General features: G+C 68.5%; 44 protein-coding genes. 18 read left to right on the top strand and 26 right to left on the bottom strand.

The features are described 5' to 3' along the window. Positions 1–573 precede the first annotated feature (573 nt). Both JWN21_RS00220 and JWN21_RS00215 read right to left on the bottom strand, forming a co-directional pair. Positions 574–1,029, bottom strand: coding sequence for a GNAT family N-acetyltransferase (locus tag JWN21_RS00220; RefSeq protein WP_299645370.1), 456 nt, complete (start codon positions 1,027–1,029; stop codon positions 574–576). Position 1,030: 1 nt separating this feature from the next. Further along, positions 1,031–2,017 carry a nitronate monooxygenase gene (locus tag JWN21_RS00215; RefSeq protein WP_299645375.1) on the bottom strand — a complete coding sequence of 329 codons (987 nt, stop codon included), beginning with the start codon at positions 2,015–2,017 and terminating at the stop codon, positions 1,031–1,033. A 285-nt stretch (positions 2,018–2,302) separates the two neighbouring features. Between JWN21_RS00215 and JWN21_RS00210 the strand changes: the two genes are divergently transcribed. Beyond that, positions 2,303–3,589: an MFS transporter gene (locus JWN21_RS00210; protein WP_299645374.1), complete on the top strand. Its 1,287-nt coding sequence runs from the start codon at positions 2,303–2,305 to the stop codon at positions 3,587–3,589. Here the strand turns inward: JWN21_RS00210 and JWN21_RS00205 are convergent. Continuing rightward, positions 3,562–4,830, bottom strand: a complete 1,269-nt coding sequence (locus tag JWN21_RS00205; protein WP_299645369.1) for an aspartate kinase — start codon at positions 4,828–4,830, stop codon at positions 3,562–3,564. The two genes, JWN21_RS00210 and JWN21_RS00205, sit on opposite strands and share 28 nt — an antisense overlap. Before the next feature lie 56 nt (positions 4,831–4,886). On the opposite strand from JWN21_RS00205, the gene ubiG reads away from it, so the two are divergent. Next, positions 4,887–5,603 (top strand): bifunctional 2-polyprenyl-6-hydroxyphenol methylase/3-demethylubiquinol 3-O-methyltransferase UbiG, encoded by a 717-nt coding sequence (gene ubiG, locus JWN21_RS00200; RefSeq protein WP_299645373.1) that lies wholly within the window; start codon positions 4,887–4,889, stop codon positions 5,601–5,603. A 102-nt stretch (positions 5,604–5,705) separates the two neighbouring features. Here the strand turns inward: ubiG and JWN21_RS00195 are convergent, their stop codons facing one another. Genes JWN21_RS00195 through JWN21_RS00185 form a run of 3 tightly spaced genes read right to left on the bottom strand, consistent with a single transcriptional unit; the run spans position 5,706 to position 8,333 of the window. Beyond that, complete coding sequence (locus JWN21_RS00195) at positions 5,706–6,875, bottom strand: glycosyltransferase (protein WP_299645368.1); 1,170 nt, start codon at positions 6,873–6,875, stop codon at positions 5,706–5,708. A 16-nt stretch (positions 6,876–6,891) separates the two neighbouring features. After that, complete coding sequence (locus JWN21_RS00190; protein ID WP_299645372.1) at positions 6,892–7,401, bottom strand: DUF2141 domain-containing protein; 510 nt, start codon at positions 7,399–7,401, stop codon at positions 6,892–6,894. Further along, the gene (locus JWN21_RS00185; protein ID WP_299645367.1) at positions 7,401–8,333 is read right to left on the bottom strand and encodes a hypothetical protein; all 933 of its coding nucleotides are present in this window, start codon (positions 8,331–8,333) and stop codon (positions 7,401–7,403) included. The genes JWN21_RS00190 and JWN21_RS00185 overlap by 1 nt, the downstream gene beginning before the upstream one ends. 91 nt (positions 8,334–8,424) lie before the next feature. Here JWN21_RS00185 and JWN21_RS00180 point away from each other — a divergent pair, with 91 nt between their 5' ends. Beyond that, positions 8,425–9,498 carry a glycosyltransferase gene (locus tag JWN21_RS00180; RefSeq protein WP_299645366.1) on the top strand — a complete coding sequence of 358 codons (1,074 nt, stop codon included), beginning with the start codon at positions 8,425–8,427 and terminating at the stop codon, positions 9,496–9,498. A gap of 79 nt (positions 9,499–9,577) precedes the next feature. Here JWN21_RS00180 and JWN21_RS00175 read toward each other — a convergent pair whose 3' ends face one another. Genes JWN21_RS00175 through JWN21_RS00160 form a run of 4 tightly spaced genes read right to left on the bottom strand, consistent with a single transcriptional unit; the run spans position 9,578 to position 13,360 of the window. Then, positions 9,578–10,687, bottom strand: a complete 1,110-nt coding sequence (locus JWN21_RS00175; protein WP_299645365.1) for an AI-2E family transporter — start codon at positions 10,685–10,687, stop codon at positions 9,578–9,580. Further along, positions 10,684–11,631, bottom strand: coding sequence for a signal peptidase I (gene lepB / locus JWN21_RS00170; RefSeq protein ID WP_299645364.1), 948 nt, complete (start codon positions 11,629–11,631; stop codon positions 10,684–10,686). Before lepB ends, JWN21_RS00175 begins: the two co-directional genes overlap by 4 nt. Further along, positions 11,628–12,041 (bottom strand): holo-ACP synthase, encoded by a 414-nt coding sequence (gene acpS / locus JWN21_RS00165; RefSeq protein ID WP_299645363.1) that lies wholly within the window; start codon positions 12,039–12,041, stop codon positions 11,628–11,630. The genes lepB and acpS overlap by 4 nt, the downstream gene beginning before the upstream one ends. Beyond that, positions 12,038–13,360, bottom strand: coding sequence for a PepSY domain-containing protein (locus JWN21_RS00160; RefSeq protein WP_299645362.1), 1,323 nt, complete (start codon positions 13,358–13,360; stop codon positions 12,038–12,040). Before JWN21_RS00160 ends, acpS begins: the two co-directional genes overlap by 4 nt. Before the next feature lie 69 nt (positions 13,361–13,429). Here JWN21_RS00160 and JWN21_RS00155 point away from each other — a divergent pair, with 69 nt between their 5' ends. The 7 genes from JWN21_RS00155 (at position 13,430) to JWN21_RS00125 (ending at position 18,841) form a co-directional block, all read left to right on the top strand. Next, entirely contained in the window at positions 13,430–14,584 is a 1,155-nt protein-coding gene (locus JWN21_RS00155) for an acyltransferase family protein (RefSeq protein WP_367182884.1), read from the top strand. Then, a complete protein-coding gene (locus JWN21_RS00150) occupies positions 14,581–15,501 on the top strand; it encodes an isoaspartyl peptidase/L-asparaginase family protein (RefSeq protein ID WP_299645361.1) in 921 nt (306 codons plus the stop codon). The genes JWN21_RS00155 and JWN21_RS00150 overlap by 4 nt, the downstream gene beginning before the upstream one ends. Positions 15,502–15,511: 10 nt before the next feature. Continuing rightward, complete coding sequence (locus tag JWN21_RS00145) at positions 15,512–16,360, top strand: S1/P1 nuclease (RefSeq protein ID WP_299645360.1); 849 nt, start codon at positions 15,512–15,514, stop codon at positions 16,358–16,360. A 200-nt stretch (positions 16,361–16,560) separates the two neighbouring features. After that, a complete protein-coding gene (locus JWN21_RS00140) occupies positions 16,561–16,935 on the top strand; it encodes a TIGR02281 family clan AA aspartic protease (protein ID WP_299645359.1) in 375 nt (124 codons plus the stop codon). Positions 16,936–17,118: 183 nt separating this feature from the next. Continuing rightward, on the top strand, positions 17,119–18,015 hold the full coding sequence (locus JWN21_RS00135) for a DMT family transporter (RefSeq protein ID WP_299645358.1): 897 nt from the start codon (positions 17,119–17,121) through the stop codon (positions 18,013–18,015). After that, positions 18,012–18,488, top strand: a complete 477-nt coding sequence (locus JWN21_RS00130) for a GNAT family N-acetyltransferase (protein WP_299645357.1) — start codon at positions 18,012–18,014, stop codon at positions 18,486–18,488. Before JWN21_RS00135 ends, JWN21_RS00130 begins: the two co-directional genes overlap by 4 nt. Next, positions 18,488–18,841: a TfoX/Sxy family protein gene (locus tag JWN21_RS00125; RefSeq protein WP_299645356.1), complete on the top strand. Its 354-nt coding sequence runs from the start codon at positions 18,488–18,490 to the stop codon at positions 18,839–18,841. Before JWN21_RS00130 ends, JWN21_RS00125 begins: the two co-directional genes overlap by 1 nt. A gap of 327 nt (positions 18,842–19,168) precedes the next feature. On the opposite strand, the gene ppa is transcribed toward JWN21_RS00125, so the two are convergent. From ppa to JWN21_RS00110, 3 genes are all read right to left on the bottom strand, one after another. After that, entirely contained in the window at positions 19,169–19,717 is a 549-nt protein-coding gene (gene ppa, locus JWN21_RS00120; protein ID WP_299645355.1) for an inorganic diphosphatase, read from the bottom strand. A 14-nt stretch (positions 19,718–19,731) separates the two neighbouring features. After that, entirely contained in the window at positions 19,732–21,639 is a 1,908-nt protein-coding gene (locus tag JWN21_RS00115; RefSeq protein WP_299645354.1) for a peptidase M61, read from the bottom strand. An 89-nt stretch (positions 21,640–21,728) separates the two neighbouring features. Continuing rightward, complete coding sequence (locus tag JWN21_RS00110; RefSeq protein WP_299645353.1) at positions 21,729–23,393, bottom strand: DNA methyltransferase; 1,665 nt, start codon at positions 23,391–23,393, stop codon at positions 21,729–21,731. Positions 23,394–23,618: 225 nt separating this feature from the next. Here JWN21_RS00110 and JWN21_RS00105 point away from each other — a divergent pair, with 225 nt between their 5' ends. Beyond that, a complete protein-coding gene (locus JWN21_RS00105; RefSeq protein ID WP_299645352.1) occupies positions 23,619–24,308 on the top strand; it encodes a DUF2490 domain-containing protein in 690 nt (229 codons plus the stop codon). A 77-nt stretch (positions 24,309–24,385) separates the two neighbouring features. Here JWN21_RS00105 and JWN21_RS00100 read toward each other — a convergent pair whose 3' ends face one another. The 5 genes from JWN21_RS00100 to hisG all read right to left on the bottom strand — a co-directional run bounded on the left by JWN21_RS00100 (position 24,386) and on the right by hisG (position 30,049). Beyond that, positions 24,386–26,551: a sodium-translocating pyrophosphatase gene (locus tag JWN21_RS00100; RefSeq protein ID WP_299645351.1), complete on the bottom strand. Its 2,166-nt coding sequence runs from the start codon at positions 26,549–26,551 to the stop codon at positions 24,386–24,388. 57 nt (positions 26,552–26,608) lie between these two features. Continuing rightward, complete coding sequence (gene thiL / locus JWN21_RS00095; RefSeq protein WP_299645350.1) at positions 26,609–27,532, bottom strand: thiamine-phosphate kinase; 924 nt, start codon at positions 27,530–27,532, stop codon at positions 26,609–26,611. A gap of 16 nt (positions 27,533–27,548) precedes the next feature. Continuing rightward, a complete protein-coding gene (nusB, locus tag JWN21_RS00090) occupies positions 27,549–28,004 on the bottom strand; it encodes a transcription antitermination factor NusB (protein ID WP_299645349.1) in 456 nt (151 codons plus the stop codon). A gap of 99 nt (positions 28,005–28,103) precedes the next feature. Next, positions 28,104–29,399 (bottom strand): histidinol dehydrogenase, encoded by a 1,296-nt coding sequence (gene hisD, locus JWN21_RS00085; protein ID WP_299645348.1) that lies wholly within the window; start codon positions 29,397–29,399, stop codon positions 28,104–28,106. Next, positions 29,399–30,049 carry an ATP phosphoribosyltransferase gene (gene hisG, locus JWN21_RS00080; RefSeq protein ID WP_299645347.1) on the bottom strand — a complete coding sequence of 217 codons (651 nt, stop codon included), beginning with the start codon at positions 30,047–30,049 and terminating at the stop codon, positions 29,399–29,401. Before hisG ends, hisD begins: the two co-directional genes overlap by 1 nt. Before the next feature lie 61 nt (positions 30,050–30,110). Between hisG and JWN21_RS00075 the strand changes: the two genes are divergently transcribed. Next, positions 30,111–31,199, top strand: coding sequence for a DUF2332 domain-containing protein (locus tag JWN21_RS00075; protein WP_299645346.1), 1,089 nt, complete (start codon positions 30,111–30,113; stop codon positions 31,197–31,199). Here JWN21_RS00075 and JWN21_RS00070 read toward each other — a convergent pair. The 3 genes from JWN21_RS00070 to JWN21_RS00060 all read right to left on the bottom strand — a co-directional run bounded on the left by JWN21_RS00070 (position 31,196) and on the right by JWN21_RS00060 (position 35,166). Continuing rightward, on the bottom strand, positions 31,196–32,296 hold the full coding sequence (locus tag JWN21_RS00070) for an ATP phosphoribosyltransferase regulatory subunit (protein WP_299645345.1): 1,101 nt from the start codon (positions 32,294–32,296) through the stop codon (positions 31,196–31,198). The two genes, JWN21_RS00075 and JWN21_RS00070, sit on opposite strands and share 4 nt — an antisense overlap. 22 nt (positions 32,297–32,318) lie before the next feature. After that, complete coding sequence (serA, locus tag JWN21_RS00065) at positions 32,319–33,896, bottom strand: phosphoglycerate dehydrogenase (RefSeq protein WP_299645344.1); 1,578 nt, start codon at positions 33,894–33,896, stop codon at positions 32,319–32,321. Between the two features lie 115 nt (positions 33,897–34,011). Next, complete coding sequence (locus JWN21_RS00060) at positions 34,012–35,166, bottom strand: phosphoserine transaminase (protein WP_299645343.1); 1,155 nt, start codon at positions 35,164–35,166, stop codon at positions 34,012–34,014. A 225-nt stretch (positions 35,167–35,391) separates the two neighbouring features. Here JWN21_RS00060 and JWN21_RS00055 point away from each other — a divergent pair, with 225 nt between their 5' ends. Together JWN21_RS00055 and JWN21_RS00050 are read left to right on the top strand one after the other, a co-directional pair. Further along, positions 35,392–36,000: an extensin family protein gene (locus JWN21_RS00055; RefSeq protein ID WP_367182883.1), complete on the top strand. Its 609-nt coding sequence runs from the start codon at positions 35,392–35,394 to the stop codon at positions 35,998–36,000. Positions 36,001–36,036: 36 nt separating this feature from the next. Beyond that, positions 36,037–36,924 carry a TIGR00730 family Rossman fold protein gene (locus JWN21_RS00050; RefSeq protein WP_299645341.1) on the top strand — a complete coding sequence of 296 codons (888 nt, stop codon included), beginning with the start codon at positions 36,037–36,039 and terminating at the stop codon, positions 36,922–36,924. A 237-nt stretch (positions 36,925–37,161) separates the two neighbouring features. Here JWN21_RS00050 and JWN21_RS00045 read toward each other — a convergent pair whose 3' ends face one another. Beyond that, positions 37,162–37,911, bottom strand: a complete 750-nt coding sequence (locus tag JWN21_RS00045) for a cytochrome c family protein (RefSeq protein WP_299645340.1) — start codon at positions 37,909–37,911, stop codon at positions 37,162–37,164. 117 nt (positions 37,912–38,028) lie between these two features. Between JWN21_RS00045 and JWN21_RS00040 the strand changes: the two genes are divergently transcribed. Then, positions 38,029–38,925, top strand: coding sequence for a prephenate dehydratase (locus tag JWN21_RS00040; RefSeq protein ID WP_299645339.1), 897 nt, complete (start codon positions 38,029–38,031; stop codon positions 38,923–38,925). A gap of 85 nt (positions 38,926–39,010) precedes the next feature. Here JWN21_RS00040 and JWN21_RS00035 read toward each other — a convergent pair whose 3' ends face one another. The 4 genes from JWN21_RS00035 to JWN21_RS00020 form a co-directional block, all read right to left on the bottom strand. Further along, on the bottom strand, positions 39,011–40,210 hold the full coding sequence (locus JWN21_RS00035; protein WP_299645338.1) for an MFS transporter: 1,200 nt from the start codon (positions 40,208–40,210) through the stop codon (positions 39,011–39,013). Beyond that, entirely contained in the window at positions 40,210–41,520 is a 1,311-nt protein-coding gene (locus tag JWN21_RS00030) for an MFS transporter (protein ID WP_299645337.1), read from the bottom strand. Before JWN21_RS00030 ends, JWN21_RS00035 begins: the two co-directional genes overlap by 1 nt. Positions 41,521–41,663: 143 nt before the next feature. After that, positions 41,664–42,047 carry an OB-fold domain-containing protein gene (locus tag JWN21_RS00025; protein WP_299645336.1) on the bottom strand — a complete coding sequence of 128 codons (384 nt, stop codon included), beginning with the start codon at positions 42,045–42,047 and terminating at the stop codon, positions 41,664–41,666. Then, positions 42,047–43,201 carry a thiolase domain-containing protein gene (locus JWN21_RS00020; protein ID WP_299645335.1) on the bottom strand — a complete coding sequence of 385 codons (1,155 nt, stop codon included), beginning with the start codon at positions 43,199–43,201 and terminating at the stop codon, positions 42,047–42,049. The genes JWN21_RS00025 and JWN21_RS00020 overlap by 1 nt, the downstream gene beginning before the upstream one ends. Positions 43,202–43,372: 171 nt before the next feature. Here JWN21_RS00020 and JWN21_RS00015 point away from each other — a divergent pair, with 171 nt between their 5' ends. The 3 genes from JWN21_RS00015 to JWN21_RS00005 all read left to right on the top strand — a co-directional run bounded on the left by JWN21_RS00015 (position 43,373) and on the right by JWN21_RS00005 (position 47,013). Then, a complete protein-coding gene (locus tag JWN21_RS00015; RefSeq protein WP_299645334.1) occupies positions 43,373–44,707 on the top strand; it encodes an MFS transporter in 1,335 nt (444 codons plus the stop codon). Next, positions 44,704–46,284, top strand: coding sequence for an AMP-binding protein (locus tag JWN21_RS00010; protein ID WP_299645333.1), 1,581 nt, complete (start codon positions 44,704–44,706; stop codon positions 46,282–46,284). The genes JWN21_RS00015 and JWN21_RS00010 overlap by 4 nt, the downstream gene beginning before the upstream one ends. A 108-nt stretch (positions 46,285–46,392) precedes the next feature. Then, entirely contained in the window at positions 46,393–47,013 is a 621-nt protein-coding gene (locus JWN21_RS00005; protein ID WP_299645332.1) for a peptidylprolyl isomerase, read from the top strand. Positions 47,014–47,027 lie beyond the last annotated feature (14 nt).

Raw genomic sequence — 47,027 nt, 5'->3', positions numbered from 1 at the left:
CCGGGGTTCGGGTATGACGAGAACGCGGACCGGCGGAGTTGGGCGGCGATGCAGGGGTTCTTGCGGGAGCTGTTCGTCTAAGGTGCGAATGTCAGCCTGCGGTCCGGCGGCAAATCAGTGGCCGACTACATTCGAAGGCGAAGGCGACGCTTTGCTCGCTCCCACCACGATAACGCACCGTCGACATAGGGTAATCCGCCCAACCGTGCGGCAGGCTGATCTGCGAATACGAGGCTCAGTATTCCTTTCGTTAGGGTGTCAGGGGCGGCAATTACGGCCGAGCTGGAATCTTGAACTGCCTCATCGATAAACACAGTGACGATCGTGCGCTTGCGCGCACTATTATATGGTCCGCTGTCCACTCCAACTCACCTGGTACATAAGCATCTGAAGCCCCTGAAGCTTCGAGGATGACGGTCGAGCGAGGCGGAACGTTAAACTCCTCCGCCCAGGGCTCAAGCCAGATCAGCAGCGTGCCAGGTCCCGGATTTGAGAGGCCCACCGGCCATCGGCGTTCGTCATAGGGTGAGCATTCCGGATCGGACCGCTGTTCGCAAATGTGTGGTCTCAGCCCTACAAGACTATGGTCATGAACCGGTTGTGCGCGCTCTCCGGATAGCCGCCGAATGCCGGGCCATCCTCGAACCCTGCCGCCTCGTACAGCCGGTTGGCGGCGTCGTAACTCGGCGCGGTGCCCGTCTCTAGGCTCAGTCGCGTGTACCTGTCGGTGCGCGCCACCTCGATAAGGTACGTTAGCAGCGCACGCCCGACTCCACGTCGCACGGCGGCGGGCGCGGTGCGCATCGACTTCACCTCCACATGCCCCGCCTCGAGCCGCCGCAGCGCCGCCATGCCGAGCAGCGTAGCGCCATCCCAAGCCGTCCAGAAACGCACATCCCCGGCGCGCAGCCCGTCCACATCGAGCGCGTGCGCGTTCTCGCGCGGGGTCGATCCGAGCGCCTCGTCGCGATGGAGCCGCAGCAGCGCCTGCACGTCCGGATGATCAAGACCGCCGGCGCGGATCTCCATCTCAGGCCGCGCGCCGCTCCAGCGCGGTCGCGGCCTGGCCCATCAGCTCGGCGATGATCGCGGCGAGCGGCTCCTCCTTCGTCACCATGCCGACCGACTGCCCGGCCATTACCGAGCCATGCTCGACATCGCCGTCGATCACCGCGCGACGCAGCGCGCCGGCCCAGTAATGTTCGATCTGCAGCTGCGCCTCGCTCATCACCACGCGGCCCTCGTCGAGATGCCCCGCCACCTCGCGCTGCTTGGCGGTGAACAGTTCGCCGCCGGCGTTCTTCAGCGCGCGGACGGGGATGACGGGCAGGCGCGGGTCGAGCTGCACGCTCGCCACCGCGTCGCGCGCGCTGGCGCGGATGAACGCCTGCTTGAACTTCGGATGCGCGATCGACTCGGTGGCGCAGACGAAGCGCGTGCCGAGCTGGACGCCGGCTGCGCCCATGTCGAGATAGCCCGCGATCGCCTCGCCGCGGCCGATGCCGCCGGCGACGAACACGGGGACCTGCTCGGCGACTTCCGGCAGGATCTCCTGCGCCAGCACGCTGGTCGAGACCGGGCCGATATGCCCGCCGGCCTCCATCCCCTCGACCACCAGCGCGTCGACGCCCGAGCGGATCAGCTTCTTGGCGAGGCTGAGCGCGGGCGCGAAGCAGATCACCTTCGCGCCCGTCGCCTTGATCGCCTCCAGCGAACCTTTGGGCGGCAGTCCCCCTGCGAGCACGACATGGCCAACGCGGCGCCGCCCGCACACCTCGATCAGCGCCATCAGATCGGGGTGCATGGTGATCAGGTTGACCCCGAACGGCCGTTGCGTGAGCGCCTTGGTGGCGGCGATCTCGCGGTCGAGCAGCTCGACCGTCATCGCCCCGCACGCCAGCACGCCGAACGCGCCCGCTTCCGACATCGCGGCGACCAGGTTGCGCTCGCTGACCCACGACATCGCCCCGCCCATGATCGCCCATTCGGAGCCGAGGAACGCAGCCCCGCGCGCCATGCGGCGGTGAAGGCGGTACCCCCCTGTAATCGGGTCCAAGTTGGTCGCGGTGAGCGTGTCGGTCATGCCGCACGCTATCGCGCGCGCCTGCCGCCCGGGCAAGCCATCGTGTCCTGGCGCGATCTTTGGCTGTCGTACAAGGGCCGGCCTGTGCCAGACATCGCCCGATATGGCGTGCCGATCCACCTCTTCCTGTTCCCGGCCGGCGTCGGAAATCCTCGCGGGAGGCGATTTCGACGGGAGGGGATCGTCAGGGTCGTCAACTTCCACGCGATCGAGCGCGCGATGACTCTGCCCGGCTCGAACACGCGCATCCGCCGCCGATCGATGGCGCTGGCGGCGTTCTCGACGGTGGTCGAATGGTATGATTTTACCATCTACCTCTATCTCGCCACCGTGATGGCGCGCGTCTTCTATGGCGGCGGCGAGCTGTCGCTGGCGGCGACGCTGGGCGGGTTCGCGCTTGCCTATCTCATGCGACCGCTGGGCGCGCTCGCGTTCGGGCAGTTCGGCGACCGGCACGGCCGGCGTGCGACGCTCCTGCTGTCGATGGCGCTGATGACGGTGGCGATGCTGACAACCGCGCTGCTGCCAACCTATGCGCAGATCGGCGCGGCGGCGGGGTGGCTGCTGCTGGCGTTGCGCTGCGTGATGGCGTTCGCGGTGGGCGGCGAATATACCGGCGTCGTCGCCTATCTGCTGGAGGGCGCACCGGCGCACCGGCGGGGCTTCGTCACCTCGCTCGCGGCGGCGGCAAGCGAGGTCGGTGGGCTGCTGGCGGTCGCGGTATCGGCGGTGACGGTCGCATCGATGAGTCAGGCGAGCCTCGACGGCTGGGGCTGGCGCATCCCGTTCCTGATCGGTGCCGGTCTGGCGATCGTCGTCTGGATTGCGCGGCAATCGATGGAGGAGTCGCCCGACTTCCTGGGCCAGCGCGAGGCCGGCACGGTGCCCGCCAACCCGTTGAAATACACGCTGACCAACCACCGCGCCGCGATCGGTCGCGGCTTTGCGATCTCCGCGCTGGGTTCGATCACCTATTATGTCGGCATCACCTATGTGCCCGCCTTCCTGACCACGGTCGGCAAGCTGGCCGAAGCGGACGCGCTGTGGCTGGCGACGGCGGCGGCGGTGGTGGTGATCGCGGTGACGCCGCTGGTCGGCTGGTTGTCCGACCGCGTCGGCCGGCGCCCGGTGCTGGTCGTGCTGGCGGTCCTCGGCGCCGCGCTGCCGCTCGCGATGTTCGCGTGGATGGCGGGCGGGGCAGGGTGGCAGATCGTGGCGGGCGCGCTCGTCCTCGCGGGGCTGGCCGGCGCGGTGAGCGCGGTCGGCGCGGTGGCGACCGCCGAGCAGTTCCCCGGGGAGGGCCGGCTCAGCGGTCTGGCGTTGGGCGCGACCACCGCGACCGCGATCTTCGGCGGCCTCACCCCGCTGCTCGCGCACCTGCTGACGCAGCGCACAGGCTGGGCCGCCGCGCCCGGCGCGATGATCGCAGTGGTGGCGATCGGCGTGCTGCCGGTGCTGTGGTGGCTGCCGCGAAGAGGCTACGCCGCCTCCGCGTCCAGCCCATAGGCCGTGTGCAGCACCCGCACGGCGAGCTCGGTCTCGTCTTCGTCGATCAGCACCGAGACCTTGATCTCGCTGGTCGAGATCGCCTGGACGTTGATCCCGCGCAGGCCGAGCGTGGTGAACATCGTCGCCGCGACGCCCGCGTGGCTTCGCATGCCGACGCCGACGACGCTGATCTTTGCCACGCGGGAGTCGTGGACGACCTCGTCGAAGCCGATCGTCGCCTTGCCCCCGTCCAACACCGACAAACTATGGGCGAGATCGGCGGCGGGAACGGTGAACGTCACGTCCGTGGATCCGCCCTCACTGCCCTTCGACCGATGCGCGACGTTCTGGATGATCATGTCGACGTTGATCCCCGCGTCGGCGAGCGGCGCGAATATCGCCGCCACCGCGCCTGGCTTGTCGGGGACGCTGGTGAGCGTGATCTTGGCCTCGTTCTTGTCGTGCGCGATGCCGGTGATGAGCTGGCGTTCCACGGTATCAACCTCCTCTTCACTCACTATCATCGTACCCGGCAGCGTGTCCGCCATCGGCGCGTCCGGCCCGGTGAAGGAGGACAGCACCTGCACGCGCACGCCCTCCTTCATCGCCAGCCCCACCGAGCGCGTCTGCAACACCTTTGCGCCGACGCTGGCGAGCTCCAGCATCTCTTCATAGGTCACCTTGGCGAGCTTGCGCGCGCGCGGGACGATGCGCGGGTCGGTGGTGTAGACGCCGTCGACATCGGTGTAGATGTCGCAGCGCTCCGCCTTCAGCGCGGCCGCGATCGCCACCGCCGACGTGTCGGAGCCGCCGCGCCCCAGCGTCGTGATGCGGCCATCGGCGGTGCCCTGAAAGCCGGGGATCACGGCGACCTCGCCGTTGTCCAGAGAACGCGCGAGCGCGGCGGTGTCGATCGCGCCGATCCGCGCCTTGGCGAAAGCGCCCGACGTGTGGATAGGAAGCTGCCAGCCAAGCCAGGACCGTGCCGGCACGCCCAGCGCCTGCAACGTGATCGCCAGCAGCCCGCTGGTCACCTGCTCGCCCGACGAGACGACGACGTCATACTCGCGCGGATCGTACAACGCCGACGCCTCGCGGCAGAAGCCGACCAGCCGATCGGTCTCGCCCGCCATCGCGGACACCACGACGACGACCTGCGCGCCGGCATCGACTTCGCGTTTCACGCGCGCGGCAACGGCGCGGATCCGCTCGATCCCTGCCATCGACGTGCCGCCGAACTTCATCACAATACGGGCCATGAGCGGCGGCAATCCCCTTGGGAGCGGTGGGGCAGGCTGTTAGGGGAACCCATATGATGGACGCAAGCACGGTGGATGCGCGCGAGGCGGCGCATTTTGGCGCGATGGCGGCTGAATGGTGGGATCCGACCGGCTCGTCGGCGATGCTGCATCGGCTCAACCCGCCGCGTTTGACTTATCTACGCGCGCGGATCGATGCGCATTGGGGCGGCGACGCGGCGAGCTTCACCCCGCTGGCGGGCAAGCGCGCGCTGGACATGGGATGCGGCGCGGGGCTGCTCGCCGAACCGCTGGCGCGGATGGGTGCGGCCGTGACGGGGGTCGATGCGTCGGCCGAGGTGATCGCGGTGGCGCGCGCGCATGCCGGTTCGCTGGCGATCGATTACCGCGTCGGGGGGGTCGAGGCGGTGGCGGGCGAGCGGTTCGACCTCGTCACCTCACTGGAGGTGATCGAGCATGTCGTCGATCCCGGTGTGTTCGTTCATGGCTTGGCAGCCGCGCTGGCGCCCGGTGGACTACTGGTGCTGTCCACGCCCAACCGGACGCCGCTGTCGCGGCTGGCGATGATCACGCTGGCGGAGGGAACCGGACGCATCCCGCGCGGCACGCATGATCATGCCAAGTTCCTGACCCCTGACGAATTGACGCGGTTGCTTGACGGCGCGGGGCTCCGCGTGACCGACGTGCAAGGCTTGGCGTTTTCGCCGGGGCGCGGGTTCCACCTGTCGGACTCGACCGCACTCGACTATTTCGTGACGGCGGTGGGTAGCTGACCTCAAATCCTTGCTGGGGACATCGGCTCGATGCAGCGAGCTGTTTTGGGCGGAGGCGACACGACGTGGGTACCGGGTGCGGCAGGTAGGCCGCTGGCGGCTTTATACACGCTTGGCGGCGATCACGCCTTCATAGTGAGCGACCAGCGCCTCTGCATGATCCTCGTCCGAACGGACGCGGGCGGCGGCGTCGGCGGCAGCCGTGCGCATCGCCGTCTGATCACGCGCGAAGAACCGGATGATCGCTTCGGCGCATGAGACGACATCCTTGGCGCGGAAGCTCTCCGCGTAGGCGGGCGCCGACGCCTCGAACGCGCCACCTTCGTCCGGCACGATCATCGGTGCGCCGCTCGCCAGCGCTTCATAGGCGACCAGCCCGAATGGCTCCGCCGAAGCGCCGTGGATCAGCGCGTCCGTCGACGCCATGATGCGCGCCAGGCGTGACCGGTCGTAGACGGGGCGGAACAGGCGGATGTGCGGGCTGTCGCCGACGTGCTTCTCCAGCATCTTCGTCGCCAGCCCTTGCCCGAACAGCACCAGCCCGATCGGCAGCGTCGCACCGGCGCGCTGCACCGCGTCGATCACCAGCGGCCATTGCTTCTCGCGATGATGCCGGCCGATGCCGAGCAACAGATGCGCGCTCGGCGGCAGGTCGCACTGGGCGAGCAACTCGGCACGCACCGCCGGGTCTCGCAACGTCGGAGAGAAATGCCGGCGCTCGATGCCCAGCGTCATCGCCGCGTCGACCCGCACGTGGCGCGCGCGCAGCCGCCTTGCGAGCGCCGGCCCGTTCGTCAGCACCGTGTCGAACCGCGCTAGAAACCGCGTCATGTAGCGGTCGTACCAGCCAAACGCGCGCTCGATCCGCTCGCCCGACGCGAACCGCTCGAGGTAGATCTTGGGATAGGCCTCCAAGTTGTCGCCGTGGAAGAAATAGGATTTCATTGCCCGCCCCGGCCAGTCCGCGACGATCCACGCCGGGCGCCACGGCGAGCTGCATTCCACCACATCCGGGTCGAAGCGGTCGAGCAGCGCATGGATCGGCGCGGCATCCCAGAACAGACCGTAGTTCTTGTCGAACGGCATGCCTGGCGAGCGGCGGTAGACGATGCGCCCGCCACCGGGCCGCTCCTCCTCGCTGTCCTCCCTGCCCGGTGCCACGACGATCAACTCGTGACCGCGTTGCGCGAGGATGCTCATCTTGCGGTCGAGGTAGGTGCGCACGCCGCCACCGGTCGGCGAGTAGAACTCGTTGACGTCCACGATCTTCATGGCACGATCCGCACGATCAGTTCTTGACCGGCCCGAACCCGCTCAGCCCGCGCAGATACTGGGGCTGGATCGTTACGCTTCTGACTCCCATCGGAACGTCGACGAGCGCCTGCGTCAGCTTGGGTCGCGAGCGGCCGATCTTCTTTGGCGATACGAACCCGGCGCCGTCCGACCAGAAGCTGAACTTGTTCTTGCCGTCGCGATTGTGTGTGAGCAGCAGCGCATAGCGGCCGGGCCGGGGCACGCGCACGCACATCTGCATGTCTCCCTGCAACGGCGTGGGCACGCGCACCCGGCGGAACAGCTTGCCCTCCCTCAGCAAGTCCCGGTCGTCCTTGAGGAAATCCTCTTCGGTGCCGGGATACAATTCCAGCTTCAGTTCGCCCTTGCGATCCTTCAATCCGATGACGGAGACGAGGATCGCCGGCACGCCCGTGGTGCAGGCGGCGGCGTCCTCGCCCAGCACCTGTGCCTGTGCCGGCCCGGCGAGCGCCAGCAACAACAGGGCGGGAACGACATGGCGGATCACCAGGGTTTCCTCTTGGTCACGAGACCGTGAAGGGCGAAGATCAGCAGCAGCACGCCGTTCGCCGCGATCGTGAGCGCGGCGAAGATGGCGATCAACTGCTTGATCGCATCATGCTGGCCGATCAGCAGGGCCGCGAAGGTGAAGAACGAGATCTCCTTCTGCGTCGTCGACAGCAGCGGCAGTCGCGATACCAGCAGGCGCCCCGCGGCAAGGAACAGCCACATGCTCGCCGACACGGCCGGCAGTGCATAATGCCAGGCAAGCGCAGTGAAGGTCGAACTGGCGATCACCCGCGCGCAGTGCACGCCGAAGACCTCCCAGAGCTGCCGCCGCGCCAGCGAGAAGACCCGGCGCGAGAAGATGACGAACAGCAGCGATACGCCGATCAGGATCACCGTCGACCACATGACGGTGCGCCATTGTTCCGGCGACAGCAGCTCCCGGCTGAGCGGCAGCGCCGCTGCCAGCATCAGCAGGGTCAGGACATTGCCCGCCATCGCGGACAGGATCGACACATCCTTGATCGCGCCGAACGGCGCCGCCACGAAGCTGGCCCGCTGCCGCGCCCAGCTGTAGAAATAAGCCTCACCCGAATAGCTGACGACGAGATCGTTCGCGATCCGCTTCTTGATCAGCGCGACCAGCCCACTCAGCGGAATGCCCCATAGCCGCCGGAAGATCAGGTAGTCCGCCACGGGCAAGGCCATGTAGAACGCGGCGAAGCACAGCCAGAAACGCGGATCGGTCGGAACCGCGCTGGTGATGCCGGACAGTCCCTTGCCTAGAAGTGCGTTCGCCAACCCGCCGATCATCGCCACCGTCAGGCCCGCGCCGATGATCGCCGGCCAGCGCGACCGCACCGACGGCAACGGCTCCACTCCGGCGAGCGCCGCGCCGGGCGGGATGGTCTCGGAAGCGAGCGGGATCATGGGGGGTGTGAACGGTTCTTCGGGGGAAGCGACGGCGCTTGCCCGCGAAATAAGGTGCTGATGTGACGGCTTTGCGCGTAGCGAATGCGCGATGCCGGCGGCACACATCCTGACCTATGCGCGCGACCTGCGCGGCGGTGGCGTGGAACGCGCGCTGCTGCGGCTGGCGGACGGGTGGACCGCAGCGGGACGCCGCGTGACGCTGGTATTGGGTGACGCGGGCGGACCGCTGGCCACCGCATTGCCGGCAGCGGTGGAAGTGGTGGAGATCGGCGATACCTCCATGCGGCGGCTGTTGGGCGCAGTGCCCTTGGACGTTCGGGCGCGGCGACCCGACCTGATCTTTTGCCCAGGTAATCATTACACCAGTGTCGCCGCCTGGACGAGGGCGCGGCTAGGCGGAGCATGTCCACCGATCGTCGCCAAGATGTCCAACGCCGTCCGTCGCGGCGATCATGGCGCGGTGCTCGACGCCGCGCATCGCGCATGGCTGCGGCTGCACGCGCGCTTCTTCGATCACCTCGTCGCGATGACGCCGGCGACGGCGGCGGAAGCGGCGCGCGCGACGGGCATGACCGGGCGGACGAGCGTGATCCCCAATCCACCGCCCATGCAGGCACTCCACGCGGAACGGCTGCCGCTCCCGGACGGCCCATTCATTCTCGGTGTCGGCAGGCTGGCGCGGCAGAAGCGCTGGGACCGGCTGATCGCGGCGATGCCGGCGCTGGCGGGTGTGCCGGTCGTCGTCCTGGGAGAGGGTGACGAGCGCGGGTCGTTGTTGGCCCAGGCAACGGCGCTCGGCGTCGCGGAGCGGCTGCACCTGCCGGGCCATGCCGCCGATCCGCTTGCGGCGATGGCGAGAGCGGCGGTGCTGGCGCTGCCATCGGATTTCGAGGGTGCGCCCGGCGTGCTGCGGGAGGCGCTGTCGGTCGGCACACCGGTGGTGGCGACGGACTCGAGCCCGTCGGTACGCGAGATCGTGTGGGATCGAACGCTTGGCACAGTCGTCGCGCGCGACGATGCGGCGGGGCTGGTCGCGGCGCTGCGCTGGTGGCTGACAGCGGCGCGGCCGGAGCCGGTTCCGATGCCGGGCAAGGATGCGGCGGCGCGTTATCTGGCGCTGTTCGACAGGCTGGTAGATGGCGCCGCTTGTCAGTCACCCTGAACTTGTTTCAGGGTCCGCGCGCATCGTCTCGGTCCCGCATGGATGCTGACACGAGTTCGGCATGACGAAGCTTGGAGGGTCAGCCGGAGGATTGCCGCGTGCCTCGGGCACTCTGCTCTCCGACCCTCTCGTCTTCCTTCTCCGCGCGCCGTTCGAGCGCGACCTTGACCATCGCCACGAATGCGTCCGCCAGCGCCAGCCCGATCAGCCCGAGCAGTCCGCTCGCCAGGATCTGCGCGCCCAGGGTGAGGGCGGGCGGCATGTCCACCGTCTTCTGAGCGACGAGAGGGGAGAAGACATAGCCGTCGAGCCCCTGCACGACGACATAGGTACCGATCGCCCACAGTCCCGCGTCGCCGCTCGCGCTGAACCCCACCGCCACCATCAACACACCGCTGACGAACGCGCCGATATTCGGAACGAATGCCAGCACGCCGGTGATGATCCCCAGCAGCGCCGCCAGCGGCACCCCGCCGATCGCCAACGCTATCCAGGTCAGCACGCCCTGCGCCACCATGGCGAGCAGCTTGCCCGCCAGCAGCCGGCGCAGCGTGAAGCCCATGCGGTCCAAAGTCAGCGCGAACTCAACGCGATTTGCGCGTGGGATCATCCACTGGACGCCGCGCTCGTAGACGCGCGGCTCCATCGCGAAGAACAGGCCCAGGACCAGGATGAAGAACAAGGTCGTGATCGCGCCCAGCGCCGAGCCGACCCAGCTGGTCAGGCGACCGACCGACGACAGGGCCTGCCGCGCGACGCCGCTGATGTCGGACGCGGCGGGCATCAGCCCCTGGCTGGTCAGATAGGTGGTGAAGCGCACCGCCTGCCCCTCGAGCGTCGTGCGCAGCTGCTCGACCTGCTGCACGATGCCGACGCCCATCAAGTAGAAGGTGCCGACCAGGAACGCGATCACGCCGAGCACGACGATCAGCAGGCGCCAGCTGCGCGCGATCGCCAGGTAGCGGCCGAGCAGGCGCACGCCGCCATCGAACATCACACCCAATATGATACCCGCGCCGATCACCATCAGCGGCTGCACCAGCAGCACCGCCAGCGCGATCAGCAGGCCCGCACCGAACCAGACCTTGACCTTCTTCAGCTCCTGCCGGACCAGCGGATCGCGGACTTCGTTCGGGCTGGCGCCGGGTTCGACGAAGCTTGGCGACTGGATGTCGGCTTCTGGGCTCATTTCGTCTCCTCGGCATGGAGCGACGTGCCCGCCCGCCCGCCGCGCAGCGAGGTAAACCAGCTGATCGGATTGAGGCTGGTGGTGCCATCGAGCGAGAAGGTGATGAATTCCGCGCGGCCGCCGATATTCTCATAGGGCACCGGCCCGCCCAGGCCCTGGTCGTCGAGGCCAAAGCGGCTGTCGGCCGAACGGTCGCGATTGTCGCCCATCAGGAACACGTGGTTGGCGGGGATGCGGATCGGTCCGAAATTGTCGCCGGTGCTGTTCGGCTCCAGATCGACCGTGTCATAGCGGCGTCCGTTGGGCAGCGTCTCCGTGACGACCGGCAGGTGACAGACCTGGCTGCCGCCTACCAGGCGCACGGCGCCTGGATAGTCGGTGCAGGGGCTGTTCGCATCGACGGGCAGGTCGACATAGCGCATCGGGCCACGCGGCACCGGCTTGCCGTTCAGGATCAGCACGCCGCCGCGAACCTCCAGCGTGTCGCCGGGCAGGCCGACCACACGCTTGATATAGTCGTTGCGCGTCCCCGGCGGCGTCACGATGACCACATCGCCGCGTGTCGGCACCCGGCCCAGGATGCGCCCGGCGGTGAAGGGCAGCCCCACCGTCCAGCCCTCGCCCGGCTGGCGCAGCACGGCACTGCGAAAGATCGCGGCGGGATTGGGGATGGTCGGCGACACGAACGACCAGCCGTACGCGAACTTCGTCACCACCAGCCGGTCGCCGACCAGCATGCCGGGCAGCATCGACTCCGACGGGATATAGAAGGGCTTGGCGATGAACGAGTGAAAGCCGAGCACCACCAGCAGCAGCCAGAAGATGCCCTTGATCTCGCCCCACCAGTCGGTGCCGCGCCGCGCCTCGTCGATCTTGGCCGGCTGATCGTCCGGCGTGGCCGTCTGAACCTCGGGAACGGCGGCGTCAGAAGCCGTGGGAGTCATGGAGCGGAGCCTTCGGGAAGTGCTTCGATCACCACGAAAGCCTGCGCCCAGGGATGATCGTCGGTCATGGTCAGATGGACGTGCGCGACGTGGCCGCGTGGCGTGATCGCGTCAAGCCTCGCCGCAGCCCCGCCCGTCAGCGCGAGCGTCGGTTGCCCCGACGCCGCATTGACGACGCCGATGTCGCGCATGAACACGCCACGCCGGAACCCGGTGCCGACCGCCTTTGAGAACGCCTCCTTGGCGGCGAAGCGCTTGGCCAGCGTGCCCGCTTTCGTGAACGGACGCCGTCCCGCGCGCGCGCGTTCGGCGGCGGTGAACACGCGCTCCTCGAAGCGCGCGCCGAACCGGTCCAGCGAGGCCTGGATACGCTCGATACTGCACAGGTCGGAGCCGAGGCCGATGATCATGGCCGGTTCCGGACCGGTGCAGCGCGAAGGCCCAGCCAGGCCGCCGTGGCGGGAACGCGGCGCAGCACCAGCCATTCGAGCAGCAGCACGGCCGTCAGCGAGATCGCCACCATCGGCAGCAGGACGCACAGCGCAACGATGATGGCGGTCACGCCGCGCAGGTGCTGCGTGCCCGGCACGGGTGGCGCGCCGAGCAAGCCGGCAGGACGGCGCCGCCGCCATAGCAGAAAGCTGGTGACGACCAGCGCTAGCAGTGCCGCCGCGGTCACCACTCCGACGAGTTGATTGACCCAGCCGAACAGCTGCCCCTCGTGCCAACTGATCCCGTAGTTCACCAGCCGGTCTATCGGGTGCTTGTCGGCAAAGCCGGTGCGGCTCAGCTCCCGTCCGCTGGCGGCATCGATCGTGATCGATCGCTGCAGCGTGCGGTTCTGCGCCTCCGACTTCACCACCCAGCCGGGCGAGGGCGAGCCACGCGCGTCCGTTACCCCGGGCGGTCTGATCAGCGCGGGAAAGGCAAGCCGTTCCGCCCGTGCCAGCGCCACCATTGCGGGCAGTCGCTCGAGCGGTGCGCGAAGCGGCGAGGTGACGGCCATGGCGTGGTGATCGTGGTCGGCATGGCTCGCCGCCGCACCAGTCTTCCAGTCGGGCGCGTCCTTGACCAAGCCGAACCCGGCGCGCACCGTCGTGAACGCGCTGCCCCATATCCCTGCCCAGGGCAGGCCGGATACCAGCAGGATAAGTGCCAGCCCCGCGACCCAGAAGCCGGTCACGGCATGCAGGTCGCGAAGACCGGCGCGCGCGCGGGGCCAGATCACGCCCGCGAGCCCCCTGCCTCTGGGCCACCACAGATACAGGCCGGTGACGATCATCACGATCGCCCAGCTTGCCGCGAGTTCGACCAGCCAGTCGCCCATGCGTCCGATCAGCAGATTGCCGTGCAGCCGCGATACCACCGCGCTGATCCGCGCCTCCGGATCGAGGCTGCCGAGCACACGGCCGCTGGGCGAGACGAACACGTCGCGCATCCCTCCCTGGGCAAGCGCCAGGTGGATAAGGGCCGCGTCGCCGACACGCTCTGGCACGCGATAGCTGTCGACACGCGCGCCCGGGAAGTCGGCCAGGGCCGCATCGACCTGTGCAACCGGCGACCCCGGTGCGGGCGGGAGATCGCGCCAGGCGCGCTCCTCCCACCGATCGATCTGCGGCTTGAACAGATATATCGCGCCGGTGACCGACAGCAGCAGCACGAAAGGCATGACGAACAGCCCGGCATAGAAGTGCCAGCGCCAGACGGAGCGATAAAGGCCTGCGTTCATCCCATTGCCGCGCTAGGTGATCGGAGGCGATGAAGGAAGAGTCATCGGCTGGGTGAGGGAGGACGTGCGATGACGACGATCGATCGCCATTACGGCCTGGACTGGTTGCGGATCGGCGCGTTCGGCGTGCTGATCCTGTACCACGTCGGCATGGTGTTCGTGCCGTGGGACTTCCATGTCAAGCTGCCGGGCGCGGACTGGGTCGCGATCCCGATGATCGCGTCGAGCGCGTGGCGGCTGACCTTGCTGTTCGTCGTGTCGGGCTATGCCAGCCGCGCGCTGTTCTCGCGCAGCGCAGGACCCGGCCCCTTCGCGCGCGACCGGTCGCTGCGCCTGTTGGTCCCGCTGCTGTTCGGCATGGCCTTGATCCTGCCGCCGCAGCCCTGGGTCGAGCTGGTCGTGAAACACGGCTATCAGCAGACGTTCGGCCGGTTCTGGCTGCGCGACTATTACGACTTCAAGAATGTTTCCGGCGTGGACATGCCGACCTGGAACCACCTGTGGTTCGTCGCTTACCTGTGGGTCTACACGCTGCTGCTTGCGCTGGCGTTGGTCCTGACCCCCGCGAGACTTCGGGCGGCGGCACAGCGCGGCTATGACCTGCTGTTCGCGGGCGTCCTCTCGCTGCTGATCCCCGCGTTGTTTATGGTGGCGGTCAAGGCGTGGTGGTTCGTCGGCGAGCGCGAGACGCACGGGCTCATCGACGACGGCGTGGCGCATGCGAGCTACCTGCCGGCCTTTCTGTTCGGATGGGGACTGGCGGGCAGCCCCCAAGTGCTGGCGAGCTCGCGGCGGTGGTGGCCGGCGGCGCTTGTAGTCGCGCTTGTCGCCTATGCCCTCGCCGCCTCGATCGAGTATCGGTGGCCCGGCAAGCAGATCGCGACGCCCCCCTGGGGCACGATCTTTTCGGTCGCTTATGGCGTGCAGGGCTGGGCGGCGGTAGCGGCGCTGATCGGGATCGCCGACCGGTTCTGGAACCGTGACCACCCGGTTCGGGCGACGCTGACGGAGGCGGTGTTCCCCTTCTACATCATCCACCAGACGATCATCGTCGTGGTCGCCTATTGGCTGATCGTGGCGACCGACCTGCCCTCCGGCGTCGATTTCGTGATCCTGGTCACGGCAACGGCGGCGGGGTGCTGGCTGTTCTACTTCCTCGGCCGCTCGATCGGCTGGCTGCGACCCTTGATCGGGTTGCGGTCACGGGCGAGGGCCGCACCATGAGCTGGACGTTGATGATCCATGGCGGTTCAGGCCAGATCCGTCGCGAGCGGACGAGCGCGGAGGCGGACATCGCCGTGCGCGACGGACTGAGCCGCGCGCTCGACGCCGGCGCGGCGGTGCTGGCCGGCGGCGGTGCGGCGCTGGACGCGGTGGAAGCGGCAGTGCGGGTGCTCGAGGAGGCCGAGCCGTTCAACGCAGGGCGCGGCGCGGCGCTTACCGCGGACGGCACGGCGGAACTCGATGCATCGATCATGGAAGGTCATACGCGCGGTGCCGGTGCCGTCGCGAGGGTGAGCTATACGCGCAGCCCGGTCGCGTTGGCACGCGCCGTGATGGAGCGCAGCCACCACGTCTTCCTCGCCGGGGTCGGCGCGGACGCCTTTTCACGCGACATGGGGATGGAGCAGGTGGGCAACGACTGGTTCGTCACCGACGAGCGTCGCGCCAACCTGGCCGACCTGCTGGCGAAGGGTGCCGACGGGTATGATGTCGACATGAAGTACGGCACCGTCGGCGCGGTGGCGCGGGACATGGACGGTCACCTCGCGGCGGCGACATCGACCGGCGGCGTCACGGGCAAGCGCTGGGGGCGGATCGGCGACACGCCGGTGATCGGCGCGGGCACCTGGGCCGACGATCGCGGCTGCGCGGTTTCCTGCACCGGCGCGGGCGAGTATTTCCTGCGCGTCGGTGTTGCCCACGCGATCGACGTCCGGGTGCGATTGTTGAACGAGCCGATCGAGATCGCGGCGGCGGCGGTGCTGGACGAGGTGACGGCGCTCGGCGGGACCGGCGGGGTGATCGTCGTCGACGCGGACGGGCAGGCGCATTGGCGCTTCACCACGCCGGGCATGAACCGCGGACTCGCGACCAGCGGAGGTGAGCGGCGGGTCGCTTTGTATGCCGACGAGGGCTAAGGCGCTGCCGATGCTCCGCTTTGTCCCGCTCGCCGCGCTGGCTCTCGCCGCGCCCACCCAGGCCTATTGGGAATATGGTCACGAGACGATCGCCCTCGTCGCCATGGCGAACGTCAAGCCGTCGACGGCACGCGCGGTGCGCAGTCTGCTCGCCAACCAGGCGCTGCTCGGCACGCCCGAATGTCCCGCGCGGACGCCGGAAGAGGCGAGCTACTGGGCCGATTGCATCAAGCCGCTAAAGGACGCGGCCGGGCAGCAGCGCTACGGCTATGCCTTCAGCTGGCATTATCAGAATGTCGACGTGTGCAAGCCGTTCGACCTGCAGTCCGCCTGCGCAAAGGGCGACTGCGTGTCGGCGCAGGTGACGCGGCAGGCGGCACGGCTGCGCGACCGGCGGACGTCGCGCAAGGACAAGGTGGAGGCGCTCGCCTTCCTGATCCACTTCGTCGGCGACCTGCATCAGCCGCTCCACGCGGGCGACAAGAGCGATCGCGGCGGCAACGGCCTCGCGGCCGCCTATGGGGTATATGCGCCCCCGCGCTTCAACATCCACTCGGTCTGGGATGGCCCGCTCGCCGAGCGCGCGATCACCAGCGGACCTTCGCTGATCCGCCGCTATCCCGCCGCCGAGCGAGCCCGGATGGGGGCCGGCACGGTCGAGGACTGGAGCCGCGACAGCTGGGCCTTGTCGCGCGACACGGCCTATGCCGGCGCGCTCGGCGGCGATAGCTGCTCGCCCTCGCCCGCAAAGGTGACGCTGAGCGATGCGGCGGTGGCGGCCGCCGTGCCGGCGGCGCGCGAAAGCGTGCGGCGCGGCGGTATCCGGCTGGCGCGCCTGCTGGACGAGGCGCTTTTTTAACCAGCGGGCTTAGCGGCTCGGCAAGGCGGAACTGCTAGCTTGTCGATATGGGCCGGCTCTTCCTGTTCGCCGTCGCGCTGTTCGGCATCGGCATCGCTTTGTCCGGTCGGCCGCAGACGCCTGCAACCCCAAGCCTCGCGAGCGCTACGCTACCTCAACCGCCGGTGGCTGCACCTGTCGCACATCGACCCGGCGAACCCATGCTTGTGCCCGGCCAGTCGGTGGAACTGAAGCGCGCCGGCAACGGCCATTTTCACGCCCCTGTCATGGTCAACGGGCAGCCCGTGACGATGGTGGTCGATACCGGCGCGACCGTCGTGGCGTTGAGCATCGATGACGCTCGGACGTCAGGACTGGCGGTCGACCCGTCGACTTTTGCTGTCGTCGGCACCGGCGCGTCGGGGCCGGTGCGGGGCATTGCAGTGACGCTGGACAGCATCACCTTGGGCGGGCGGCGGGTCGGCCCGGTAGCGGCGGTGGTGCTCGACGGCCTCGACCGATCGCTGTTGGGGCAGTCTTTCCTCGGCAAGCTGGACGAGGTGCGGATCGCGGGTGACACGATGGTGCTACGTTAACCCTCCAAATCCTCGCCATTCATGGGGAGGTGGCAGCCCGCAGGGCTGACGGAGCGGGCTCTCGACGCGCCGGACTCCGCGGCCGCCCGCCCCCTCCGCCACGCGAGCAAACTCGCGCGTCGCCTCCCGTAACGGGGAGGATTGCAGTAGTCCCGCACAGACATACCGGGTAACGCGGCGGGAGTGCGCCCCACCCTCGTCCCCTTTGCTGTCGCGTGCCTGGCGATCGCGATCTTCTGCGTCATGGATGCGCTGATGAAGGAGCTGGGGCTGGCGCTCGGCGCGTACAGCGCGCTGTTGTGGCGCACGGCGGCGGGGATCGTCATCACTGGGTCGTTATGGGCGACGACGCGGCCCGCCTGGCCGGAACCGCGCCTGCTGCGGCTGCATGTCGGGCGCGGGGTGCTGGTCGCCGCGATGGCGAGCCTGTGGTTCCACGCCATCACGCTGGTGCCGCTGGCTGAGGCGATTGCGATCTCGTTCTTCGCGCCGCTGCTGGCGACGTGGTTGGCATCCTTGTTCCTCGGCGAGGCGGTGACGGCGGGTGCGGTGGCGGGGTCCGGGCTGGGCCTGGCGGGGGTCGGCGTGATCGTCGCCGGGCGACTTGGCGCGCCGCATGGTGCCGAAGTTGAGGGGCGCATCGTCGAGGGGATCGTGGCGGTAATCGTGTCGGCGGTGCTGTACGCGATCAACCTCGTCATGCAGCGCCACCAGGCGCAGCAGGCACGGCCGCAGGAGATCGCGTTCTTCCAGACCGGCACCGTTCTGCTCTGCCTGCTGCCGTTCGCGCCGTGGGCGGCGGTGGCGCCTGCGGGCGGGCAATGGCCGCTGCTGGTCGCGGCGGCGCTGTTCGCGAGCGTGTCGCTGCTGCTGCTGTCATGGGCTTACGCGCGGGCGGAGGCACAGGTGCTCGTCACGACAGAATATACCGGCTTCGTGTGGCTGGCGCTGCTCGGCTGGTGGTTCTTCGGCGAGGAACTGACGCTGACGACGCTCGCGGGTGCGACGCTGATCGTCGTCGGCTGCCTGCTCGCGCTGCGTCAGAAGCCGGCCGCCGCGCCCGCAGCGGTGATGTTATGATCATATTGAGACCGGCGGTGGCGGCAGATGTGCCAACCATTCTCCGCTTCGTGCGCGAGCTTGCCGCATTCGAGCGCGAACCCGATGCGGTAGAGGCCTCGGAAGCAGACCTGACCGCGGCGTTGTTCGGGTCGTCGCCCGCAGCCGAAGCGGTGATCGCATCGGACGGCGAACCGGTCGGCTTCGCCTTGTTCTTCCACAACTTTTCGACGTGGTCGGGGCGGCGTGGGCTGTATCTCGAAGACCTGTACGTCACCCCTGCGGCGCGGGGGCGGGGCGTCGGCAAGATGCTGCTGCAGCATTTGGCGGCGATCGCGCTGGACCGTGGCTGCGCGCGGTTCGAATGGTCGGTGCTGGACTGGAACGCCGACGCCATCGCCTTCTACCGGGCGATGGGGGCGGTCGGGCAGGACGACTGGACGGTGCAGCGGGTCAGCGGCGACGCGCTGAGGCAACTGGCCGAGCGGGTCTGATGGCGGCAGACGACGGGCTGGTCGCGTGGGTCGTCGAGGCGATGGCGCCGGCGACGGTGACATCGCGCGCGATGATGGGCGGGCGGACGCTTTACTGCGACGGCATCGTGTTCGCGATCGTCGACGACGATCTGCTGTGGTTGAAGGCCGACAAGGTCAGTGATGCGGAGTGGGACGCGGAAGGCGCGCCGCGCTTCACGTTCCGGATGGGCGAGAAGACCGGCTCGATGAACTACCGTCGCGCGCCCAACGACTGCTACGACGATCCCGACGCGCTCAGGCGCTGGGCGACGCTGGCGCTGGAGGCGGGGATGCGGGCGCCCGCAAAGAGACCTGCCCGCAAGCGCGGCTGATCAGCGCGTGCAGTTACCGACGCTGTCTTTGGACCGGCACTGGTTGCACAGCTCTCCGGTGGTTGGCTTGCCCGACTGCTCGCTATAGTCGCTCGTCGGCCACAAGGTGCAGTTGCGGCAGAAATGCCAAGTGTCCGCCCCGGACTTCCGCTTACGATATGCCATGCCGCCCCGCCTCTCGCTAAGTTGGGGACACCCTAGCTCGCGAAGACAGCGGAGCAGAGTACAAGAAGCTCCGCTTTGGACGTGATGATGTCACGTCCAAAGCGTCACGGTCCGCTGCGACGGGTCACATCAGGTGACGGAGCCACGCCATGGCCAAGGCACTCAGACCTCAGGTTCCTTCGGATTGGCCTTGTAGCGCTCGATCGCTTCCATGGTGATCCGCCGCGCCTCGTCTGCGCCACCCCAGGTGCCGACGCGGACCCACTTCTTCTTTTCCAGATCCTTGTAGTGCGTGAAGAAATGCTCGATCTGTTCGAACACGATCTCGGGCATGTCGCCGCGCTCGTTGACGTTGGAATAATATGGGAAGGTGCTGTCGACCGGCACGCAAACCAGCTTCTCGTCGCCGCCCGCCTCGTCCTCCAGATTGAGCACCGCGATGGGCCGCGCGCGCACCACGCACCCCGGGATGAACGGTGAGCGCGCGATCACCAGCGCGTCCAGCGGATCGCCGTCGGGGCTCAGGGTGTGCGGCACGAAGCCGTAATTTGCCGGGTAGCGCATCGGTGTGTGCAGAATGCGGTCGACGAACAGCGCTCCGCTCGCCTTGTCGAACTCGTATTTCACCGGCTCGCCGCCGGTCGGCACCTCGATGATGACGTTGAGGTCGTCGGGCGGGTTCTTGCCCGTCGGGATCAGGTCTATGCGCATGGTGTTCCTTCAGATCATTTCGGCGCGAGCAGGCGGTCGAGGCCGCCTTCACCCGTGCCGACCTTCTGTAGCCGGGGATAACGCGGACCGTCATAGTACGGGATTAACACGCTGCGCACCTGCTGGCCGTTGCGGATCGTCAGCGCAATCGGCGTCGTCGTGCCCCTGGCGGCGATGATCGCGGCCTTCAGCCGGTCGCCGGTGAAGGCCTCGCCATTGACGGCGAGCACCGTCGTGCCGGTCTTGAACCCCGCCTTGAACGCCGGCGAGTTCCAGATCACCGCCGTCGCGACGCCGTCCTTGTCGGCCACGAAGCCCAGCGAATAGCTGACGTCAGTGCCGCGCGGGCGCTCGGTCAGGCTCCAGTATTTTGTCGGCTCGGGCGTGTAGATCAGCTTGTAGCCGTTCATCGCGAAGCCGTTGACCGGCGCGGGCTTGCCCGTCTCGGTCAGCCGCTGTCGGAGGAACCCCGCCCAGTCGAACGGCACGATGCCGTTGAGCGTGCTCGCGACATCCTCAAAATTATAGGTCAGCTGCCCCCAGTCGCCGTCGCGCATGCCGAAGAAGGCACGCGCGAAATCGTCGATCGACTTGGTCCCGCCTGACTTCTGGCGGAGCATCGCGTCGACCTCCATCCATACCATCAGACCTTCGTTGTAATAATCCTCGGATCGTTGCCAGCTCGCCCACCCCTTGGGCCGACGCGCGGAGATGACGGGATCGTTGGTGGTGTCGGCGAGGTCGCGCCATTGCCGCGCGGGCGCGGTGTCGAAACCGGCGGCGATGCTCGCATAGGCGTCGAGCGTATCCTGCTTGGATACGATGCCCGACCGCGCCTGGAGCACATAGCCCCAGAACTGCGTCTGTCCCTCATAGACCCACAACAGCGAGTTGCGCATCGGCGTGCGGTAATCGGGCGTGAACGCATCCGCGCCGCGGCGGAACTTGCCGTCCCAGCTATGCGCATATTCGTGCGGCAGCAGGTTGCGGCGCGCGGTCGAGTTCTCCCAATCGATCCAGTATCCCGGGCTGACCCCGTTCTCGGACGAGCGGTGATGCTCCAGCCCGATGCCGCCGAGCTGATCGGTGATCGACAGCAGGAAGGTGTAGCGGTCGTAATGCTGCGCGCCGAAGGTCTTCACCGCCTGATCGACCAGCCGCTTGTGCGTGTCGATCTGCGCCGGCGTGGCGTTCAGCTCGCGCGGATTGTCGGCGTACATCGCCAGATCGACGCGGGGGCTGAGTGCGATGTTGCGATGGTAGCGTCCCGCCAGGATCGGCGAGTCGACCAGCGTCTCGTAGTTGACCTTGTCGTAGGTGTAGGTCGCGCCGGTCGCGCGCGCTGGGACCGCGCCCGACGCGGTCCAGCCGGTCGGGTACTTGACCGTCATCTGTACGGGGATCTGCCGGGTGTAATAGCCGGCTGGGTACAGGCTGACGCGCTCGGGCTGCAGCGAGATCATTGTCGGCGTCATCACGATCCGGCCCTGATCGGGGCGCGTCGCGGAAATGAACTGGAACTCGACGTCCAGCTGCCGCGCGCCGTTGGGCACGTCGATATGGAAGGCGTAAACGTCCACCGGATCGCGCGTCCACGGCAGTACACGGCCACCGGCGCGGATCACCAGGCCCGCCAGCTTCTCGATCTCGCCGCGCGGCGCGTGATTGCCGGGCAGCCATTTCGGATACAACAGCGTCGTCCGGCCGGCGGTCGCAACCGGGATCACCTGCTTGACACGAAAGATACCACGCTCGGTGTCGGTCGCGTCCACGTCGAGCTGCATCGTGCCGGGATAGGGCACGTCGCGCGCCGCCGGGATCGGATCGACATAGGGCACCGGCTGCGGTGCGGAGTTGCCGGCGGGCACCTGCGCCAGCGCGGGCGTGGAGAGGAGAAGCGCAAACAGGCCGTAGCGATGCATGGAGGAGCTTTCGGCTGGGGAAGACGTGTGCCGCTTAAAGCCGCAAGGCGCACTTTCGTCCAGCCTCTTCTGGTTGCGTCGTCAAAGAGTTAGAGCAGTCTTCCCTGCGGCTTCTCCTCGCGGCCCGCCCGCCGGAACGCGGCATGCGCGTCGACCAGCGGGATCTCGGGACGCTTGCCCTGAAACAGCTCGGCCAGGGTGATGATCTGCAGGCGCGGATAGGTGCGCCCCGTCGCTTCGGCCTTGAACCGCCCGACGGCGGCGGCTTCGCGCTCCATGACGCTGGTCGGCATGGCGGCGGTGATGAACACGCCGATCGGCGCCTTGTCGCGCTCCATCGCGGAATGCAGGTCGCGGATCATCTGCACGCCCACGTTCGCGCCGCCCTTGACCGAGACGATCGCCTTTTCGGTCCGCTTGCCGTCGGGCTTGAAGTAGATGATGCCGTCGACGCCGCCGTCGGCACCCTTCTTCCTGCCGCCGAACGGCATCGCGTCGACCATCGACACCGCCCACCACTGGAACTGGTATTTGTCGCGCGCGGCGAGATCGAGCGCGGAGGCCAGGTCCTTGGGCGTGCCCTCCACGGTAAAGCCGATGCCCGGAAATGCGTCCTTCAACCGCTTCTCGATCAGGCTGATCGCGAGGTGCGTCACATCGATGCCGATCCAGTTGCGCCCGAGCTTCTGCGCCGCATGCACCGCCGTGCCGCAGCCGCAGAACGGGTCGAGCACCGTGCCGTCCGCAGAAGATGATGCGGCGATGATCCGTTCGAGCAAGGCGAGCGGTTTCTGGGTAGGATAGCCCAACCGCTCGGCGTGTCGTTGCGACAGGGGCGGGATGTCGTCGATGATATCCTGCACGGCTTGCCCAGGCATTTTGTCCAAGTACCGACGGACGTGCGGCCAGCCGCCGCCGTCGCCGGTCATCGCGATCATGCCCTCGGCGAGGAACAGGTCGAGCCAGCCGTGCGGCGTCAAGTCTCGTTCTCCGAACGCCTCCTTCGCTACCGATGGAACTCCCCAATGCCGGCCATGGGCGGTCGGGTTGAACCCGTTCCAAGGCCGGCCGCTCTCGCCGTTGCGCGTCCCGCTCGCCGTCAGATCACTGAGCCGAAACCGGCGGCCCTGCTCATCGACATGCCGGTAATAGGAGCGCGTGTAGCTCTCGTCATACGCAGTATAGGTGCGGTTCCAGGTGAAATCCTGTGAGCGCGAGTAAAACAGGATGACGTCGTGAATGGGACCCCAACGCCGCGCGCTATTGTGGCTGCTGGTCCGCTTCCAGATGATCTCGCTGCGGAACCGCTCCGGCCCGAATACGCTGTCGAGTAGCAGCTTGAGGTAGTGGCTCGCGGTGGGATCGCAGTGCAGGTACAGGCTGCCCGTCGGCTTGAGGACGCGGTGCAATTCAAGCAGGCGCACCGCCATCATGGCGAGATACGCCATCATGTCGTTCTCGCCCAGGAACGCGCGCATCGCGTTCAGCAGGTCGAATGCCTTGGTATTGCCCGACCGCGCGACCTGATCGAAGGCGTCCTCGGCCACGTCGTTCCAGTGCCAGCTATCCTCGAACGCCTCGATCTGCGCGTCCGCCTGTGCGCCCGCGGGCGAACGGAAGAGGATGTTGTACGTCGCGTTCGAATTGAACGGCGGGTCCAGATAGACGAGGTCGACGCTGGCGTCGTCCACCTGCGCGCGGAGCACCGCGAGGTTGTCGCCGTAATGGAGCCGGTTGCCGGGATGGTTCTGCATCGGCAGCTTGAATCAGGACTGCGCGGCAGAGTCGTCGCGCGGTCGGTCCGCGCCGGTTGATACAATGAATCATCAAGTTGGCCGCGCGCCGCTAAGCGACTCTCCGGACTCGCAATCTCGTTCCTCCGTTTCGGATCGATCTCAGTCGTCCGTTCCGTGAGCCCAGATGTCGCAGGGTTGACGCTTCCGGCATGACAGGGCGTGGCCAGGCGGATAGGAGGCGACATGCCGCGCCGTATCTCCCTCGCCCTCACCCTGCTGTTCGCCGCGACACCGGCCATCGCGCAACAGCAGGACGAGCAGATTTGGCTGCAGGTCAACACGGTCGTGCCGCTGGCCGAGCGATGGCGGGTGACGCTCGAACAGGTCGGGCGGGTGAGCGATCGTCAGGGCGGGCTATACCAGACGGAGTTCGGCGGGATCGTCGGGTGGCGCGTGGCCGATGGGGTCGAACTCGGCTTCGGCTATCGCAGGGTCGGGTTCCACAACGCAGATACGGGCGCGAACGAGCACCGGCTTCGCCAGCAGGTGGTGGCGACGTTTGGCGCGGTGACGACGCGGCTGCGGATCGACCAACGGTTTCATCCCGGCGGTGGCGAGATCGGCTTCAGGGTGCGTCCGCTGGTGCGCTACAATCACCGGGTCGGCAGCAAGGGCGTAGCGGTGTTCGCCAGTCACGAGAGCTTCTGGCTACCCAACAGCACCCGCTGGGGACAGCGTGGCGGCTATGAGCGGATGCGCAACATCGCCGGCGTCGCGCTGCCGCTCGGAAAGCAGGTCGCCGCGGAGGTCGGCTATCTCAACCAGTACCGGTTCGGCCGCGACGGCGGTCGCGCACAGATGGACCATGCGCTGACGCTGCAACTGACGATCAATGTCGGCGGCGGTTCGGCGGGGCCGCGCGCGGACGACTGAGCCAGCAACGAAAAGCCCCGCGCGGCTGTGCCGGCGGGGCTCTCGATCTCAGCAATGATCCAAGGGGATCACGGCGATCAGTTCGCCGCCAGCGCGGCGAGCAGCAGCAGCGCCACGATGTTGGTGATCTTGATCATCGGGTTGACCGCCGGGCCGGCGGTGTCCTTGTACGGATCGCCCACCGTGTCGCCGGTGATCGCCGCCTTGTGGGCCTCCGATCCCTTGCCGCCGTGATTGCCGTCCTCGATATACTTCTTGGCATTGTCCCAGGCGCCGCCACCCGAGGTCATCGAGATGGCGACGAACAGCCCGGACACGATCACGCCCAGCAGCATCGCGCCCAGCGCCGCGAAGCCCTGACCCTGGCCAGCAACGGCGGTGATGATGAAATACACCGCGATCGGGCTGACGACCGGCAGCAGCGAAGGCACGATCATCTCGCGGATCGCCGCCTTGGTGACGATGTCGACGGTGCGGGCGTAGTTGGGACGACTGGTGCCGGCCATGATGCCCGGATTGTCGCGGAACTGCGCGCGGACGTCCTCGACCACATGCCCCGCGGCGCGGCCCACGGCAGTCATGCCGAACGCGCCGAACAGATAGGGGAGCAGCGCGCCGAGCAGCAGCCCGACGATGATGTACGGGTTGGAGAGCGTGAAATCGACGGTGACGTCCGGGAAGAACTCCTTGAGATCGGCCGTGTAGGCGCCGAACAGCACCAGTGCGGCGAGCGCGGCGGAGCCGATCGCATAGCCCTTGGTCACGGCCTTGGTGGTGTTGCCGACCGCGTCGAGCGCGTCGGTGCGGTGGCGCACCTCGTCGGGCAGCCCCGCCATCTCGGCGATGCCGCCGGCATTGTCCGTCACCGGACCATAGGCGTCGAGCGCCACCACCATGCCGGCCAGCGCCAGCAACGAGGTCGCGGCGAACGCAACGCCGATGATGCCCGCGAGCTGGAAGGTCGCGATCACCGCCACCACGATCACCAGCGTCGGCAGCGCGGTCGATTCCAGGCTGATCGCCAGCCCCTGGATGACGTTGGTGCCGTGTCCGGTCTCCGAAGCCTTGGCGATCGACTTGACGGGCCGGTAGTTGGTGCCGGTGTAGTACTCGGTGATCCAAACCAACAGACCGGTGACGGCGAGCCCGATCATCATGCACCAGAACAGGCTCCAGCCGGTGAAGCTGAGCTGATCGCCGCTTTCCGCCGCCGTCTCCAGCAACAGGGGACTGGTCGCCGCGTCGATCTGCGTCGAGGCGCTGATCACCGCGTTCATGTCGCCCAGCGTCAGCTGCGTCGCGAGGTAGATCGCCGGCACGGCCAGGCCCGCCGTCACCCAGAACCCCTTGTACAGCGCGCCCATGATCGACTGGCCGCGGCCGAGACGCACGAAATAGGTGCCGATGATCGACGTGATGATGCACACCCCGCCGACGATCAGCGGCAGCGTCATCAGCTCCAGCAGATTGGCGGCGTCGGGCAGCAGCAGCGCGATCGAGACCATCGTCAGCCCGAGCGTCACGACATAGGTCTCGAACAGATCGGCGGCCATGCCCGCGCAGTCGCCGACATTGTCACCGACGTTGTCGGCGATGACGGCGGGGTTGCGGGGGTCGTCTTCCGGGATGCCAGCCTCGACCTTGCCGACCAGATCGGCGCCGACATCGGCTGCCTTGGTGAAGATGCCGCCGCCGAGCCGCGCGAAAATCGAGATAAGCGACGCACCAAATGCCAGCGCGGTCAGCGCCTCGATGATGTGACGGCGATCGGCTTGCACGGACAGGTCCATGCCGCCTGGCCCGATCAGATAGGCGAAGATGGTTGCAATGGAGAGCAGACCCAGGCCCGCGACCAGCATGCCGGTGATCGCGCCCGAGCGGAACGCGGTGGTGAGGCCACCCTGCAGCGACGTACGCGCCGCTTCGGCGGTGCGCACGTTGGCGCGCACGGAGATGAACATGCCGACATAGCCAGCCACGCCCGACAGCACGGCGCCGATCAGGAAGCCGACCGTAGAGAGCGTCCCCAGCGTCGCCGCCAGGATCACCGCGACGACCGCGCCGACCATGGCGATGGCGGTGTATTGGCGGCCCAGATAGGCTTTCGCGCCCTCCTGAATGGCGGCGGCGATGTCCTGCATCTTCGCGTCGCCCGCCGGCTGGCGCAGCACCTGGCTGGACGTGAACGCGCCGTAAAGAACGGCGATCACGCCGCAGAGCATGGCAAGGTAGACGGGTGTCATTTCAGGCAATCCCCTATTGAAACCGCCGGCTGTGCCGGTCGGGTAAGTGGGGCGAGCCTATAGGGACGCAGGCGACGCTGGCAAGCTGTTCACGTCCCCGCAATGTTCGTAGCCGAGCCGATCAGGCAGCGGCAGGGATGCGCCTGCGCTGGTCAGGGTCAGTCCCGCGCCCGACGCCAACGTTCCGACACGGGTGGCGGGTGCCGGCGGCGTTGCGTCGTCCGGAAGGGCGAACAGCAGCTCGTAATCGTCACCCGCAGTCGCGGCGACCAGCGGGTCGGGATCGAATGAACGCAGGGCAGCGGACAGCGGCACCGCGGCGAGGTCGATCGTGACGGCGAGCCCACTGGCAGCCGCCATCCGCGCGGCGTCGATCAGCAGGCCGTCCGACACGTCGCTCATCGCGTGCACGATCGGGGCGAGCACACGACCTTCGGCGAGGCGTGGCTGCGGGCGGCGATAGGCTTGCAGCAGCTCGTCCGGCCCCGCTTCACCGCGCGCGATCCGCAGTCCCGCGCCTGCATCGCCGATGGTGCCGGTGACCCATAGCACGTCGCCCGCTCGCGCGCCGCCGCGCGCCGGCGCCGCCGCATCCCCGCCGAGCGCGGTCACGGTAAGCACGCGCGGCGCGCCCGCCGGCAGCGACACCGTATCGCCGCCGATCAGCGGGCAGGCGAACGCGGCGAGCGCCTCTCCAAAGCCGATCAGAAAAGCCGCGTCCCAATCGGGCGTGGAGAGCGGATAGTTGAGCAGCACGCCTTCCGGCACCGCGCCCTTGGCCGCGAGGTCCGACAGGTTCACCGCCAGCAGTTTCCATGCGACATCGCCCGGCGGATCGTCGGCGAGGAAGTGCACGCCCTCGACCAACGTGTCGGTGGTAAGAACGAACGCTCCCACCACCGCCGAGTCATCCAGCAGACCGCGCGCGCCGGGGTGCAGCGGCAGCTGGCGCAAAGCCTGAAGGAACGCGGTTTCGTTCATTCGCGCGGTTCCGGAATCAGACGCGCACCTCCTTGGCGATCGCGTCGAGCAGTCCATTCACAAACCCGGTTTCGCGCCGCTCATAAAAGGCGTGGGCGACGTCGACATACTCGCTGATCACCGCGCCCGTCGGCACGTCGGCGCGCGCGAGCAGTTCATAGGTGCCGCAGCGCAGGATCGCCTTCATCGGCTTGTCGAGCCGGGCCAGCGTCCACCCGGAGGCAAGCTTGCCGGCGATCGCCGCGTCGATCTCGTCGGCGCGCGCAAGCACGCCCCGGACCACGTCATCGAAGAAATCGACTTCGGCCTGCGCGTACTCCGCCCCTTCGATCGTCGCGCCCAGCCGGTGCTGGTGGAACTCGTTCAGCAGCCGGACGACCGGCGTCGCCTCCATCTCGTGCTGATAGAGCGCCTGAACGGCGGCGAGCCGCGCGGCGGCGCGGGCAGGGGTGCGGGCTTGGGTACGGGACATGGGCGGCGGCATGTAGGGCGGGCAGGGCGGTTCGTCACCCTGTAACCCTCTCCCGCAAGCGGGAGAGGGACAGCCGCCGCAGGCTGCACGGTGAGGGCTTTACCGGTTTAACCGCAGCCGCAACGCCACCGAACGCGCATGCGCAGGGAGGCCCTCCGCTTCCGCCAGTCGCACGGTCGCCGGGCCGAGTTCGCGCAGCGCATCCTCGTCGAGCTGGAGGAAGCTGGTCCGCTTCATGAAGTCGAGGACGCCCAGCCCGCTGGCGAAGCGCGCGCGGCGCCCGGTCGGCAGGACGTGGTTGGGCCCGGCGACATAATCGCCGATCGCCTCGGGCGTGTGGCGGCCCAGGAACACGCTGCCCGCGTGGCGGACCTGGTCGAACAATCCTTCCGGATCGTCGACCGCGAGCTGGAGGTGCTCGGGCGCGAGCCGGTCGGACAGCGGCATCGCATCGGCGAGCCGCTCCACCACGACGATCGCGCCGTTCGCGTCCCACGCGGCGCGTGCGACCGCCGCCGTCGCCAGATCGCCCAGCTGACGCTCGACCGCATCCGCCACCTTGAGCGCGAACGCCTCGTCGTCGGTGAACAGGATCGACTGCGTGACAGTGTCGTGCTCGGCCTGCGCGAGCAGGTCGGCGGCGATCCAGTCGGGATCATTCCTGCCGTCGGCGACCACGACGATCTCGCTCGGGCCTGCGACCATGTCGATGCCGACCACGCCGTAGAGCTGGCGCTTCGCCTCCGCGACCCAGGCGTTGCCAGGCCCGGTCACCACGTCGACAGGCGCGATCGGTCCGGCCCCGTACGCCAGCGCCGCCACCGCCTGCGCGCCGCCGACACGCCAGACCTCGTCGACGCCGGCGAGGTGCGCGGCGGCGAGGACGAGCGGGGATACCTGGCCGTCGGGCGTCGGCGTCACCATCGCCAGCCGCCCCACACCCGCGACGCGCGCTGGAATCGCGTTCATCAGCACCGACGAGGGATAGGCCGCGCGGCCGCCCGGAACGTAGATTCCTGCCGCATCCACCGCCCGCCACCGCGCGCCCAGCCGCACGCCCGCGGTATCGGTAGTGTCGCTGTCGGCCGGGCGTTGCCGTTCGTGATAGGTGCGGATGCGGGCCGCCGCGAATTCCAGCGCCTCCCGCAACTCCGGCTCAAGCGCGCGAAAGGCGTCGGCACAGTCGCCCGGATCGATCCGCCAACCGCTCTGAGCGAGGTCGTGGCGGTCGAACTGGCGCGTATACGCCTCGACCGCCGCCTGCCCGCCGTCGCGCACGGCGCGGATGATCGCGGCGACGTCGCGGCTGACATCGGCGGAGGACTCGCGGCGCTGCGCGACGAGCGCGTCGAAGCTGGCTACGAAACCCGGGTCGCGGGTGGAAAGGTGCTGCATCAGGCGGCGACCGCCGACCTGAACGCCTCGACCAGCGGCACCACGCCCGCTCGCGTCTTCATCGCTGCGCGGTTGACCACCAGCCTTGAGGTCACGTCCATGATCCGCTCGACCTCGACGAGCCCGTTTTCCTTGAGCGTGCGGCCGGAGCTGACCAGATCGACGATGCGCGGCGCCAGCCCCAGCAACGGGGCGAGCTCCATCGCGCCGTTCAGCTTGACGCACTCCGCCTGCACCCCGCGCGCGGCGAAATGCGCTTGCGTGACGTGCGGGTATTTGGTGGCGACGCGGACATGGCTCCAGCCGCGCGGGTCGTCCGTCTCCGCCATCGCGGCCGGCTCGGCGACCGCCAGGCGGCAATGGCCGATACCCAGATCGACCGGCGCGTACAGCTCGGAATAGGCGAATTCCGCGAGCACGTCCGAGCCGACGATCCCCAGCTGCGCCGCCCCGTGCGCAACGAAGGTCGCGACATCGAACGCGCGGACGCGGATCAGCTCGATGTCCGGATCGTCGGTGGCGAAGCGCAGCGCGCGGCTGTTCTCGTCGAAGAACGCAGGCTCCGGCCGGATGCCGGCGCGGGCGAGCAGCGGCTGCGCTTCCGCCAGGATGCGGCCCTTGGGGACGGCGATGATGAGGGGTGGGGCCACGGTCGGCGGGCTTTACGCGGGGGGTGAGGGAGGCGCAACAGACGGGGCGAAGGGGAGCAACATGGGTGACGAGACGGCGAACCGGGGGGCGTTCGCTATCCAGGAGCATTACTGCCGGACGATGGACGCGCCCATCTACGCCGCGATCTGCGCGGCCGTCGCGGCGGACCTGACGCGGGCGACGACCGTGGGTGCGCGGCTGCTCGACTGGCCGGGCGAGCCGACGCGCGACGCCTTGCCGCTGCGGTTCATCGGCGGGCTGCACGCGCTGGTGCTCGCGGGTGCCGACGATGAACTCGCGCGGGTGTTTGCGGGCGAGGCCGACGACATCTCGCCGGTGCTCGAACGCGTACTGGCCGAGCATGAGGCGGCGCTGCTGCCATGGCTGGACGGCCCGCCGCAGACCAACGAGCCGGGGCGATCGGCGGCGCTGATGTGCGGGCTGATGGAGGTCGCACGCCGGCACGGCCCGCGCATCGAGGTGCTGGAGATCGGCTCCAGCGCGGGGCTGAACCTGCTGATCGGGCGCTACGGCTTCGATCTGGGCGGCACCCATGTCGGCCCGGCGGACGCACGGATCGTGCTGCGCCCCGACTGGACCGGCCCCGCGCCGGAGCCTGTGGCGCTGGAGCTGGTCGCCGCGCGCGGTTGCGACATCGCGCCGATGGACGCGGCCCATCCGGCGGTGGCGACGCGGCTGGCCGCCTATGTCTGGGCGGAGAAGCCCGAGCGTATGGCCCGGCTCGCCACCGCCTGCGACATGGTGCGCGAGCAGCGCGTCAGGGTCGATCGTGCCGACGCCGCGGACTGGCTGGAGGCGCGGCTGGCCAAGCCGCAGGATGCGGGGGTGACGCGGGTGCTGATGCATTCGGTGGTTTGGCAATATCTGCCTGCCGACAGCGCGGCACGGGTACGCGCGGCGATGGACGCGGCGGGCGCGCGCGCGACGGCGGAGCGTCCGCTCGGCTGGGTGATGATGGAGCCCAATCGGGCGACCGCGCATCGGGTCATGCGGGTGATGAGCTGGCCCGGCCATGCCGAGCCGGTGATCCTGGGCACGTCGCACGCGCACGCCGCCTGGATCAACTATGGCGCGTCCGACGCGGGCGAGGGCATCGCGCTGCCCACCTCCGGCCATGTCTGGACCTAGAGCGGCGTCGCCTCGCCATCGCGCCACAGGTGCGTGCACAGCTGCCCCTCGGGCGTGTCGCCGGCCGCCAGCGCCGCGACCGTGACCCAGCCTTGCGCGCGCATGTCGGCGCCGGCCTGCATCGGCGTGCCGAGCGGCAGAAACAAGCGGCGGCGCGGCGGCGCCGGTGCGGTGGCGACCAGCGCGTCGGCGAACAGCGAAAAGCCGGTCGCGACCTCTTCCTGCCCGCTCTCATGCAGCAGCGTGTAGGTGCCGCCGCGCCCGACCTCCGCGCCCACGCCGTCGACGAACAGCGAGAAGCCGAGCCACGACTGGTATTCGAACCCGTGTCGCTCGGTCGGATCCAGCGTCACGCGGGCACGGCCGTCAAGGGTGCGGGCAAGCTGCGCCAGGCCATCGAGCCGCGTTGCCAGGACGCCGCCTGCGTCGATCGCTCGGAGCCGCTTCAGCGCGCCCGCGAACGGCCCCGCCGCCTCGATCAGCGGCAGATACGCCGGCGCGATCGCCGCGACGCCGCCGGCGTCCTTCGCGTCGAGCCGGTCGCGCAGCGCCTCGACCTGCCCGGCGGCCACCGGCAGCGGCCCGGCCGCGAGCAGGTCGACCAGGTCGGGCAGCGTCAGATCGATCGACAGTCCCGTGGCACCGGCCGCGTGCAGTGCCTCGGCCGCGATCCCCAGCACTTCGCCGGCGGCCGCGACCGTGTCGAGACCGATCAGCTCGCACCCGATCTGCCGTCGCTCGCGGGCGGGCGCCAGATCGGAGGCGCGCAGCCGTAACACCGATCCCGCATAGGACAGGCGCACCGGCCGGGGATGGTGCCCCATCCGCGTCGCCGCGATCCGCGCGACCTGCGCGGTCAGGTCCGGCCGGATCGCCAGGGTGCGCTGCGATAGGGGATCCACGAAGCGCACCGCATCGCGCAGGCCACCGGCCTTGAGTCGCGATCCGAGCGCATCGGCGAACTCGGCCAGCGGCGGATCGGCGCGTTCGTAGCCATGCGCGTGCGCGACCGACAGGATACGCGCCTCGACGGCGGCGGCAATGTCGGCATGGGGTGGTAACCGATCCGCGAAACCGGAGGGGAGGAGGGGGGTCATGCGCCCCACTCTCCCGTCCCGATCAGAACCGCAAGCCCATCGCCGTCCGCACCCCTGGCAGCGCCTTGACCGCCGCCAGCAGCTCCGCCGTTACCGACTCGTCGACCGACAGCAGCAGCACCGCCTCGCCGCCCGCCGCGCGCCTGCCGAGGTGGAAGGTGCCGATGTTGACTCCCGCCTCGCCCAGCAGGGTGCCCAGCCGGCCGATGAAGCCGGGCGCGTCCTCGTTGACGACGTACAGCATCGGGCCGACGAGATCGGCCTCGACCGGGATACCGAACAGCTCGACCAGCCGCGGGTTCGCCGCACCGACCAGCGTGCCCGCGACCGAGCGGTCACCGCTAGCGGTCTTGACCGTGACGCGCAGCAGCGTGTGATAGTCGCCCTCGCGCTCCGTCCTGATCTCGCGCACCTCCAGTCCGCGTTCGCGCGCGATCACGGGCGCGTTGACCATGTTGACCGTCGCGGTCTGCGTACCCAGGAAGCCGGCGAGCACGGCGGACGTGATCGGTTTGCCGTTGAGCTGCGCCGCAGCGCCCTCCGTCTCGACCGAGATGCCGCCGATCGCGCCCGTCGCGAGCTGCCCCACCAGCGAGCCGAGTTTCTCGGCGAGTGCCATGTACGGCTTCAGCTTGGGCGCTTCCTCCGCCGACAGCGACGGCATGTTGAGCGCGTTGGTGACGCCGCCCGACATCAGGAAATCCGCCATCTGCTCGGCGACCTGGATCGCGACGTTGACCTGCGCCTCCGTTGTCGACGCCCCCAGATGGGGGGTCGAGACGAAGTTGGGCGTACCGAACAGCGGCGAGGCCTTGGCCGGCTCTTCGACGAACACGTCGAGTGCCGCGCCGCCGATGTGGCCGGAATCTAGCCCCGCCTTGAGCGCCGCCTCGTCGATCAGCCCGCCGCGCGCGCAGTTGATGATCCGCACGCCCTGCTTCGTTTTGGCGAGATTCTCCGCCGACAGGATATTGCGCGTCTGATCGGTGAGCGGCGTGTGCAGCGTGATGAAGTCGGCGCGCGCGAGCAGCGCTTCCAGATCGACCTTTTCCACCCCGATCTCGATCGCGCGTTCGGGCGTCAGGAAGGGATCGAACGCGATCACCTTCATTTTCAGCCCGCGCGCACGGTCGGCGACGATCGAGCCGATATTGCCCGCGCCGATCAGCCCCAGCGTCTTGGCGGTCAGCTCGACCCCCATGAAGCGGTTCTTCTCCCACTTGCCCGCCTGCGTCGACGCATCCGCCTCTGGCAACTGGCGCGCAAGTGCGAACATCAGCGCGATCGCGTGCTCGGCGGTAGTGATCGAATTGCCGAACGGCGTGTTCATCACCACCACGCCGCGTGCCGATGCGGCGGGGATGTCCACGTTGTCGACCCCGATTCCCGCGCGACCCACGACCTTCAGATTGGTGGCGGCATCGAGGATCGCGGCGGTCACCTTGGTCGACGAGCGGATCGCAAGGCCGTCATAGCCGCCGATCATCGCCTTCAGTTCTTCCGGTGTCTTGCCGGTGATCTCGTCCACCTCGACCCCGCGTTCGCGGAAGATCTGCGCGGCCTTGGGATCCATTTGGTCGGAAATGAGGACTTTGGGCATGGAAGTGATCCTAGAAATCATGCTGAATTTGTTTCAGCATCCACGCGCGACGGCTTGCGACGGGCATGGTGGTTGATGTCGCACGTGGACCCTGACACGATTTCAGGGTGACGGCTTAAGCGGCGGTCCGAGCCTCGGCGTACGCCCAGTCGAGCCAAGGTCCGAGCGCCTCGATGTCAGCGGTGTCGACCGTCGCCCCGCACCAGATGCGCAGGCCCGGCGGCGCGTCGCGATAGCCGGCGATGTCGAACGCGGCACCTTCCGCCTCGAGGCTAGCGGCCATGCGCTTGATCAACGCCTCGTCCGCGCCTGCGACGGTCAGGCATACGCTGGTGGTCGAGCGCGTCGCCGAGTCGGCGGCGAGGTGGCCGAGCCAGTCGCGCTCCGCCACGATCCGGTCCAACGCGGCGGCGTTCGCATCCGAGCGCGCGATCAGGCCGCCATCTCCAAGCGATTGCGCCCATTCCAGCGCCCAGATCGCGTCCTCGACCGCCAGCATCGACGGCGTGTTGATCGTCTCGCCCTTGAACACGCCCTCGGTCAGCTTGCCTTTCGACACGAGGCGGAACACCTTGGGCAGCGGCCAGGCCGGCGTGTAGCTCTCCAGCCGCTCGACTGCGCGCGGGCCCAGGATCAGCACGCCATGTGCGCCCTCCCCGCCGAGCACCTTCTGCCACGAGAAGGTGGCGACATCGATCTTGTCCCAGGGCAGGTCGTAGGCGAACACCGCGCTGGTCGCGTCGGCGAAGCTCAGGCCCTCGCGGTCGGCGGCAATCCAATCGCCGTCGGGCACGCGCACGCCGCTGGTGGTGCCATTCCAGGTAAACAGCACGTCGTGCGACCAGTCGACTTGGCGCAGATCTGGAAGCTCGCCATAGTCCGCGCGGATCACGAGGGGGTCGATCTTCAGCTGCTTGACGGCGTCGGTGACCCAGCCTTCGCCGAAACTTTCCCAGGCCAGTGTGGTCACCGGCCGCTGCCCGAGCATCGTCCACATCGCCATCTCATAGGCGCCGGTGTCGGAGCCGGGGACGATACCGATGCGGTGCGTGTCGGGGAGCTTGAGGACCGCGCGCATCAGGTCGATGCAATGCTGCAGGCGTTGCTTGCCAACCTTCGAGCGATGCGAGCGGCCCAGGCTGGCAGTGGCGAGTCGCTCCGCCGACCAGCCGGGTGGCTTGGCGCAGGGACCGGAGCTGAAGAAGGGACGGGCCGGTTTCATGGTCGGCTTCGTAACGGCGGCCCCAACGGCCGCAACGGTATCAGTCATGTATCTCTCCTTGCAGAGAGCACGCGCGGCGTTGGGACCGCGTGGCCCGTTCCGGCGGGTAGGGGAGTTTGCGGCGGTGCACAATCCCACAGTCACCCCGGAGATGGGTGCCCAGCAAAGTAGCACTTTGCTGGGACCCTTGTTCCGGGGTCCAACGTGCCGCAATCACCACCAATGTGGTCCGTGTGGAGACATGGATGCCGGCTCAAGCCCGGCATGACGGGAGTGGGGCTATTGGCTCTCGTCGCCTGTGGTCGCTCCGAGCGCCCCGCCGCGCAGCAGCAGATCGCCAAGCCCTCCGCGCGCGAAACCGCGCAATGCCATGCCGATCTGCGCGCGCAGTCGGTCGCGTTCCGCCCACTCCCCGACCGCCAGGCCGGTCCCGGCTGCGGCCTGTTCGGCGCGGTGCAGTTGCTGGAGATCGGCGTGCCGGTCACCAACCTGACCGGCATCCGCTGCGGTCAGGCACGCGCGTTCAGCGCCTGGGTGCGCTCGGGGGTAGGGCCCGCCGCGTTCCAGATCCTCGGCAGCGAACTCGCCCGCGTCGAGACCTTCGGCAGCTTCGCCTGCCGCAACGTCGCCGGGCGCGGCGACCGGCGCTCGGGACACGCGATCGCCAACGCGATCGACGTCGGCGGATTCGTGCTCAAGGACGGTCGCCGCGTCACCGTGCTGCGTGACTGGAAGTCGCCTGACCCGGCCGTGCGCGAGTTCCTGCAAACCGTGCGTCGCTCGGCGTGCAAGCGGTTCGGCACGGTGCTGTCGCCCGACTACAACGCCGCGCATGCGGATCACCTGCACCTGGAGGCGGATCGGGCCGGTCTGTGCCGGTGACTTGCGCATGACACGTTCGGTGCGTAACTCACTGGGATGACAGACACCCGTGTACCCTCCCGCGTCTTCGCGCGCGCCAAGCAGGACGCCGAGAGCGCCGCCACCGCCATCTCGACGCCGCAGACCGAGCATCCTTCCTACCGCCTTGCCTTTCAGGATCTCGACTTCCTGCTGCGCGAGGATCTGCGCCCGGTGCGATTCCAGCTCGAACTGCTCAAGCCCGAGCTGATCTTCGACGAGGCCAAGATCGCGTCGACCTTCGTCTTTTATGGCTCCGCGCGCATTCCGGAGCGGGAGAAGGCGCAGGCGATGCTGGATCTCGCCACCGACGACAAGGGCCGCCGACGCGCGGAGAGCCTGGTTGCGAAGAGCAAATATTATGATGTCGCGCGCGAACTGGCACGCCTGACCAGCCGGCTGCCGCGCGACGAGAAGGGCATGCGCCATTTCGTGGTATGTTCGGGGGGTGGCCCATCGATCATGGAGGCCGCGAACCGTGGGGCGCATGACGTGGGAGCGGAGTCGGTCGGGCTCAACATCGTCCTGCCGCACGAGCAGGCTCCGAACCCCTATGTCACGCCGGCGCTGGCGATGCAGTTTCACTATTTCGCGCTTCGGAAAATGCATTTCCTGCTTCGCGCGCGCGCGCTGGCGGCGTTTCCGGGCGGGTTCGGCACGTTCGACGAACTGTTCGAGCTGCTGACGCTGATCCAGACAGGCAAGATCAAGCCGCTGCCGGTACTGCTGTTCGGCCGCGAATTCTGGAACAAGGTGGTGAACTTTCCCGCGCTGGTCGAGGAGGGCGTGATCTCGGAACGCGACCTTGAGATCTTCACCTTTGTCGAGACGGCGGAGGAAGCGTGGGAAGTGGTGCGTCGCTTCTATGAGGAACGGGCGAAGGCAGAGCCGTCGCCGCCGGCTTGATGCGTAGCGCGGCCTGATGCAGCGTAGCTGCGGCACGACTCGCGCTAGCCCGGCCGGCGGGTCTCCTCGGCGAACCCGTCCGACGACGCGGCTTTGCCGCGGCGGGCCTCTTACACGTTGTTATGTCTCACGCTACAACGGCCGTCACGGGAGTGAATCCCGTGACGTCGAACGGTTTCGCTATGCGACCCGTCGGCCGGCCTTGTGCCAGTCAGCCGGACGTAGCCGGCTGCCGCACTAGCGGCCCACCTTCGCCCCCTGCCGCTGCGCCCCGGGGTCCACCGACGGCGCGCCAGACGCGGGCGTGCCGGTGTTGGCGATGTCGCCCGTCTCCGCGCGGCGGTCTGTCGCTACCGCGTCGATCGCGGACTTCGCGCCCGGTGCGGCATCCTGATTTTGCCCACCTTCGGTGCCCGGTGCGTTGCCGCCGGTCACCGGCGAGGCGCCAGCAGCCGCCGCACCCGGCGGCGGGGCGGCGGGAAGCGGCAGGTTGGACCCCTGCGCGTTCAGGTACGCCAGCACATTGGCGCGGTCCTCGCCCTTGGACAGGCCCGCGAAGGTCATCTTGGTGCCGTCGGCGAACTTGCGCGGGCTCTTCAGCCAGGCGTTCATCTTGTCCCAGTCCCAATTTCCGCCGACGCCCGTCAACGCGGAGGAGTAGGCAAAGCCCGGCTTCTTCGCGATCGGCTGGCCCATGATGCCGTGCAGATTGGGACCGATCCCGGTAGCTCCGCCGGGGACGATGGTGTGGCAGGCGGAGCATTTCTTGAACACGTCGGCACCCTTGCCCGCGTCGGCGCTGGCGAGCAGCGTCGCGATCGGCACCTCGGCCGCTTCGCCGCCCGTCTCGGCCGCGCCTTCGATGACGTAACCTTCCTTCGCCGGCTCCCCACCATGGAACACCATGCCGCCGACAATCGAAGCCGCCAGCGCCGCGCCGAAGGCGGCCAGCGTCCAGCCGGCGATCGTGTTGGTCCTGTTATCCATCGCGGGGGCGTGCTTCCTGATTGGGTGGGCTTTGAACGCCCAAACTCTTAGATGTGACCTTTAGGAAAGCGCCGCCCCTACCGCAACCCGCGTACCGCCGCTAACGGCGCAGGCGATATGGAGAGTTTCCCCACCCCCGCCCGCGCGCTCGTGTCGGCGATGACCGACGCCGCCGCCGGCGCGCCGGACCGCGCGGTCGCGTTTCAGGGCGCGCCCGGCGCCAACAGCCATGTCGCGGCGCGCGAGGCGTTCCCCGACGGCCTGCCGCTGCCATGCTTCGACTTCGCCGATGCGATCGACGCGGTGAAGGAAGGCCGTGCGGATTGCGCGATCATCCCGATCGAGAACTCGCTCCACGGGCGCGTGGCGGACATCCACTTCCTGCTGCCCGAATCGGGGCTGGTCATTACCGGGGAGCATTTTCTGGGCATCCGCTATGCCTTGATGGGAAGCGGACCGCTGTCCGAGGTGCGCGAGGCGGTGAGCCACCCGCAGGCGCTCGGCCAGTGCCGCCACTGGCTCAAGGCGCACGGCATGACGCCGGTGAGCTACCCCGATACGGCCGGTGCCGCCGCGCTGGTCGCGCAGCGCGGCGACCCTTCGGCGGCGGCGCTCGCGCCACCAGGCGCGGCGGCGCTGTACGGCCTCGACATACTGGCGAACGATATTGCCGACGCCGAGCACAACACCACCCGCTTCGTGGTGCTCGCGCGCGGCGGCACACGGCCGGCAGGGGAGGGGCCGTGGATGACGACGCTGATCTTCGAGGTGAGGAACGTGCCGGCCGCGCTGTACAAGGCGCTCGGCGGCTTCGCGACCAACGGCGTCAACATGACCAAGCTGGAAAGCTACCAGCGCGGCGGCAGCTTCTCGGCGAGCGAGTTCTTCGCCGATGTGGAAGGCAAGCCTGGCGATGCCGGGCTGGATCGCGCGCTCGACGAGCTGGGCTACCACGCCAAGTGGCTGCGGGTGTTGGGGACGTATCGCCGGGCGCGGGAGCGGGGTTCGGCCTGAGGAGCCGGCGGAAGGCCTTCTTCCCCGGCGGAAGCCGCGCCTAGTCCGCGGCGCGGCAGACTGGCCCGACTTCCGTCGGAGAAAGTTATAGAGCCGGGACTCGAGCCCGCCCCGCCGCACTCAGCGCCAACAAAATCGCTGGCGCGACCACCAGTGCGGCGATCACGAACGGCGCGTCGATCGACACGCCCGCGAACGCCAGCCCCGCCGTCAGCGGTCCCGCGACTCGCGCCAGCGCGCCGCAGGCATTGTTCAGCCCCAGCACCTGTCCCTGCTTCGCCGGATCGGCGGCGCGGCTGATCAGCGCGCCGACATTGGGCCAGCTGACCGATTGACCCAGCGCGGTCAGCGCCATCAGCGCGGTGGTCATCGCGATCCCCGTCGACTGGGTTTGCAACGCGCAGCCGATCACCGTCAGCGCCATGCCGACGGCCAGCACGCGCGCCTCGCCGAACCGTTCGGAGAGCGGCCCGGTGACGAAGAACTGCGTCACCGCCGACACGCCGCCCGCGACCGCGAAGCACCACCCGACCTCCTTCGGCCCCCAGCCGAACCGCGCCTCGCCCCACAGCCCGAACACCGACTCGATGCCGGTGAACGCGAACCCGACCAGGAAGGTGAGCAGCATCAGCCGGCCGATCACCGGATGGCGCGTCACCTCGCCCAGCGCGGCGAGGCGGCTCTGGTGCGGGCGCTCCTCGCGGTGGGTGAGCGGCTCGCGGATGAACAACAGCAGCGACACCAGCGCCAGCGCGGAAAAGCCGGCGGCGATCAGCAGGGGCACGCGGAACCCCGCCGACCCCGCTTCCGGATGCGCGAACACGCCGCCGATCGACGGGCCGACCACCAGCCCCAGGCTCGCGGCCGCGCCGATCCAGCTCAGCCGCCGCGTCCGCTGTTCGGGCGGAGTGACGTCGGCGATATAGCCCTGCATCACCGCGCCATTGCCGCTTGCCGCGCCGCCGATCAGCCGGATCAGGAACGCCGTCCAGACATCACCGGCAAAGGCCAGTGCCAGATAACAGAGCAGGTTGCCGGTGACGGTCGAGATCAGCAGCGGCTTTCGGCCCAGCCTGTCGCTCAAACGCCCCCAGAACGGCTCGCCGAAGAATGCGCCGATCGGAAAGGCGGAGAAGATCAGCGCGATCTGCCACGGCGCGGCATCGAATGACTGCGCGTAGAAGGGCAGCAGCGGAATGATGATCCCGAAGCCCAGCATGTTGATGAACATCACGCCGACCAGGCTGGCGGCGGCAAGAGCGGGATCCGGGGTTCCGGTGCGCATCAAGCCTCGGGCGTGCCGAGATCGTCGAATACGACCGCCGGGACGCGCCGACGCGGTTCGCGGACGCGGAACAGCAGCACCAGCAGTGCGGCGACGAGAAAACCGAGCGCCACCGCCATCAGCACCCGCGCGCCCAGCAGGTGTACCACGAGCCCGCCGATCAGGGGGCCGGCGGCGGCGATCGTGCCTTCCACCGTCGTGGACAGCGCCAGCCGCATGGCGGTGTCCTCGCGCGCGCCAAATTCCAGTACCATGGTGGTCGCACTCATCTGATAGCCCGACGCCGCCGCGCCCAAGAGGCAGAAGCTCGCCACGATCACGCCGGGTGTGGCCGCGAGCAGCAGCATCGCGATCCCGCCGATCCACAAGGCCACCGCCGCGATGAATGCCGCGCGAAAGCCGAGCCGGTCGCCCATCTGGCCCCAGAGCAGGTTCGACAGCGTATCTGCGCCGAGGAACGCCAGCGACAGCAGGCCGATGGTGCTGCCGTCCATCCCCATCCGCTCGGCCGCGATCAGCACATAGAAGGGGGCGCCGACCCGCCCCGCGATCGCCAGCCCCTGCGCGATGATGAACCAGCGATAGTCGGGATCGGAGAGCAATTCGGGCAGGTCGCGCATGCGCTCTCGCAGGGAGACCTGCCCGCGCACGGTCACCGCATCCGGCTCCTTCATCATCGCCTGCAGGGCGAACAGCCCCAGCGAGGTGAGCACGAAGGTGACGAAGAAGGTGGTGGCATAGCCGTTCCCCCACACGTCGCGCTCGATCAGGTACGCGCCCGCCCAATAGGACATCACCGCCGCGATCGCGCCGCCGGTCAGGTTGCGATAGCCCTGCAGCCGCCCGCGCCTGGCGATCGGGATGACCTTTGACATCAGCATCTGGAATGCGACGCGCTGCGTGCCGGTGAAGATGCCAAGCAGGAAGAACAGCATCAACGTCACCGCGACCAGCGCCCAGCCGCCGAGAAACCAGCCCGCAAGCGCCAGTCCCAGGATCTGCACGCGCATCAGCCCGCCGACGCGGATCGCGTAGGGCAGCACGCGCGCGCGATGTTCGATGCGCGCCGCGCCGACGATCGGCGACAGGATCGCGCCCAGTTGCAGCAGCGACTGGCCGAGCCCGACCATTGCCGCCGAACCGGTCAGCAGCAGGATGTAGCTGGGGATCAGCGTCGGCGCGTACATCACCCGAAAGCCGGTCAGCCCCAGCATGCCGTGGATGAAGTGCCCGGTGAAATTGCGCCGGAGGTGGCGCTGGACGAAGGCGTCGTCGTCGGCCTGGCGTTGTGCGAGGGTGGCGTCAGTCATGGCGCAGGTGGTTCCGACCCACTTCTTCGTCACCCTGAACTTGTTTCAGGGTCCACGCGATCACCTCGACGTCTGACGTGCCGCCGATGTCGCGCATGGATGCTGAAATAAACTCAGCATGACGGAAGAAAGGGTTCGTCACCTCACTCGGGTGTGAAACAGGGCAGGGGCGGACCGCCCTCGCTCGGGACAAACGACACCCTCACCCGCTGCCCGATTGCCAGCGCATCGTAATTGTCCGTCGCGATGTTGGTCAGCACCGCCGGCCCTTCGTCCAGCGTGACATAGGCCAGCGTGAACGGCGCGTCCGGCCCGCGCCGCATCGTCGACAGGCTGTAGATCGTCGCGGTCCCCGCCGCCTCCATCCAGCGCGTGTCGGCGGACAGGCAGAATGGGCACAGCGCACGCGGATAGTAATGCGGCTCGCCGCACGCGCCGCACCGCTTGATCAGCAGCTTGCCCTGTGCGGCGGCGTCCCAGAAGGGCTGTGTCTCGGGCGTGACCTCGGGAACGGGAAGCTTGCGCATCACTGGCGCTCCATAATGAGCGTGGCGGCGCCATGCCGCGCGCCTAGCGAGCCGCCAATGCCGGTCGCCACCGCCAGATCGCAGTTCGGCACCTGGACCGCCGGATGGGCTTCGCCGCGCAGCTGCCGCACCGCCTCGATCACCTTGGTGATGCCGCCGCGGTTGGTGGGATGGTTGTTGCACAGGCCGCCGCCGTCGGTGTTGAACGGCAGTTTGCCCGTGCCTGAGATCAGATTGCCGTCGGCGACGAACCTGCCGCCCTCGCCCTTGGCGCAGAAGCCCAGATCTTCCAGTTGGATCAGCACGGTGATCGTGAAGCTGTCATAGATCGACGCGTACTTGATGTCGGCCGGCGTCACCCCCGCCTCGGCGAAGGCGGTCGGCCCGGACACGGCGGCGGCGGAGGTGGTCAGGTCCAGGTTGCGCCCACCCTGCGGCCCCTTCACCGCCTCGCCCGCGCCGCGCACCGCGACCAGCGGGCGCTTCAGTTCGCGCGCGATCTCGGGCGCCACCACCAGCAGCGCGCCGCCGCCGTCCGACACTACGCAGCAATCCAGCCGATGCAGCGGGTCCGAGATCATCGGGGAGGCGAGCACGTCGTCCACGCTCACCACGTCGCGCAGCATCGCGTGCGGGTTGTGCTGTGCGTGGTGGCTGGCCGCGACCTTGATCCACGCCAGCTGTTCGGCCGTGGTGCCGAACTCGTGCATGTGGCGCGCGGCGCACATGCCGTAGCTGTTGTGCGTGCTCATCCCCACCCAGCCTTCGAACGGGGCTTCGGGCGCGCCGCCGGGGAAGCGGCGGAACGGTTCGGAGCGCGGCCGTCCCGCCAGCGTGATCAGCGCCACGCGGCACTTGCCCGCCGCGATCGCCTGCGCGGCGTGGCCGACATGAAGGATGTAGGACGAGCCGCCGGTCTCGGTAGAGTCGGTATGCCGGACGTTCAGCCCCAGATAGTCGATCATCGACAGCCCGCCGAAGCCGGGCGCGTCGCCCGCGCAGAAATAGCCGTCGACGTCCGTCACGCTCAGCCCTGCGTCGGCCAGCGCACCCGCCGCGCACTCGGCGTGCAGCTGCGGCGTCGTCTTGTCGGGTGCAAGCCGGGTGGGATGCTCCCACGCGCCGGCGATATAAGCCTTGTTGCGTACCGTCATCGGCATGAACCCCTGTCGCTCCACCGCTCTGGCGAACCGCTACACCGTGCGTCAACCCGCATACCGACGTTTCTGAACGGGAACGGTGCTTGACGTGACAAGGCCCGTACCGCACCGTCCAAACGTTGAACGCGAGCGAAGACTTGCGCGGCGCGTACAGGAGAAGATTGCATGGGCATTGGCACAACGCTGACGGGTGAGGACCAGATGGTCCAAGGCCAGATAGCCGAGGACCAGATTGCTCAGGACCGGGCGACCCGGCGTCGGACATTGACGCTGGCGTTGCTGACGCTGACCTATTTCTTCAGCTACATGGACCGGCAGATCCTGGCGATCCTGCTGGAGCTGATCAAGGCCGACCTCCAGCTGTCGGACACGCAACTGGGCCTGCTGTCGGGCCTGGCGTTCGCCATCTTCTACGCGGGTCTCGGCATCCCGGTCGCGCGACTGGCGGACCGCAGCAACCGGCGCAACATCATCGCCGTGTCGCTGGCGCTATGGAGCGCGATGACGGTGGTGTGCGGCGTCGCGCAGAACTTCTGGCAGCTGCTGCTCGCCCGCATCGGCGTCGGCATCGGCGAGGCCGGGTCCAGCCCGCCCAGCCATTCGATCATCGCCGATCTGTATCCGGTCGAGAAGCGCGCCAGCGCGATGGCAATCTATACGTTGGGCGTCGTGCTGGGCGGTGGCTTTGGCACCTATATCGGGTCCCAGCTGGCGGACGCGTATGGCTGGCGCGTCGCGATCATGGCGATCGGTGCACCGGGCATTTTGCTGGCGATTATCGTGCGCCTGTTCGTCGTGGAGCCGCGGCGTGGCCAGTCTGAGGTGACGCGGGTGGTGGACACCAGCGCTATGCCGAGCATGCGATCGGCCTTCGCCGACATGTGGCGCAATCGTGCCGCGCGACATCTGGTCGCCGGCGTCACGCTGACCTCGCTGATCGGCTATGCGCTGACCGCGTTCGGACTTAGCTATCTGCAGCGTTCGCTGGGCTTTTCCATCACGCAGGCGGGATTGTTCGGCCTGGTGGCGGCGCTGCTCGGCACCGTGTCCGGTGTGGGCGGGGGACGGCTGGCGGACTGGTCGGCCAAGCGTTGGGGCATGCACGCGCAGAGCTGGATGGTGGCGTGGCTGAAGGTCTTGGCGTTGCCCTTCACCCTGCTGTTCTACCTGACGGACATCCCGACGGTCGCGATTGTGGCGTACGGCATCCAGATCCTGTTCGCGTCGAGCTATCTGGGGCCGACCTTCGCGCTGCTGCAGGGGCTGGCGCCGATGCGGATGCGTGCGACCTGGGCGGCGATCACGCTGCTGGTCATCAACATGATCGGGCTGGGGCTCGGGCCGACGTTGATCGGCGTGATCAGCGACTTGCTGGTCCCGTGGGCGGGCAAGCAGGATTCGCTGCGCTGGGCGCTGGTCATCATGGCGAGCGTGACGCCGTGGGCGATCTTCCATTATTGGCGCGCAGGCGTTGCGCTCAGGCGGCAGGCGGCGGCGTGACGACGTTCGATGCAGCGCTGATCGAGCGGCTGGAGGCCGCCGCGCACGTCGGCATGACCGCGGCGGTGTGGGCGGACGTCCAGCCGCAGGCCCGCGCGGTGCGCGACCCGGACGCGACGTGGTACGACTTCGCGGCGGTCAACGCCCGCGCCAACCGGCTCGCGCGGCTGCTCCGCGCGCGCGGGCTGCGGGCCGGCGACGCGGTGGCGCTGGTCTGCTCCAACCGCGTCGAGTTCGTCGACGCGCTGTTCGCGACGCGCCGGGCCGGGCTGAGGCTGACCCCGATAAACTGGCACCTGTCCGCCGACGAGGTCGCCTACATCGTCGCCGATTGCGAGGCCAAGGCGGTGCTCGCCGAACCGCGCGTCGCCGGCCTTTCGCCGTTGCTCGCCGCGAACGACCGCGTCACCGTCCGCCTCGCGATCGGTGGCGAACTCGACGGGTTCGAGCGCTACGACGCTGCGCTCGCGGATTATGACGACAGCGACCTGACCGACCCGGTGCTCGGCTCAACGATGCTCTACACCTCCGGGACGACCGGCCGACCCAAGGGCGTTCACCGGCCAAACGCACCGGTCATCCCACAGACCGCCTATGCATTGCGCGGCTATCACCAACCGGACCTGGTCCAGCTCTGCGCCGGCCCCGCCTATCACGCGGCCCCCCTAACGTTTGACGTCGCTGCCGCGAGCGGTGCTGGCGCGCCGCTGATTTTCCTCGACAAATGGGACTCGGAGACGGTGCTGCGGACCATCTCTGAGGAGAAGGTCACGCACCTGCATCTCGTCCCGATCATGTTCCAGCGGCTGCTAGCGCTGCCCGGTGCGATCAAGGCGCGCTACCCCGTCGATCACGTGCGCCACATCATCCACGGTGCCGCACCCTGCCCGCCGGAGGTGAAGCGCGCGATGATCGACTGGTTCGGCCCCGTTCTGCACGAATATTATGCAGGGTCGGAGGGCGGCTCGGGCTTCATGATCTCCAGCGAGGAATGGCTGCGCAAGCCGGGCAGCGTCGGCAAGCGCCCGCAACTGCTGCAGGTCCGCATCCTCGACGAGGCGGGTCGCGCGCTACCAAACGGCGAGGAGGGCGGCATCTACCACCAGGTCCCGCCCGGCGCGGACTTCAGCTATCATGGCGATGCCGGCAAGACCGCGAGCACCCGCGTCGACGGCTTCTTCACCATGGGCGATATCGGCTATTTCGATGCGGAAGATTACCTGTTCCTGACCGGGCGCAGCGCCGAGACGATCATCTCCGGCGGCGTCAACATCTACCCGCAGGAGGTCGACAACGTGCTGCTCGGTCACCCGGCGGTGGCGGACTCCGCGACCGTCGGTGCCCCGCATCCGGAGTGGGGCGAGGAAGTACGCGCGGTGGTGATGCTGGCGTCCGGGTACGCACCGTCCGACGCGCTGGCGGCCGAACTGCTGACCTTTGCCCGTGCGGCGCTGCCCTCATTCAAGGCGCCGCGCGCGCTCGATTTCGCCGCCGATCTGCCGCGCTCGGAAGCCGGCAAGATCCAGCGCAGCAAGGTCAGGGCACCCTATTGGGCGGGAAGGGACCGGCAGATCTGATCCGCGTCGTTTGGAGTCCCGCCGTCGATCCATTCCCCTCCCCGGCTTCGGCCGGGGAGGTGCAGAAGGCCGGTGACGAACGCAGGAGGCGGGCGTAGGGGACCCCGGATGCGCGTCCTCCTCCTGCCCCTGCCCCTGCTCCTCGGTGCCGCGCCGCCCGAACCCGCCACCGTGCGCGTTCGCCTCGACACCGCCGCCGGGCCGATCACGCTAGCGCTCGACGCTCGGCGCGCGCCGAAAACCACCGCAAACTTCCTGCGCTATGTCGATGACGGCCGGTTCGAGGGCACCCGCTTCTTCCGCGCGGCCCGCCGCAGCCGCACGCCGGGCGGGTTCGTGGAGGGCGGGATCGGCACGGATCCGCGTCGTGTGCTGCCGGGCGTGCCGCTGGAGCCGACCAGCCGCACCGGGCTACGCCACACCGACGGCGCGATCTCGATGGCGCGGTTCGAGCGCGAGGATTCCGGCACGGGCAATTTCTCGATCATGGTCGGCGCCAACCCGTCGCTCGACGCGCGGCCCGGCCGGCCTGGCTATGCCGTGTTCGGCCGCGTCATCGCCGGCATGGCTGCGGTCAAGCGGATCCTGGCGCAGCCCACCGCGCCCGGCGGCGTCGGCGCGATGAAGGGACAGACGCTCGCGCGGCCGGTGGTGATCGTTCGCGCGGTGCGGCTCGACGGCACGGCCAAGCCTACTGGCGGTCCCAAGCCATGGGCGCTGGGCCTATGAGCGTAAACGTGAAC

It is taken from the genome of Sphingomonas bacterium (assembly GCF_028292945.1).
Taxonomy (GTDB): domain Bacteria; phylum Pseudomonadota; class Alphaproteobacteria; order Sphingomonadales; family Sphingomonadaceae; genus Sphingomonas.
Note: the sequence above shows the minus strand (reverse complement) of the source record. Positions and strands in the feature narration are given on the sequence as shown.

Coding starts and splice junctions, on each gene's coding strand:
- JWN21_RS00220 (WP_299645370.1), bottom strand. CDS start 1,029: ATGGAGATCCGCGCCGGCGGTCTTGATCATCCGGACGTGCAGGCGCTG.
- JWN21_RS00215 (WP_299645375.1), bottom strand. CDS start 2,017: ATGGCGCGCGGGGCTGCGTTCCTCGGCTCCGAATGGGCGATCATGGGC.
- JWN21_RS00210 (WP_299645374.1), top strand. CDS start 2,303: ATGACTCTGCCCGGCTCGAACACGCGCATCCGCCGCCGATCGATGGCG.
- JWN21_RS00205 (WP_299645369.1), bottom strand. CDS start 4,830: ATGGCCCGTATTGTGATGAAGTTCGGCGGCACGTCGATGGCAGGGATC.
- ubiG (WP_299645373.1), top strand. CDS start 4,887: ATGGACGCAAGCACGGTGGATGCGCGCGAGGCGGCGCATTTTGGCGCG.
- JWN21_RS00195 (WP_299645368.1), bottom strand. CDS start 6,875: ATGAAGATCGTGGACGTCAACGAGTTCTACTCGCCGACCGGTGGCGGC.
- JWN21_RS00185 (WP_299645367.1), bottom strand. CDS start 8,333: ATGATCCCGCTCGCTTCCGAGACCATCCCGCCCGGCGCGGCGCTCGCC.
- JWN21_RS00180 (WP_299645366.1), top strand. CDS start 8,425: ATGCCGGCGGCACACATCCTGACCTATGCGCGCGACCTGCGCGGCGGT.
- JWN21_RS00175 (WP_299645365.1), bottom strand. CDS start 10,687: ATGAGCCCAGAAGCCGACATCCAGTCGCCAAGCTTCGTCGAACCCGGC.
- lepB (WP_299645364.1), bottom strand. CDS start 11,631: ATGACTCCCACGGCTTCTGACGCCGCCGTTCCCGAGGTTCAGACGGCC.
- acpS (WP_299645363.1), bottom strand. CDS start 12,041: ATGATCATCGGCCTCGGCTCCGACCTGTGCAGTATCGAGCGTATCCAG.
- JWN21_RS00160 (WP_299645362.1), bottom strand. CDS start 13,360: ATGAACGCAGGCCTTTATCGCTCCGTCTGGCGCTGGCACTTCTATGCC.
- JWN21_RS00155 (WP_367182884.1), top strand. CDS start 13,430: ATGACGACGATCGATCGCCATTACGGCCTGGACTGGTTGCGGATCGGC.
- JWN21_RS00150 (WP_299645361.1), top strand. CDS start 14,581: ATGAGCTGGACGTTGATGATCCATGGCGGTTCAGGCCAGATCCGTCGC.
- JWN21_RS00145 (WP_299645360.1), top strand. CDS start 15,512: ATGCTCCGCTTTGTCCCGCTCGCCGCGCTGGCTCTCGCCGCGCCCACC.
- JWN21_RS00140 (WP_299645359.1), top strand. CDS start 16,561: ATGCTTGTGCCCGGCCAGTCGGTGGAACTGAAGCGCGCCGGCAACGGC.
- JWN21_RS00130 (WP_299645357.1), top strand. CDS start 18,012: ATGATCATATTGAGACCGGCGGTGGCGGCAGATGTGCCAACCATTCTC.
- JWN21_RS00125 (WP_299645356.1), top strand. CDS start 18,488: ATGGCGGCAGACGACGGGCTGGTCGCGTGGGTCGTCGAGGCGATGGCG.
- ppa (WP_299645355.1), bottom strand. CDS start 19,717: ATGCGCATAGACCTGATCCCGACGGGCAAGAACCCGCCCGACGACCTC.
- JWN21_RS00115 (WP_299645354.1), bottom strand. CDS start 21,639: ATGCATCGCTACGGCCTGTTTGCGCTTCTCCTCTCCACGCCCGCGCTG.
- JWN21_RS00110 (WP_299645353.1), bottom strand. CDS start 23,393: ATGCAGAACCATCCCGGCAACCGGCTCCATTACGGCGACAACCTCGCG.
- JWN21_RS00105 (WP_299645352.1), top strand. CDS start 23,619: ATGCCGCGCCGTATCTCCCTCGCCCTCACCCTGCTGTTCGCCGCGACA.
- JWN21_RS00100 (WP_299645351.1), bottom strand. CDS start 26,551: ATGACACCCGTCTACCTTGCCATGCTCTGCGGCGTGATCGCCGTTCTT.
- thiL (WP_299645350.1), bottom strand. CDS start 27,532: ATGAACGAAACCGCGTTCCTTCAGGCTTTGCGCCAGCTGCCGCTGCAC.
- nusB (WP_299645349.1), bottom strand. CDS start 28,004: ATGTCCCGTACCCAAGCCCGCACCCCTGCCCGCGCCGCCGCGCGGCTC.
- hisD (WP_299645348.1), bottom strand. CDS start 29,399: ATGCAGCACCTTTCCACCCGCGACCCGGGTTTCGTAGCCAGCTTCGAC.
- JWN21_RS00075 (WP_299645346.1), top strand. CDS start 30,111: ATGGGTGACGAGACGGCGAACCGGGGGGCGTTCGCTATCCAGGAGCAT.
- JWN21_RS00070 (WP_299645345.1), bottom strand. CDS start 32,296: ATGACCCCCCTCCTCCCCTCCGGTTTCGCGGATCGGTTACCACCCCAT.
- serA (WP_299645344.1), bottom strand. CDS start 33,896: ATGCCCAAAGTCCTCATTTCCGACCAAATGGATCCCAAGGCCGCGCAG.
- JWN21_RS00060 (WP_299645343.1), bottom strand. CDS start 35,166: ATGACTGATACCGTTGCGGCCGTTGGGGCCGCCGTTACGAAGCCGACC.
- JWN21_RS00050 (WP_299645341.1), top strand. CDS start 36,037: ATGACAGACACCCGTGTACCCTCCCGCGTCTTCGCGCGCGCCAAGCAG.
- JWN21_RS00045 (WP_299645340.1), bottom strand. CDS start 37,911: ATGGATAACAGGACCAACACGATCGCCGGCTGGACGCTGGCCGCCTTC.
- JWN21_RS00040 (WP_299645339.1), top strand. CDS start 38,029: ATGGAGAGTTTCCCCACCCCCGCCCGCGCGCTCGTGTCGGCGATGACC.
- JWN21_RS00035 (WP_299645338.1), bottom strand. CDS start 40,210: ATGCGCACCGGAACCCCGGATCCCGCTCTTGCCGCCGCCAGCCTGGTC.
- JWN21_RS00030 (WP_299645337.1), bottom strand. CDS start 41,520: ATGACTGACGCCACCCTCGCACAACGCCAGGCCGACGACGACGCCTTC.
- JWN21_RS00025 (WP_299645336.1), bottom strand. CDS start 42,047: ATGCGCAAGCTTCCCGTTCCCGAGGTCACGCCCGAGACACAGCCCTTC.
- JWN21_RS00020 (WP_299645335.1), bottom strand. CDS start 43,201: ATGACGGTACGCAACAAGGCTTATATCGCCGGCGCGTGGGAGCATCCC.
- JWN21_RS00015 (WP_299645334.1), top strand. CDS start 43,373: ATGGGCATTGGCACAACGCTGACGGGTGAGGACCAGATGGTCCAAGGC.
- JWN21_RS00005 (WP_299645332.1), top strand. CDS start 46,393: ATGCGCGTCCTCCTCCTGCCCCTGCCCCTGCTCCTCGGTGCCGCGCCG.